The sequence below is a fragment of the Rothia sp. 11273D007AR genome (assembly GCF_053547255.1).
This window is the reverse complement of record NZ_JBPPWJ010000002.1, coordinates 56,239-113,147: the sequence shown is the minus strand read 5'-3', so window position 1 is coordinate 113,147 and position 56,909 is coordinate 56,239. Positions and strand designations below refer to the sequence as shown.

Below are 56,909 nucleotides of genomic sequence, written 5' to 3'. Positions count from 1 at the left end.
TATTTTAGGCATAAGACGTGAGACACCCCACTGTTACACGTCTTTTGACCCTAAGCCGGGTAAGGCAAATGCCCCATTTCTGCAAAGAGAAATGGGGCATCTGACAACAAATCTGAGCAGTAGGCCCAGTAATCGTAGCTTAGCGCTTTGAGAACTGTGAAGCCTTGCGTGCCTTCTTAAGACCAGCCTTCTTACGCTCGATAACGCGAGCGTCGCGGGTCAGGAAGCCTGCCTTCTTCAGGGCGGGGCGGTTGTTCTCAGCATCAATCTCGTTCAGGGCACGAGCAACGCCAAGACGCAGAGCGCCAGCCTGGCCGGAGGGGCCGCCACCTGAGATGCGGGCGAAGACGTCGTAGGCGCCTTCGAGTTCAAGCAGCTTGAAGGGGTCGTTTACTTCCTGCTGGTGCAGCTTGTTGGGGAAGTAGTTGTCGAGCTCGCGACCGTTAACGGTCCACTTGCCGGTACCGGGTACCAGGCGGACGCGGGCAACGGCTTCCTTGCGACGGCCAACAGCCTGACCACCAACGGTCAGTGCAGGGCGGGCAGCCTTCTCAGCAACGGGTGCTGAGGACTCGGAAGTGTAGCTGGTGAGCTCTTCTTCGGTGGTGTACTCTTCGTTCTGAGCCACGATGTCTCCTTTAATAGTTCTTTCGTAGGCCCGAATTACTGGGCAACCTGGGTGAATTCGTAGGTCTTGGGCTGCTGAGCTGCGTGGGGGTGCTCGGAACCTGCGTAGACCTTGAGGTTCTTGAGCTGCTGGGCAGCCAGCTTGTTCTTGGGGAGCATGCCCTTAACAGCCTTTTCTACGGCGCGAACGGGGTTGGTTTCCAACAGTTCGGCGTAGTTGACTGACTTCAGACCACCGGGGTAACCCGAGTGGCGGTAGGCACGCTTCTGCTCAAGCTTGGCACCGGTCAGTGCAACCTTTTCAGCGTTGATGATGATGACGGAGTCACCCATGTCAACGTGGGGTGCGAAGGTGGGCTTGTGCTTGCCGCGCAGCAGGATTGCGGTCTGGCTTGCGAGACGGCCGAGAACAACATCAGAGGCATCGATGATGTGCCACTGGCGGTTGTTGTCGCCTGACTTCGGAGTGTAAGTGCGCAAAATTTCGCCTTTTCTCGTTTCTTGTAGCGCTAGTTGGGTATCGCGCTGGTTTACATAGGTGCGTTTACGCAGGGTTTGGGTGAGGGCCAAACGCATCTGCGGTACCGATTTCCTCAGACCTCTTGTTCCCCGTTATTGTCCTGCAACTAGACCGAAGAACAGGGTACGAAATGAGGGCGGCATACGCACAACGTATGAAACTATACAGAGTTTAAGTCTCTTAATCCAGGGCTTAGCCCTTTAAAGACGGGGTTTTGACTGACCTCACGTTTAAATCACAGGCTTGTGATTTAGAGGGTTCGCAGGTTTCGGGCTTTCTCGCTTTGGGCTGCGTAGCCGGACGCCTCGGGGTAGGTGATGGAGGCTAGGGCCAGACCGCGCGGGGCAGCTAGACGCACCTGGGAGTCTCGTACGGGCTCTTCGATGCGGGAGATCAGCCAGGCTTCGTCCTTTTTCCCCTCCCCCACCATCACCAGTGAGGCGATGAGGGTTCGCACCATATTGTGGCAGAAGGCGTCTGCCCTGATGTTTGCTTCGATGAGGCCGTCCGTCCGCCGCTCAAACCGAAGTTCGCGCAACTCGCGAATCGTGGTGGAGCCTTCGCGGGGCTTACAAAAGGAGAGAAAGTCGTTGAGTCCCAAGAGGTTCTGGGCAGCACGGTTCATCAGATCTATATCGAGTACGGGGTTGATTTGCCAGGCTACCTGCCGGTTCAGCGGGTTACTGCCCTTCTCTTCTTGCCCGTCTTCAAGCAGGTAACGGTAGGAGCGTTCGAGGGCCGAGAAGCGGGCATCGAAATCGCTTGGGGCCTCCTGGCATCTACTGACCGTGATCGCCCGCTGCATATATCCCTGCAGACGGGATGGTATTCCAAGTTGTACCTCAGCATCTGCCAGAGCCCTGCTGAGCGCCCCGCGCAATTTGCGGCGGAGGGCGGACGCCGGTGCGTCCTGGCTGCGCCCGGGTAGCCGCTCCCAGGCGTCCTTGGCAAGGTCGAAGTGCACCACCTGGTGCAGGGCGTGAACTCCGGCGTCGGTTCGCCCGGCTACCGTCGTGTAGACAGGGCGGCGGAAGATAAGGGCCAGGGCTTCTTCGAGGACTCCCTGAACGGTGATAAGCCCCGGCTGCTTGGCCCAGCCTGCGAAGGGGCCACCGTCGTAGGCAAAATCAAGGCGCACGCGTACGCGGGGCTCGTATAGCTGCTCGGGGGTTTCGGTCACGGCTCTCCTTAGAAGGCGGGGTACAGGCTCACTCCACTTTACCCGCTACAGACAAAGGCGGCCCTCCCCCGTGTGAGGGGAAGAGCCGCCTTTTATCTACCGGTGACTAAGAATTAGTCTTCGGAGATGGTCTGTGCTGCTGCACCACCGGCAGGTGCGTAACCTGCTGCTTCAGCTGATTCCTTGGTGTCGAACCAGATTTCAGCCTGGGTGTTTGCGTACCAGCGTGAGCCGGGTACGTGGTACTTCATGGAGTCAGCGTTGCCCTTGATTTCGAAGCCCTCGGGAGCTTCGCCGTTCTCGGTTGCTGCGTGTGCGCCTGCGGGCAGGTCTGATGACTCGGCTGCTGCGGGTGCTGCGGCCTTGGTCTCTTCTGCTGCGGGTGCTGCGGTCTCTGCTACCTTGGTAGCTTCTGAAACAGCTGCTGCGGTTGCAACGGGCTCCATGACCAGTTCGATAACTGCCATGGGGGCGTTGTCGCCCTTGCGGTTACCGATCTTGGTGATACGGGTGTAGCCACCGGGGCGCTCTGCCATTGCGGGGGCAATGACGGTGAAGAGCTCGTGGACTACGGTCTTGTTACCGATGGAGCGCAGGACGCGGCGGCGTGCGTTGAGGTCGCCCTTCTTTGCGAAGGTGATCAGACGCTCGGCGACGGGGCGCAGACGCTTTGCCTTGGTAACGGTGGTGGTGATGCGCTTGTGCTCGAAGAGCTGCTGAGACAGGTTGTTCAGCATGATGCGCTCGTGGGTCGGTGATCCGCCGAGGCGGGGACCCTTAGTGGGAGTAGGCATAATTTATTCTCCTGGTAAGCCGTTCCTTACTGCCTCACGGCAGGGGAACCAAAGATGTTTGACTGGTGTAACGCGTGGAAGCGTTGACTGCCGGTGTCTTAGTAGTCGCTGCCGTAGCTGTCGTCGTCCTGCAGGCGGGCTGAAAGGTCCATTCCGGCGGGTGAGTCCTTGAGGGACAGGCCAAGCTCGGTGAGCTTTGCCTTGACTTCGTCGATGGACTTGGCACCGAAGTTGCGGATGTCCATGAGGTCTGCTTCGCTGCGGGTCACGAGTTCACCCACGGTGTGGATGCCTTCGCGCTTGAGGCAGTTGTAGGAGCGGACGGTCATGTCCAGGTCTTCGATGGGCAGAGCCAGGTCTGCGGCCATTGACTCGTCAGCGGGTGACGGGCCAACTTCGATACCTTCAGCGGCGGTGTTGAGTTCACGGGCCAGGCCGAAGAGCTCAACGAGGGTGTTGCCTGCTGATGCGACTGCGTCGCGGGGAGCAATTGCTTCCTTGGTTTCGACGTCCAGGGTGAGGGAGTCGAAGTCGGTGCGCTGCTCAACACGGGTCGCGCTGACGCGGAAGGTGACCTTAAGGACGGGTGAGTAGATGGAGTCGACCGGGATGCGGCCGATTTCTGCGTCACCTGACTTGTTCTGTGCTGCCGAGACGTAGCCGCGGCCGCGTTCGATGGTCAGTTCTGCGTTGAAGTTTGCGCGGTTGTTGAGGGTTGCGATGTGGAGGTCCGGGTTGTGGATCTCGACGCCTGCGGGCACCTCGATGTCGCCTGCGGTGAGTTCACCTTCGCCCTGCTTGCGCAGGTAGGCGATGACGGGCTCGTCGTTCTCTGATGAGATGGAGAGCTTCTTGATGTTCAAGATGATCTCGGTGACGTCCTCGGTCACACCTTCTACAGTGCTGAATTCGTGCAGCACGCCGTCGATGCGGATGCTGGTTACAGCGGCACCGGGGATGGATGAGAGAAGGGTGCGGCGGAGGGAGTTACCCAGGGTGTAGCCGAAGCCGGGTTCGAGGGGCTCGATGGTGAAGCGTGAACGGTTTTCCGATACGTGTTCTTCACGCAGGATGGGGCGCTGTGCAATGAGCACTATGTTTCCTTTCGGTGAGCATCCGCTATATGAGCTCACAGGTTGGGAAAAACGAGTGAGGAAGCAGACGAAGCAGTCTGTTCATTGACCTGCAACTGGTAGGTTGCTGGTCGCCCGATGTTCGGGACGCGTCTAGCCGGTGGGGCTTAGACGTGGCGGCGCTTCGGAGGACGGCAACCGTTGTGGGCAACGGGGGTGACGTCCTGGATGGAGCCAACTTCGAGGCCGGTAGCCTGGAGTGAGCGGATAGCGGTTTCGCGACCGGGGCCGGGGCCCTTGACGAAAACGTCTACCTTGCGGACACCGTGTTCCTGAGCGCGCTTTGCAGCGGTCTCAGCGGCCATCTGAGCTGCGTAGGGGGTTGACTTGCGTGAACCCTTGAAGCCCATTTCGCCGGCGGATGACCAGGAAATAACAGCACCAGAGGGATCAGTGATTGAAACGATGGTGTTGTTGAAGGTTGACTTGATGTGTGCCTGACCGGCAACAATGTTCTTGGAAACCTTGCGGCGGCCGGTACGCTTGGCCGCTGCGCGAGTCTTGGGAGGCATTTTTGATTCTCCTACAAAGTTTTGGTTGAAGTGTTGGTCTTACGCGATGTGCAAGACTGAGGCAACACTGTTTACTTCTTCTTACCTGCGACGGTACGCTTCGGGCCCTTACGGGTACGGGCGTTGGTCTTGGTGCGCTGGCCGTGTACGGGAAGGCCACGGCGGTGACGCAGACCCTGGTAGCTACCGATTTCTACCTTGCGGCGGATGTCGGCAGCAACCTCGCGGCGAAGGTCACCTTCAACCTTGTAGTTGCCTTCGATGAAGTCACGAAGAGCTACGAGCTGGGTATCGTCAAGGTCCTTGACGCGGGTGTTGGGGTCAACACCGGTTGCAGCAAGCGCTTCTTTTGCACGGGTCTTGCCCACGCCGTAGATGTAAGTAAGAGCAATTTCCACGCGCTTTTCGCGGGGAATATCGACTCCAGCGAGACGTGCCATGGGGCGTTCTCCTTGTTTTCGCAGAGGTCTGTGACATCACTGCCCGGTTGTCCCGGTCCCCGGCCTCTGTGCCCGGAGGTATCCTGCTTTATTAGCAGGAGCGGTGCCATTTTCTGTTGTGCCACCTGGTGGGGTGGTCTTGTCAGCGTTGGCTAGTGTTTAGCCCTGGCGCTGCTTGTGGCGCGGGTTTTCGCAGATCACCATGACCACACCGTGACGGCGGATCACTTTGCACTTGTCGCAGATCGGCTTAACGCTCGGCTTGACCTTCATCGCATTCCTTTGCGTTGATGTTTCAGCTAATGCTTTGGACGGGCGAGGTAAGAGGTTCTATGTCCGGCTAGCCGGTGGGAGAACTGTTTACCCCTTTTACACGGCGTAAACGCCGCTGCTTAGCGACGTTTGCTGCTCGTGTTTACTTGTAGCGGTAGACGATACGACCGCGTGAGAGGTCGTAGGGGCTGAGCTCGACTACTACTCGGTCCTCAGGCAGGATTCGAATGTAGTGCTGACGCATCTTGCCTGAGATGTGGGCAAGTACCTTGTGTCCGTTGTCTAGCTCAACGCGGAATGATGCGTTGGGCAGTGCTTCGACCACGGTACCTTCAATCTCGATGACGCCGTCTTTCTTGGCCATATCCTCCGCTTTACTTTCGTGCTCCCAAGGTGTCTTGGGGGCTCTTGGTAGTGTTTTTTCTGTGTTCGGTGCGTTCTCCCGGGTTCGGGTACCGCTCCGCTTGCGTACTAAACGCATGGCACAGACAACCAACAAACTAATATACGGCAAAAGCCCCGGAATGTTAATGGTTTTCGCAAAACATAGCGAGCTTCACATTAAGGTCCGGGGCTTAAGCGCAGGAGCAGGACGCTTCGGCAGCCAGCTGACCAGACTCCCTACAACTGAGCACAGCAGATGCGCTGTCAGCCTGCTGGCTGGGGCTGGCGTGAATCGCTCGTGAGCGTTAGCGAACCAGCGAGAGGGTCAGCAGGCAAAAGCGCATCTGCTGTGCATCAGCATTTAATCTTCCTTAGCAGCAAGCTGGCCACAGGCACCGTCGATGTCACTTCCGCGGGTATCGCGTACGGTGGTGGGGATGCCGTGGGCGCGTAGGCGTTCGACGAAGTTTTGTTCGACGCCCTTGCGGGAGGCTGTCCATTTGGAGCCAGGGGTGGGGTTGAGCGGGATGGGGTTGACGTGTACCCAGCCGCGGCCACGGGAGGCGAGTTTTTTGCCGAGGAGGTCGGCGCGCCAGCCCTGGTCGTTGATGTCGCGGATGAGGGCGTATTCGATGGAGATGCGGCGGCCGGTGGTGCGGTAGTAGTCGTAGGCAGCGTCGAGGGTTTCGTCGACTTTCCAGCGCTGGTTGATGGGGATGAGTTCGTCGCGCAGTTCGTCGTCGGGGGCGTGGAGGGAGAGGGCTAGGGTGATGGGGAGTTTTTCTAGTTCGAATTTGCGGATGCCGGGGACGAGGCCGACGGTGGACATGGTGATGCCGCGGGCTGAGATGCCGAGTCCTTCGGGGGCGGGGTCGATGAGGCGGTGGACGGCGCCCATGGTGGCTTTGTAGTTGGCGAGGGCTTCACCCATACCCATGAAGACGATGTTGGAGACGCGCAGGGGGCGGGTGTCTTCGGAGCCGCCTTCGGCCTGTTCGAGGCCTTTCATGTCTTTGAGGTAGCGGGCGCCTGCGATGACCTGTTCGACGATTTCGGCGGTGGAGAGGTTGCGGGTGAGGCCCTGCTGGCCGGTGGCGCAGAAGGGGCAGTTCATGCCGCAGCCTGCTTGGGATGAGATGCACATGGTGACGCGGTTGTCGTAGCGCATGATGACGGATTCGACGAGGGCTCCGTCGAAGAGGCGGTGGACGACTTTGAGGGTGTCGCCGCCGTCGGCTTCGAGGGTGCGGACGGTGGTGAGCAGCTGGGGCATGGCGTCGGCGACCATTTTTTCGCGTTCTGCTGCGGGCAGGTCGGTCATCTGGGCCGGGTCGTTGACGAGGCGTTCGAAGTAGTGTTTGGAAAGCTGGGCGGCTCGGAAGGGCTTGTAGCCAAGTTCTTCGAGGAAGGCGCGACGGCCGGCCATGTCGAAGTCTGCGATGTGGCGCGGGGGTTTGCCGCGGCGGGGGGCTTTGAGGATAATTTGGCCGGGTTCGGGGCGGGCGCTGGAGATTTCCAGGGGGACGCTGGTGGTTTCGGTCATGGCTGCTGCTTTCGGTGCGATGCGGGGCGGACGCTGGGGGTTGGGTTGTGCGGTTTAGGCGGGGATGGGTTTGACGGTGACGCCGAGTTTGGAGAGTTCGGAGGCGCCGCCGTCCTCTGCGGTGAGAACCCAGATACCTTCGGAGTGCACGCAGACGGAGTGTTCCCACTGGCAGGCATCTCCCCCATCGACGGTTTTGATGGTCCAGTCGTCGTCGAGGGTGACGGTTTCAATTGAACCGGTCACGAGCATGGGTTCGATGGCGAAGGCCATGCCCTTTTTGACGCGGGGGCCGAGGTCGCGGGCGGCGTAGTTGAGGACGTCGGGGGCCATGTGCATGGAGGTACCGATGCCGTGGCCTACGAAGTCTTCGATGATCCCGTATTTGTCGCCGGTTTCTTCCCGAACGAAGTTTTCGATGGCGAAGCCGACTTCACCAATTTTTTTGGCGGTGGCGAGGGCTGCGATGCCGTGCCAGAGGGCTGCGCGGGTTATTTCTGAGAGCTCACGGCGGGCGTCTGAGACCTCGCCGATGAGGGCGGTACGGGCTGAGTCGCCGTGCCAGGTGGTGCCACGGGCGTCCTGGACGGTAGCACCGCCGTCAATGGAGATCATGTCCCCGTCGTGCAGGACGCGGGGGCCGGGGATTCCGTGAACGACCTCGTCGTTGACTGAGGTGCAGATGGTTGCTGGGTAGTCGTAGTAGCCCAGGAAGTTGGAGCCCGCGCCGTGTTCAGCGAGGACGCCGCGGAAGACCGTATCGAGCTCGGCGGTAGTGACACCGGGGGCAGCAGCTGCTACCGCTGCGTCCAGGGCACGAGAGGTAATCACACCTGCTCTGGCCATTTCAGCAAGCTGGCGGTCTGTTTTGTATTCGATGCGGCGCATAGTGCTCTTTCCTGGCTAGGTTTGTGGGGCGTAGTGGAGTCAAACTACACCAGTCTGCTTTAAAAACCTGTGCCCCCCGCAATGACCGGGGGCACAGGTGCAGCGGACGTTTACTTGAGTGCGTCCATGATTCGGGTGGTGACTTCGTCGATCTCTCCGAGACCGTCGATTTCGGTCACGAGGCCACGCTCAGTGTAGATAGCTACGAGGGGTGCGGTTTCTTCTTCGTAGACCTTGAGGCGGTGGCGGATGACCTCTTCGTTGTCGTCTGAGCGGCCTTCCTTAGCGGCACGGCCCAGCAGACGTTCGACCAGTTCGTCGTTGTCGGCGACGAGCAGCAGAACCTGGCCAATTTCCTGACCCATATCTGCGAGGATGGTGTCGAGCTCACCGACCTGGGCGGTGTTGCGGGGGTAGCCATCGAGCAGGAAGCCGTTGGCGGTGTCGTCTTCAGCCAGGCGGGCTCGGACCATACGGTTGGTCACGGAGTCGGGAACCAGGTTGCCCGAGTCGATGTAGCTCTTGGCTTCCTTGCCCAGCTCGGTTTCTTCCTTGATGTTCTTGCGGAAGATGTCTCCGGTGGAAATAGCGGGGATGTTCAGCTTTTCAGCGATTTTGACGGCCTGGGTGCCTTTGCCGGCGCCGGGAGGGCCAATGATGAGCAGACGGTTCATCGTAGTAGTCCTTCGTAGTTGCGTTGTTGGAGCTGGGCGTCGATTTGCTTGACGGTATCAAGACCGACACCGATAACGATCAGCAGTGAGGCACCGCCGAGCGGGAAATTCTGGTTGGCGCCGAAGAGGACGAAGGCTACCAGCGGCAGGAGCGCTAGTACTGCTACGTAGATGGCGCCGGGCAGGGTAATACGGTTGAGCACGTAGCTCAGGTACTCCTGGGTGGGGCGTCCTGCGCGGATACCGGGGATGAAACCGCCGTACTTCTTCATGTTGCCCGCAACTTCTTCGGTATTGAAGGTGATGGAAACGTAGAAGTAGGCGAAGCCCAGAATGAGCAGGAAGTAGAGGGTCATGTAGAGCGGGTGATCGCCCATGACCAGGTAGGTGTTGATCCAGTTGACCCATTCAGGCGGGGCTGAGCCGTCTGAGGGGGTGTTGAACTGGGCGATGAGGCCGGGCACCATCAGCATGGAGGAAGCGAAGATGATGGGGATAACGCCGGCCATGTTGACCTTGAGAGGAATGTAGGTGGTGGTACCGCCGATGGTGCGGCGGCCAATCATTCGCTTGGCGTACTGAACGGGGATGCGGCGCTGGGACTGTTCAACGAAGACAACGGCTACGATGACCAGCAGGCCGACCGCTACAACTGCGGAGAAGATGCCCCAGCCCTGGGTCTGCAGAATGGAACCAAAAGCGGAGGGGAAAGACGCTGCGATTGAGGTGAAAATTAGCAGGGACATACCGTTGCCCACGCCCTTTTCAGTGATCTGTTCACCCAGCCACATGACCACACCGGTACCTGCGGTCAAAGCGGTAATAATCAGCAGAATGTTCCAGATACCGTCATCGGGGATGATCGGCAGGGTGCAACCTTGCAGGAGCATACCGGAACGAGCCAACGAGACGATGGTGGTAGCGTTCAGCAGGGCCAGCAGAATAGTGAGGTAACGGGTGTACTGGGTCAGCTTGGTCTGCCCCTGCGCACCTTCCTCATGGAGCTGCTGGAAGCGGGGAATGACCACGCGAAGCAGCTGAACAATAATGCTCGCGGTAATGTAAGGCATAACGCCCAGGGCAAAAATCGACAGCTGGAGCAGGGCGCCACCGCTAAAGAGGTTAATCATGTCGTAAACGCCACCGGTTGCGGTAACGGTCGACAGGCACTGCTGCACGTTTCCGTAAGAAACACCGGGAGCGGGGATAAACACGCCCACACGGTAAATCACGATAATACCCAGGGTGAACAGCAGCTTATTACGCAGGTCGGGCGTCTTGAATGCCCGTCCGAAAGCGGTCAGCACATGTCCTCCTGTGAGAGAAAAATTTGGGGTGCCCCGAACGTCCTAACTGAACGAGCGATCGGAGCGATTACACAATCTTCTCCAGTCTATCGCTTAATGCTCAATCGTGTGTAGCGCAGGCTCTCAGAGCGAAAAAGCGGGGTGCCCCACCCACCGAAGTGAGCGGGGCACCCCGCAAGAGTTTGCCGTCCCCGGGGTTACCCCCGGTACGTCATGGAACTACTTGACGGTTACAGAACCGCCGGCAGCCTCAATCTTGGCCTTAGCTGACTCAGAAACCTTGTCAACGGTTACGTTGTAGGCTGCTGAGATTTCGCCGGTACCCAGAACCTTGACCAGTTCGTTCTTACGAACTGCGCCAGCTGCTACCAGAGCGTCAACGGTGATGTCGCCGCCCTCGGGGAACAGTTCCGCGATACGGTCCAGGTTAACAACCTGGTACTCGGTGCGGAAGGGGTTCTTGAAGCCACGCAGCTTGGGAAGGCGCATGTGCAGCGGAAGCTGACCACCTTCGAAGCCGGCGCGAACCTGGTAACGTGCCTTGGTACCCTTGGTACCGCGACCTGCGGTCTTACCCTTTGAGCCTTCACCGCGGCCTACGCGGGTCTTAGCCTTGTGGGCACCCGGTGCCGGGCGCAGATCGTGAATCTTGATAGCGTCGTTGTTTGCCATCTTTACTTGACCTCCTCAACCTGAACCAGGTGAGCTACGGTGTTGATCATGCCGCAGGTGACGGGGTCAGCAGTGCGAACAACCTTGTTGCCGGGGCGCTTAAGGCCCAGGGAACGGAGGGTGTCGCGCATGTTCTGCTTTTCACCGACGTAGGACTTGATCTGGGTGATTTCCAGCTTTGCGTCGCTGGGCTGAATACGCTTACCGGTCATTACGCACCTGCCTTTTCAGACTGAGCGACACGCAGGAAGCCGGGGATAACCTCGTCCTGGGGAAGACCACGGCGTGCAGCAACTGCTACGGGCTCTTCGAGCTGACGCAGTGCTTCGATGGTCGCGTGGACAATGTTGATCTGGTTCGATGAACCGAGTGACTTGGACAGAACATCGTGGATGCCTGCTGCCTCAAGTACGGCACGAACGGGACCACCAGCGATAACACCGGTACCAGCGGTAGCGGGGCGGAGCATAACTACGCCTGCTGCTGCTTCACCCTGAACGCGGTGAGGAATGGTGCGGCCTTCAACGCGGGGTACGCGGAAGAAGTTCTTCTTTGCTTCTTCAACACCCTTTGAGATAGCTGCGGGAACTTCCTTCGCCTTGCCGTAGCCAACGCCAACCATACCGTTACCGTCACCAACAACGACGAGTGCGGTGAAGCTGAAGCGACGACCACCCTTGACGACCTTGGAGACGCGGTTGATGGTGACAACGCGCTCGATGAACTTGTCCTTCTCTTCTTCGCGACCGCGGTTGTTGCGGCGCTCACCGCGGTTGCCGCGGCGTTCGCCACGCTCGTTGCGGCGGGCTTCGCGCTTTTCGGAGGTTTCAGCGGTAGCTTCTGCGGTTGCTTCAGTCACCTGAGTTTCCTTTTCGTTTACAGTCTGCTCGCTCATTAGAGTGCCAGACCTCCTTCGCGTGCGCCTTCTGCAACTGCTGCGACACGGCCGTGGTACTTGTTACCACCGCGGTCGAAAACAACTGCTTCGATGCCTGCTGCCTTGGCACGCTCGGCGACGAGTTCGCCGACGCGCTTTGCCTTAGCAGTCTTGTCCAGCTCTGCTGCGCGCAGGTCTGCTTCCATGGTGGAAGCTGATGCCAGGGTCAGACCCTTGGTGTCATCGATGACCTGAACGAACATGTGACGAGCTGAGCGGGTGACGGACAGGCGGGGGCGTGCTGCGGTGCCTGAAACGTACTTGCGGACGCGTGCGTGACGGCGTGCGCGCTGTGCTGACTTAGTCTTTACAGCCATTGTTACTTACCAGCCTTTCCGACCTTGCGACGGATCTGCTCGCCTTCGTAGCGAACACCCTTACCCTTGTAGGGATCGGGCTTGCGCAGACCGCGGATGTTAGCGGCTACCTGGCCTACCTGCTGCTTGCTGATACCGGAAACGGTCAGCTTGTTAGCGCCCTCAACAGCGAAGCTGATACCCTCGGGGGCTTCAATGGTGATGGGGTGTGAGTAGCCAAGTGCGAACTCGAGGTCGGAACCCTTAGCGGTTACACGGTAACCGGTACCAACGATTTCGAGCTTCTTGGAGTAGCCCTCGGTAACACCGATGATCATGTTCTGAATCAGGGTGCGGGTCAGGCCGTGCAGTGAACGTGATGCACGCTCATCGTTCGGGCGGGAAACGGTGACAACACCGTCTTCGAGTGCAACGGTGATGGGAGCAGCAACCTCGTGGGTCAGCTCGCCCTTTGCACCCTTAACAGCAACTACGTTGCCGTCGATCTTTACCTCAACGCCGGCAGGAACCGAGATGGGGAGACGTCCAATACGTGACATTCTTCTTCCTTTCTCTTCTACCGACTACCAGATGTAAGCGACGACTTCGCCGCCAACACCCTTCTTCGCAGCCTGCTTGTCAGTGAGCAGACCTGAAGAGGTTGACAGGATTGCGATGCCGAGGCCACCGTGTACCTGGGGCAGGTTGGTGGACTTTGCGTATACACGCAGACCCGGCTTGGAAATGCGGCGAACGCCTACGATGGAGCGCTCACGTGAGGGGCCGAACTTCAGTTCGAGGGTGAGGGTCTTACCGACCTTTGCTTCCTCTTCCTTGAAGTCAGCGATGTAGCCTTCAGCCTTGAGGATCTCGGCGATGCGAGCCTTGAGCTTGGAGTAAGGCATTGACACGGTGTCGTGATGTGCTGAGTTTGCGTTGCGCAAACGGGTCAGCATATCTGCGACAGGATCTGTCATAGTCATGGTGGGCTGAGCCCTTCCTCGTTATGGTTTCCTCACCGTGATTCGGTGCGGACCTATAACGTAGTCGTTACTGGGTCTTGAACGGGAAGCCGAGTGCCTTCAGAAGCGCACGGCCTTCATCGTCGGTCTTTGCGGTGGTTACTACGGTGATGTCCATACCACGTACGCGATCGATGGAGTCCTGATCGATTTCGTGGAACATAGACTGTTCGGTCAGACCGAAGGTGTAGTTACCGTTACCGTCGAACTGGCGGTCCGAGAGGCCGCGGAAGTCGCGGATTCGGGGAAGTGCCAGGGTGACGAGGCGGTCGAGGAATTCCCACATGCGATCGCCACGGAGGGTGACGTGTGCGCCGATGGGCTGACCTTCACGCAGCTTGAACTGTGCGATGGACTTCTTCGCGCGGGTAACGAGCGGCTTCTGACCGGTGATAGCGGTAAGGTCGCGGATAGCACCATCCATGAGCTTCGCGTCCTTAGCAGCTTCACCAACACCCATGTTAACGACGACCTTAACAATCTTCGGTGCCTGCATGACGTTCTCGTACTTGAACTCTTCCTGCAGGGCGGGGGTGACTACTTCGTTGAACTTAGTCTTGAAACGAGGGGTAATCTTTGCTTCGGTCATTAGATGTCCTTACCCGAGCTCTTGGCAACGCGAACGCGAACAGTGCGTTCCTTGCCATTGCGCTCTACGGTCTCGAGGCGGTAACCAACGCGGGTCGGCTTCTTGGTCTCGGGATCAACGATTGCAACGTTTGAAACGTGAATCGGTGCCTCAACCTTTTCGATGCCGCCAGCTTCGCCGGTCATGGGGTTAGCCTTGTTGTGCTTGGTGACGATCTTAACGCCTTCAACCAGCACGCGCTCGGTCTTGGGGAATACCTTCAGAACCTTGCCCTGCTTACCCTTATCTGCACCTGAAATAACCTGTACCAGGTCGCCAGACTTGATCTTAGCCATGAGTTAGAGCACCTCCGGAGCAAGTGAAATGATCTTCATGAACTTCTTGTCGCGCAGTTCGCGGCCAACAGGTCCGAAGATACGGGTGCCACGGGGGTCACCATCGGTGTTCTTGAGAATTACTGCTGAGTTCTCGTCGAACTTGATGTAGGAGCCGTCGGGACGACGAACTTCCTTCTTGGTGCGGACGACTACTGCCTTAACAACATCGCCCTTCTTTACGGTACCGCCGGGGATTGCGTCCTTGACGGTTGCGACGATGATGTCGCCAATGCCTGCGTAACGACGCTTTGAGCCACCGAGAACACGGATGGTCAGGATTTCCTTCGCACCGGTGTTGTCAGCAACCTTGAGTCGTGACTCCTGCTGAATCATATTTCTCCTGTCGTCTCGCCGGTTCCGACACACGGTATTTTGTGAGCCAGCCTTGCGGAACATTTCTACGGGATGTTGACGCGCCGGTCTCTTATAGCCCTTGAATGAGTCAAAGAGTTGGCGGACACGCCTGGGCTCCTATCATGCCGACGAACATCTAGACCCGCGTTAGCGGGCGAACCCCGCGTTTGAGCGGCATTATGCTGTGGCACGAAAAGAACCGTGGCTGTGTGGGTATAGAGAACCACACAGAATGAAAACTTTACCACAGCAGGGGCTGCCAGCCTAGAGAGATGCACCACTCTTAGGCAGTGAGCTAGCACCCTTAAAAATAGAGAGCTCCCCTCCCCCTCGGTATGAGGGGAAGGGGAGCTCTAGCTAGCTCGTAGCTTGAGTAAACGTAGTGTTTACTTAGCCTTTTCGAGGATCTCGACGATCCGCCACCGCTTTGAAGCGGAGAGGGGACGAGTCTCGGCCAGGAGAACGAGGTCGCCAATACCAGCAGCGTTCTGCTCGTCGTGGGCCTTGATCTTGGAGCTACGGCGCATAACCTTGCCGTAGAGGGCGTGCTTTACGCGGTCCTCGACCTCAACGACTACAGTCTTGTCCATCTTGTCAGAGACAACGTAGCCGCGGCGAGTCTTGCGGTAGCCGCGCTCTTCAGTCTTTACTTCACTCATGTGATTTAACCTTCGGTTGCGGGACGAATACCGAGCTCGCGTTCACGAAGCACGGTGTAGATACGTGCGATGTCGCGCTTGACCGAGCGGATACGACCGGGATTTTCAAGCTGACCGGTGGCTGCCTGGAAACGGAGGTTGAACAGCTCCTCCTTCGACTCACGCAGCTTCTCTACCAGATTCTCATGGGAGAGCTCTGCCAGCTTGTCGATGCTCAGATCCTTTGATCCAACTGCCATTTCTATTCACCACCTTCGCGACGCACAACGCGTGCCTTCATCGGGAGCTTGTGGATTGCTAGGCGCATAGCTTCGCGTGCCACTTCTTCGGATACGCCGGAGAGTTCAAACATGACTCGACCGGGCTTGACGTTTGCGACCCACCATTCAGGTGAACCCTTACCGGAACCCATACGGGTTTCAGCAGGCTTCTTGGTCAGGGGACGGTCGGGATAGATGTTGATCCAAACCTTACCGCCACGCTTGATGTGACGGGTCATTGCAATACGGGCAGCTTCAATCTGACGGTTGGTGACGTATGCGGGAGTCAGGGCCTGGATGCCCCACTCGCCGAACGCTACCTCGGTGCCACCCTTTGCCATACCTGAACGCTTGGGGTGATGCTGCTTGCGGTACTTTACTCGACGGGGAATTAGCATTTATGCCTCACCGTTTTCTGCAGTCTTAGCCTCAGCGGGTGCTGAAGCGTTGTCGGAACGACGGTCACGGCGGGGACCACGGCCACCTGCCCGACGACGGTCACCGGCGCGGCCGTTGCCACGGCGGTTGCCAGCAGCCTGCTGTGCAGCAAGCTCGTTGTCGGTGAGGTCACCCTTGTAGATCCAAACCTTGACGCCGATGCGGCCGAAGGTGGTCTTTGCTTCGAAGAAGCCGTAGTCGATGTTCGCACGCAGGGTGTGCAGGGGCACACGGCCTTCGCGGTAGAACTCGGAGCGGGACATTTCGGCCCCACCCAGACGACCGGAGCACTGGATACGGATACCCTTTGCCCCTGCCCGCTGTGCGGACTGGATGGCCTTCTTCATGGCACGGCGGAAGGCTACGCGGGAGGCGAGCTGTTCTGCGATGCCCTGGGCAACCAGCTGGGCTGACAGATCGGGGTTAGCAACCTCGATGATGTTCAGCTGAATCTGCTTGCCAGTTAGCTTTTCGAGCTCGCCACGGATACGGTCTGCTTCAGCACCACGGCGGCCGATGACGATACCGGGACGTGCGGTGTGGATATCCACCCGAACACGGTCACGGGTACGCTCGATTTCGACCTTTGCGATACCTGCACGTTCCATACCCTTGGACAGGAGCTCACGAATCTTCACATCTTCACGAACGAAGTCTGCGTAGCGTTCGCCTTCCTTGTTGGAGTCAGCGAACCACTTTGAGACGTGGTTGGTGGTGATGCCAAGTCGGAAACCGTTGGGGTTAATTTTCTGACCCATTTAGCGGCCCTCCTCCTTCTCCGGGGTAGCAACTACCACGGTGATGTGGCTGGTGCGCTTGTTGATGCGGAACGCACGGCCCTGGGCACGAGGCTGGAATCGCTTCATGGTAGGACCTTCGTTCGCGTATGCTTCGCTGATGAATAGCTCTTCTTCCTTGAAGGGCAGGCCCTGCTGGGCTGCCTTCTGACGAGCGTTTGCAACAGCTGATGCAACAATCTTGTATACCGGTTCTGAAGCGCCCTGAGGAGCGAACTTCAGAATCGCCAGAGCCTCTTCCGCCTGCTTGCCACGGATAAGGTTGATGACGCGGCGTGCCTTCATAGGCGTAACGCGTACGTAAGACGCAGTTGCCTTGGCTTCCATTGCCTATCTCTCTTTCGTCTATTGCCGAAAGGGAAACGTTTCTACTATACGGCTACACCGTATACTAGCGACGCTTGCCCTTACGGTCGTCCTTAACGTGGCCACGGAAAGTACGGGTCGGGGCAAACTCGCCGAGCTTGTGGCCGACCATGGACTCAGTGATGAACACGGGTACGTGCTTGCGTCCGTCGTGCACTGCGATGGTATGCCCGAGCATGTCGGGAATAATCATCGAGCGGCGGGACCAAGTCTTGATGACGTTCTTGGTGCCCTTCTCGTTCTGAGCTGCAACCTTCAGGAAAAGGTGCTGATCAACGAAAGGGCCCTTCTTCAAACTACGAGGCATGTTTCAGGCTCCTTAGCGCTTCTTGCCAGTACGACGGCGACGAACAATGAGCTTGTCGCTTTCCTTGTTGGGGCGACGGGTACGACCCTCGGGCTTACCGTTGGGGTTAACCGGGTGACGGCCACCTGAGGTCTTACCTTCACCACCACCGTGGGGGTGGTCGACAGGGTTCATGACAACACCACGAACGGTCGGGCGGATGCCCTTCCAGCGGTTGCGGCCTGCCTTACCCCAGTTGATGTTGGACTGTTCGGCGTTGCCAACAGAGCCGACGGTTGCCCGGCAGCGAACATCAACGTTGCGGATTTCGCCGGAGGGCAGACGCAGCTGGGCGTACTTGCCTTCCTTAGCGACCAGCTGGATGGAGGCGCCTGCGGAGCGACCCATCTTAGCGCCGCCACCGGGGCGGAGCTCAACAGCGTGGATGACGGTACCAACGGGGATGTTGCGCAGGGGCAGGTTGTTGCCGGGCTTGATGTCGGCAGAGGGACCTGACTCTACGATGTCGCCCTGAGCAAGCTTGTTGGGGGCGATGATGTAACGCTTGGTGCCATCAACGTAGTGGAGCAGAGCGATGCGGGCGGTACGGTTGGGATCGTACTCGATGTGTGCAACGCGTGCGTCGACGCCGTCCTTGTCGTGACGACGGAAGTCGATCAGACGGTACTGGCGCTTGTGGCCACCACCCTTGTGACGGGTAGTGATGCGACCGGTGTTGTTACGGCCGCCCTTCTTGGGGAGCGGACGAACCAGGGACTTTTCCGGGGTTGAGCGAGTGATTTCTGCGAAATCTGAGACGCTCGAGCCGCGGCGACCCGGGGTCGTCGGCTTGTGCTTACGAATACCCATTTAGATATTTCTTTCCTTCGCTAAAGTGGTCTCCGGTGCTTATGCAGCCGGACCGCCGAAGAGGTCGATTGAACCTTCCTTGAGGGTTACAATCGCACGCTTGGTGTTCTTACGAGCACCCCAACCGAAACGGGTGCGCTTGCGCTTGCCCTGACGGTTAGCGGTGTTGATGGAAGCAACCTTGACATCGAAAATAGTCTCGATGGCCTGCTTGATTTCCAGCTTGTTGGAGCGGGGGTCTACGAGGAAGGTGTACTTACCTTCATCGAGCTGACCGTAGCTCTTTTCCGACACGACGGGAGCGATGATCACGTCGCGGGGATCCTTGAAAGTTGAGGTGGTAACAGACATTACTTAGCAGCCTCTTTCTTAGCCTTGGAAGCAACTGCGACGAATACGTCGTAGGCATCCTTGGTGAAGATGACGTCGTCTGAGATCAGAACATCGTAGGTGTTCAGCTGATCTGCGTAGATGACGTGAACGTTCTCAAGGTTGCGTGCTGACAGTGCTACCAGGTCGTCCTTGCGGTCGATGACAACCAGTGCGTTCTTGCGGCTGGTGATCTCTGCGATTGCTGCCTTAGCTGCCTTGGTGGAGGGCTTGGTGCCTTCTACCAGAGCTTCAACAACGTGAACGCGGTCGTGACGAGCGCGATCTGAGAGAGCGCCGCGCAGTGCAGCTGCAATCATCTTCTTGGGGGTACGCTGTGCGTAGCTACGCGGGGTCGGGCCGTGTACGATGCCACCACCGGTCATGTGGGGTGCACGGATTGAGCCCTGACGTGCGCGGCCGGTGCCCGTCTGCTTGAAAGGCTTACGACCTGCGCCGGAAACTTCGCCGCGGTTCTTGGTCTTGTGGGTACCCTGGCGTGCTGCTGCGAGCTGGGCTACTACTACCTGGTGAAGCAGGGGAATAGAGGCCTGAGCGTCGAAGATGTCAGCGGGCAGGTCTACCTTTACGGTCTTGACAGCCATGGTTTATTAGGCTCCCTTCACAGCGGTGCGAACCAGAACAACGCCGCCCTTAGGACCGGGGATAGCACCCTTGATCAGAAGAACGTTGTTTTCGGCGTCTACACCCTGAATAGTGAGGTTCATGGTGGTGTGGCGTGCAGCGCCCATACGGCCTGCCATGCGCATACCCTTGAAAACGCGTGCGGGGTATGATGCGCCACCGATTGAGCCGGGCTTACGGTGGTTCTTGTGGGCACCGTGTGATGCACCTACACCTGCGAAGCCGTGACGCTTCATAACACCGGCGAAGCCCTTACCCTTGGTCTTGCCAACTACGTCGACCTTCTGGCCAGCTTCGAAGAGCTCAACGGTCAGTTCCTGACCGAGTGAGTATTCAGCGGCGTCTGAGGTACGCAGTTCAACGAGGTGACGGCGAGGAGTTACGCCTGCCTTCTCGAAGTGACCGGCGAGGGGCTTGGTTACCTTACGAGCTTCGATTGCACCGAAACCGATCTGGATAGCTTCGTAGCCATCGGTCTCAGCGTTGCGCAGCTGGGTAATAACGTTGGAATCGGCCTTGACGACAGTAACGGGCACGAACTTGCCGTTTTCGTCCCAGACCTGGGTCATGCCAAGCTTGGTGCCCAGCAGGCCCTTAACCTGGCGCTCGAACTTGTTAGTCATTTAGATGCGATCCTCTACAGCTTGATTTCGATGTTTACGTCTGCCGGAAGGTCAAGACGCATGAGGGCATCAACAGCCTTGGGGGTCGGATCAACGACGTCGATCAGACGCTTATGCGTGCGCATTTCGAAGTGCTCGCGGCTGTCCTTGTACTTGTGAGGCGAACGGATAACACAGTAAACGTTCTTTTCGGTGGGCAGCGGCACGGGGCCTACTACCATCGCGCCTGCACGCGTAACTGTCTCAACGATTTTCCGAGCTGAAGAATCAATGACCTCGTGGTCGTATGACTTCAGACGGATGCGGATTTTCTGTCCCGCCATCTGTCGGACTCTCTTTCTTGTCTACTTCCCTGTAACGGAGCGGTTGCTCCTTTATCTGGCGCTTGAGGTAAAGAGATGATTCTTCGTCTCTTTCGCGCCACCTCTGCGTAGGCTGAATCCGACATTTGCCGGGTTCCTCACCCTACCGAGGCACCGACCCCCGAACTCGGGCGTGTCGCTTTTTTGCCAGGGCAAAAAGGAGCGCACTTTTCCCTCGAACTGATCGATTGGGTCATATTTGGGCTTACCTTCACCCGATTCGAGAAGGAATCAGAGCTACTTTCACGGGGTAAGCGCTTGAACAACGTTATCCATCTTGCCAGAGTCCAAGCTTCCCCGCAAGGTTTTTCTGCGGGAAGTGCCCAGTCCCACATTTCACCTTCGTTTACAGACAGATTCAGCACCACACCCAAGCATCGGTCAACATATACCCTCTCTATTGAGTGCCATTCTTGCCATCTCAAGGAGAGATATATTCAACCCATCAAGTAGCGCAGGTCACTTATTTTCCTATAATCTGGCTCACACGCACTAGATGGAGACTACATGAAATCTACGCACCCACCACAGGATACGGTATCGCCCGCTACACAGGGCATCCGCATTACAAAACCACAATCCACAGCACTTCGTATTATTGGAGCTCTCTTTGCCGTAGCCACCATCGGCACGGCATCGGTCGCGTCCGTCCTTTCAGCCGACGACGGCGCCGATCTGACGTCCTCTCTCACGCTTGTCGCTCCGGCAGCAGCCGGTGGCGGCTGGGATACCCTCGCACGAGAAATGCAGCAGGCCCAACGAGCAAACGGAATTGTCAACAACACCCAGGTCATCAACATGCCCGGAGCGGGCGGAACAATCGCCCTCAACAACCTGGGGGCAATGACCGGAGACCCCACAACGCTCATGGTGGGTGGAACCGGTCAACTTGCTGCCACTATCCAGTTCGACAGCGACACAACCTACGAGGACATCACCCCGCTTGCCGTCACCATTGAAGAACTCGACGTTATCGTTGTCCCGGCTGATTCCCCCTACACCTCACTTGAAGAGCTGATGACGACGTGGAAGGCCGACCCCACGAGCGTCCCCTGGACCGGTGGCGGGTCCTTTGACCGTCTCGTTGCTACCGAAATGGCCATGAGTGCCGGCATCCCCGTTAGTGACATGATCTACGTCAACTCTGACGGCGGAGGTGAAGCTACCGCTGCCCTTCTCAACGGCACCGTCGCTGCTTCAGCGTCCGGCTACCCCGATTCAATTGACCAAATCGAATCAGGCCGCCTGCGAGCCCTAGCCCTCGTAGCACCGAACAGGATAGACGGTGTTGATATCCCGACCACCGTTGAGCAGGGGTACGACGTCACCATGACTAACTGGCGCCTCATCGCAGCACCCGGCGGTGTCACCGACGAAGAAAAAGCTGAACTAGAAAATATCATTCAAGAAACTGTTGATACCCCTGAATGGGATGCAGCTATAACCCGCTACAACTGGAACGAGAATCTCATGATGGGCGACGAACTAACTGATTTTCTAGCAGACGAAAAAGCACGTATTGAAACCCTGTACCAGGAGCTAGGACTATGAGTGCACCAGCTCTCCCCGAAACCATCACTCCCGTCAATGTCGGGCGCGAGTTGCTTATGCCGGCTTTGCTCCTGGCTCTTGCCGCCTATCTCAGCTACGGCATGCTCACCATGCAGGTACCCGACTCGGTAGCCTTTCCCGGTCCCCGTTTCTTCCCGCTTCTCATCACCATTGGTCTAGTCGCCCTCACAATACTCGATATAGCGGATATCTTCAGACGCGCTGCCCGCTACCGACAGCACACCGCCGCCCAGACAGATCAGGTAGAACTCGCCTACACCGCCCCCATCATGGTCTCTGCAGCCGAACCAACTAAAGCACTAGACCACCGTTCGCTGGCCTGGGTTACCCTAGGGTTTCTCTTTTTCGCGCTCACCCTGCCCTACACCGGGTGGGTCATCGGTGCAGGTCTACTCTTCTGGTGCGTAGCCCGAGGTTTTGGAGCCACAAGACCAATCTTCTCTTTGGTTGTCGGTCTAACCGTCAGCTCTTTCGCCTACATTATGTTCGATATGATTCTTGGGCTTTCGCTGCCCTCTGGCATTTTAGGAGGTAGCTTCTAGTGGAAGCTCTCACTATGCTCGCTGAGGGCTTTGCCAACGCCCTCACCTTACAAAATTTATTCTGGGTGGTTTTAGGCTGCCTCCTTGGAACTGCCGTGGGCGTCATGCCCGGGCTGGGTTCATCAATGGCTGTAGCGCTACTCTTACCCGTTACGTTTGCTCTTGAGCCCACAGCTGCCTTCATCATGTTCTCCGGCGTTTACTTCGGTGGACTTTTCGGAGATTCCACCATGGGTATCCTCATGAATACCCCGGGTCAGGCCTCGGCTATCGCCTCCACCTTTGAAGGCCACCGCATGGCAAAGAACGGACGGGCCGCCCAGGCACTTGCAGTCGCGGCTATCGGTGCTTTTATCGGCGGGTTTGTCTCGTCCATCGTGGTGGTTTTCGCTGCGCCTCTCTTGGCTGACTTTTCTACCAATTTTGGGCCAGCTGAATACTTTGCCCTAGCCCTGTTTGCTTTCATTGCAACTTCATCGGTGGTCACCGATTCAGCAATCCGTGGTTTACTGTCGCTTTTATTGGGTCTGGGTATAGCTGTTATTGGTATCGACGGGGTCACCGGTGTCCCCCGGTTTACGATGGGGTCACCTCAACTCTTCGACGGCATTTCACTCGTCACAGTGACAGTCGCTGTGCTAGCGCTAGGTGAGGTCATACACCAGGCTGTGGTTGCCCGTCACCACGCCGCCGGTCGCATGATTCGGCCTAAGGGACGCCCCTGGCTGTCTAAGGCTGAGCTCAAAGAAGCAGCCCCTGCCTGGGCTCGCGGCACCGCAATTGGTCTACCCTTTGGCGTTATCCCCGCTGGTGGTGCTGATATTCCGACCTTCTTGGCCTACGGTACCGAACGCCGTCTCGATGCTAGACGCAAAAATCCGCAGTTCGGCAAGGGCGCTATTCGTGGTCTGGCAGCACCCGAAGCCGCTGGTAACTCCACCACCGGCATGGCAATGGGAGCCCTGCTAGCCCTCGGTCTTCCCATTTCAGCAACCGCAGCAATCATGCTGGGGGCGTTTAGGCAGTACGGCCTTCAGCCTGGGCCCTTGCTCTTTGAACGGGCACCTGAACTTGTATGGGCTCTCTTGGCTAGCTTCTTCATCGCGATGATTGTTCTGCTCCTCATCAATCTACCTTTCGCAATGCTCTGGGCTAAGCTGCTCCTCATCCCCCACCACTACCTCTACGCAGGCATTACCGTCTTCTGTGGGCTCGGTATCTATGCTGTTTCGAACTCCACGTTCGATTTAGTCTTAGTGCTTCTCGTAGGCATCGTAGGTTTTGTCATGCGCATGAACGACTACCCGCTTGCGCCTCTCATTATCGGGATGGTCCTAGGGCCTCTCGCTGAGACGAGTCTACGAGACGCTCTAACAGCCTCAAACGGTGATTACTCGGTACTCGTTACAGGCCCAATTGTTATAGCTCTCTACAGCCTGTTGGCACTCGTTCTTGTTTTGACAGTTACAAAGAAGGTACGTGAGAGCCGCTCCGCTAAGGCAGCGCGTTAGTCTCTCCCCTCACCGAGGTAATACTCAGGGGCCGGTAGCTCAGCTACCGGCCCCATCTTTTTATGTGAAGGTAAGAAAAAAGGGGTTGGCCCCCGCAGATTGCTCTGCGGGGGGCCAACCCTCTATCGTCCTCCGCTAGCTGGACGCTAGCAGGAGTTCAGATCGGGAAGTAAGAAACTTACTTGATGATCTTGGTAACGCGACCTGAACCAACGGTGCGGCCACCTTCGCGGATTGCGAAGCCGAGGCCCTCTTCCATTGCGATTTCCTGGATGAGCTCAACGGTCATCTCAGTGTTGTCGCCGGGCATAACCATTTCGGTGCCCTCGGGAAGGGTGATAACACCGGTAACGTCGGTGGTGCGGAAGTAGAACTGGGGGCGGTAGTTCGAGTAGAAGGGGTTGTGGCGGCCGCCTTCATCCTTGGAAAGGATGTAGACGTTAGCCTCGAACTGGGTGTGGGGGGTGATTGAGCCGGGCTCAACAACAACCTGACCACGCTCTACGTCGTCGCGCTTCAGACCGCGAAGCAGCAGACCACAGTTCTCGCCTGCCCATGCTTCGTCGAGCTGCTTGTGGAACATCTCGATACCGGTAACGGTGGTCTTCTGGATGGGGCGGATACCAACGATCTCAACTTCGGAGTTGATCTTCAGGGTACCGCGCTCGGCGCGACCGGTAACAACGGTACCGCGACCGGTGATGGTGAAGACGTCTTCGATGGGCATGAGGAAGGGCTTGTCCTTCTCACGAACGGGGTCGGGAATGTAGTTGTCAACCTCGTCCATGAGCTCTTCAACCTTAGCAACCCACTCGGGATCGCCTTCGAGAGCCTTCAGAGCGGAAACGCGAACAACGGGAGCGTTGTCGCCGTCGAACTCCTGTGAGGAGAGCAGTTCGCGAACTTCCATTTCAACGAGGTCGAGCAGTTCCTCGTCCTCAACCATGTCTGACTTGTTCAGAGCAACGAGCAGGGTGGGAACACCAACCTGGCGAGCCAGCAGAACGTGCTCGCGGGTCTGAGCCATGGGGCCGTCGGTGGCAGCAACAACGAGGATTGCGCCGTCCATCTGAGCAGCACCGGTGATCATGTTCTTGACGTAGTCAGCGTGACCGGGGGCGTCAACGTGTGCGTAGTGACGCTTTTCGGTCTGGTACTCGATGTGAGAGATGTTGATGGTAATACCGCGCTGGCGCTCTTCAGGAGCGGAGTCGATCATACCGAAGTCGCGCTGCTCGTTCAGGTCGGGGTACTTGTCAGCCAGAACCTTGGAGATTGCAGCGGTCAGGGTGGTCTTACCGTGGTCAACGTGACCGATGGTACCGACGTTTACGTGAGGCTTGGAGCGCTCGAACTTAGCCTTAGCCAAGAGTATTCCTCCTATAGAGAAGATTTGAGAACCTGCACTCGGGTTTCACACCGGCGCACTCCGCCGTAAAAGGCGGTCTAGCTACCACAATAGCGGATAAGGCCGGTGGGGCGAAACCCGAATGCGGGTTCATTTACTAGGTTTTTTTGAAAAGCGGTGCGGCTCACACGGGGTGAGCCGCACCCGGGCAAGTATTACTCGCCGCGGCTCTTCTGGATGATTTCATCAGCAACGTTCTTGGGAACCTCGGCGTAGCTGTCGAACTCCATGGAGAAGACTGCACGACCCTGGGTCTTTGAACGGAGGTCACCGATGTAACCGAACATTTCTGACAGCGGAACAAGAGCGTGAACGATCTTGACGCCTGCTGCATCTTCCATGGACTGGATCTGACCACGACGTGAGTTCAGGTCGCCGATAACATCGCCCATGTAGTCCTCGGGGGTACGTACTTCAACAGCCATCAGGGGCTCCAGCAGGACGGGAGCGGCGCGGCGGGCGCCTTCCTTGAAGACCATTGAGCCAGCGATCTTGAACGCCATTTCTGACGAGTCAACATCGTGGTAAGCACCGTCGATCAGGGTTGCCTTGACACCAACAACGGGGTAGCCAGCGAGGATACCGAGCTGCATTGCGTCCTGGATACCGGCGTCAACAGAGGGGATGTATTCGCGGGGAACACGACCACCGGTGACGACGTTGTCGAACTCGTAGAGCTCTTCAGCATCGAGGGCGATGGGTTCGAAGGAGACCTGAACCTTCGCGAACTGACCGGAACCACCGGTCTGCTTCTTGTGGGTGTAGTCAACCTTTTCGACAGCCTTGGTGATGGTTTCGCGGTAGGCCACCTGGGGCTTACCAACGTTAGCCTCAACCTTGAATTCGCGCTTCATACGGTCAACGATGATGTCCAGGTGGAGCTCGCCCATACCGCCGATTTCGGTCTGGCCGGTTTCTTCGTTGAGTGAAACGGTGAAGGTGGGGTCTTCAGCAGACAGCTTCTGGATAGCGGTTGACATCTTCTCCTGGTCGCCCTTGGTCTTGGGCTCGATGGCCACGAAGATCACGGGGGCGGGGAAGGTCATGGATTCCAGAACTACGGGGTTAGCAGTGTCGCAGAGGGTGTCACCGGTGGTGGTGTCCTTCAGACCGATTGCTGCGTAGATGTGACCTGCCTGGATCTCTTCAACAGGGTTCTCCTTGTTGGAGTGCATCTGGAAGAGCTTACCGATACGTTCCTTCTTACCCTTGGTGGCGTTCAGAACCTGCTGGCCCTGTTCTGCCTTACCGGAGTAAACGCGGATGTAGGTCAGCTGGCCGTAGAAGGGGTGAGCTGCAACCTTGAAGGCCAGAGCTGCGAAGGGCTCGTCAGCTGAGGGCTTGCGGGTTACCTCAACCTCTTCATCAGAGGGCAGGTGGCCGATCATCGCGGGGACGTCCAGCGGTGAGGGCAGGTAGTCGAGAACTGCGTCGAGCATGGGCTGAACGCCGCGGTTCTTGAATGCTGAGCCACAGAAGACGGGGTAGGCTTCGTTAGCAACGGTCAGGGCGCGAACGCCTGCCTTGATTTCCTCGATGGTCAGTTCGCCCTCTTCGAGGTACTTTTCCATGAGGTCTTCAGAGGCTTCTGCTACGTTTTCAACGAGCTCGGCACGGTACTGCTCTGCCTTTTCCTGCAGGTCAGCGGGGATTTCCTGGATTTCGTAGGAAGCACCCATGGTAACGTCACCCTTGGCATCGCCGGGCCAGACGTAGGCCTGCATGGTGAGCAGGTCAACGACGCCGATGAAGTCGTTTTCAGCGCCGATGGGCAGCTGCATAACGAGGGGCTTAGCGCCGAGACGCTTGACGATGGTGTCTACGGTGAAGTAGAAGTCTGCACCCAGCTTGTCCATCTTGTTGACGAAGCAGATACGGGGAACTTCGTACTTGTCAGCCTGGCGCCAAACGGTTTCAGACTGGGGCTCAACGCCTTCCTTGCCGTCGAACACTGCAACAGCGCCGTCGAGGACGCGCAGTGAACGCTCAACTTCAACGGTGAAGTCAACGTGGCCGGGGGTGTCGATGATGTTGATCTGGTTGTTCTTCCAGAAGCAGGTGGTTGCCGCGGAGGTAATGGTAATACCGCGTTCCTGTTCCTGAGCCATCCAGTCCATGGTTGAAGCACCGTCGTGGGTCTCACCGATCTTGTGGTTGATACCGGTGTAGAAGAGGATGCGTTCGGTGGTGGTGGTCTTACCGGCGTCAATGTGCGCCATAATACCGATGTTGCGGACCTTATTCAGGTCGGTAAGCACGTCTAGTGCCACTTTGTTCTCCCTTGTGAGAAACTCCGAAAGCCTGCCGCTATGTACTTGTGCAATAACGGCAGGCTACGAAGAAATTACCAGCGGTAGTGTGCGAAGGCCTTGTTGGACTCGGCCATCTTGTGAGTGTCTTCGCGACGCTTCACAGCGGCACCGAGACCGTTGGACGCATCCAGGATCTCGTTCATGAGACGCTCGGTCATGGTCTTCTCGCGGCGGAGCTTTGAGAAGCCAACGAGCCAGCGCAGAGCCAGAGCGGTTGCGCGGCCTGCACGAACCTCGACGGGGACCTGGTAGGTCGCGCCGCCAACGCGGCGTGAGCGAACCTCGAGTGAAGGCTTGACGTTGTCCATTGCCTTCTTGAGGGTTACTACGGGGTCTGCGCCGGTCTTCTGGGCAACGCCTTCGAGGGCACCGTAAACGATGCGCTCAGCGGTTGACTTCTTACCGTCCAGCAGAACCTTGTTGATGAGCTGGGTAACCAGCGGTGAGCCGTAAACGGGGTCGTTTACGAGGGGACGCTTAGGAGCGGGACCCTTACGAGGCATTACTTCTTCTCCTTCTTTGCGCCGTAGCGTGAACGAGCCTGACCGCGGCCCTTAACGCCCTGGGTATCCAGTGCGCCACGTACAATCTTGTAACGAACACCGGGGAGGTCCTTCACACGACCACCGCGAACGAGCACGATGGAGTGTTCCTGAAGGTTGTGGCCCTCACCGGGGATGTATGCGGTAACCTCGACGCCGCCGTTGAGCTTAACACGTGCGACCTTACGCAGTGCTGAGTTCGGCTTCTTCGGGGTGGTGGTGTATACACGGGTGCATACGCCACGCTTCATGGGGTTGCCCTTAAGTGCGGGCGCCTTGGTCTTAACGACCTTGGGTGCACGGCCCTTACGGACCAACTGCTGAATTGTAGGCACTTGTTCTCCGTTTGGTATCGGTGGCCCCGTTAGGAGCTACCGGTTTACTTGCCTTCTGTCACTTGGGATAAGCGCAAAAGAAAATCTTCATGACTTAGCAGGAGCCCAGACACAACAAAAAATGGCATTTAGGCCTCAAGATCGCTGGTCGGGCTGAGTGCCCGGGCGAACAAGGCCAAAGGACGGTGTCCATTCTGCCATTGGTTCTTATGTACTGCTCAGAACGTGTCTGTGCGGGCAGTAGATACTACTGCTAAGTACTCCAGGTACTACTCTAGCTGGTTAGAAAGGCTTAATCTACCCCCTGCGTGCTCTGGGGGCAGCTTTAAGCTCTTTAATCGGGTGATGTCTGGCACTTAAGGCTTTTAAAAGCGCAAGGACGCCGGCGCTCCCCTCCCCTGCCAGGGGAAAGGGGTTGCCGGCGTCCGCGTCCTGAAGGAACCTGCCCGCCTAGCTGACGGTGAAGTTCTGGGTTGCCCCGGTGAAGGGGGTGATAGTACCGACACCGTTCTTGGAGTCCCCGTGGTAGAGAATCCGGTAGGTACCGGGAAGTGCGTCAGCGGGAATCTGCCATTCGATGGTTACGCGGGACTGGGCTGCCAGGTGGCGTTTCCAGTGGAAGCGGGTGGCCGGGTCGTTATCGCCGGCAACGGTCACCCACTGGTTACCCTCTAGACGCTGCACTTCAAGGTAGCTGGAATTGAGCTGCTGGTCGTTGTTGGGGTGGGCACCCACAAAGAGGGCACTGACGGTTGCGCCCCGGGCCGTGTTGGCGGGCTGGGTGAGCACCTTACCGTAGTAGTGGCCAGCGCCGGGCAGGTCGTACCAGACCTTACCCACGGCGCTCTTCATGGGGGTGCGCACGGAAGGCTTATCGCCCAACGGCAGCTCCGTGCCATCACGGAGGGAAGTCGCCACGGTGTTGAGGGTCTGACGGAAGGCCCCCATGGTGTTGATGCCAAAGACAGTAGCACCACCCTCGTACTGCTGAGAAAGATATTCCTGCGGGGTGGTCACATAGTGACTGTAGGCGTTGGTGTAGCCCTGCACGATAATCTGCGACTCGTCAACGCCCAGCAGGGCTGCCATATCCTGGCGGTACTGTACGCCGACTGCGCCGTTGTGTTCACCGGGCATACCCAGTAGGTAGTAGTTGCCAAAGCGCATGACCTGCACCGGCAGCTTCTGCTGCACCTTCTCGTGGACGGCAAGCAGGTTGGCCTTGGGGTACTGGCAGGCACTCAGGCTGGCAGATGAGCTGTAGGCCAGCCAGTTGAAATCGCTCCAGACCTTGTTCGCGTTAGCCCCCTCATTGAAGCCTGCCGCACCGGGGCCGTCCTCCACGCTGCCGGCGGCGAAGGGGGCACCGAGCGAGGCGTTACAGGTGGAACCTGCATAGCCGGTGCCCGTCCACCGGGCATCCACCTGCACCTTGGAGAAATCTACATACGTAATGCGGGAATCCAGCCCCTGCCCCACCGGGGTACCGGCGCTGGCGAGCTGGGTGCGGACGGCGTCCGCCTGCTTGGTTCCCTGAATCTCAAGGTTGGTGAACATGTCGTTGGTGGGGCCCATACCCGGTTGCAGCTGGGTGTTGGGTGAGACGTCACCGGTGTTGCTGTTGGCAAAGGCCGCGATGAAGGCATCGTCCTCGGAACCCGCGTTGAGGTTCACCCCGTGATCAACAGTTTCGAGCAGGTACTGGGCGTAGCCCTTGTTATCGGATGAGACCAGGGTGTTTTTGTTGGTGAGGGAGGTGGGGTGGATAGCAAACCAGTTGAGGACGGCGCGGGTCACCCCGTCGTGCTCAAATCGGAAGGTGGTGCTGGTAGGGTCTACCCCGTCGATCAGCGCATCGGTGAGGTTAGCCGGGTCTTGCTCCAGGGCCACCGCCGAGCGGTTGACGCCCACACCGGTGAGCTGGCTACTAGAGACCGTCACGTTACCGGGGGCAAGGTCAGCCAGTGCCTCGCGGATAGCCTGCATAGACCCGTTGACCTGGTTGTTAAAGGTGGGCTCGTTGAAGCCCAGGGTTGCCAGGTTGTACAGTACATCCTTACTCACACCGCCAGGGGTAGCATGACTGTGGGAGGCTGTAATCATAATGTTCGCTTCGGTGAACTCGGGGCCGAGCTCCGTCTGAATACGGTTCACCAGTTCAGCGCGAATACTGTTCCAGGCGCTTAGAGCATCGAGTACCACAATCAGGTTGCGGGAGCCGCTAGCAGGGTCAATGACCACGAAGGCGCGGGCGTACTGGCGGGTATGAATACCCGAGCCCTTTTGGGTGTCGGTACCGTAACCTACGAAGGCCACCTCTGCGACCTCACCGGTGATATCGGCAACGCCCGCCCCGACCAGGTAGGGGTTCGTGGCGGTTGGCTGGGTGGAGTTCACCAGCTGAGCCAGGCTCTGGGCATTGACACCCGCTGGCGTTAGTTCAACGTCGGCCTGGGACGGAATCAGATAGGCCCCGGCAGCTAGCGATAGGGCAGCCCCAAAGACGCCAAGTTTGACCCCTACATGTCGTGATAGTTTCATTCAACCCTCAAAGTGTGCGAAAGGTGAGCAGCTGAGGCCGCTCAAGTGTGCTCAAATAAGCCTACCGATGAGACAGCCATCTAGCTAGCTAGGCTTACCCAGCGATTCGTGGTAGAACGGAAGAGCTTTACTCGTAGACAAAGGACAGCCCCGTGAGCACACCCCAAGAGTCATACCTGGTCGGGTTACTGGGAAGCGGTATTACAGCTTCCTTGACTCCCCCGTTGCACGAGTTTGCGGCCGATCGAGCGGGACTGCGATATCTTTACCGTCCCATTGACCTTGATGCTTTAGGCCCTAGCCAGCGGGCAGCTGGCGCCCTGCCCATCGGTGAGCTCCTACACTGGGGCTTTGATTTTGGCTTCAACGCTTTCAACATCACCTTCCCCTACAAGCAAGCGGTACTTGAGCACCTGGATGAGGTGTCGGACGCCGCCGCCCGCCTGGGGGCTGTCAATACGGTGGTAGCACAGGAAGGTAGGCTTCTGGGCTATAACACCGATGTCAGTGGTTTTGCCTCGGCTCTGGGTCAGGGCCTCGCACCTGCCCCCGGCGATCTGAGAGAGGTCACCCAGCTAGGTGTGGGTGGTGCGGGGTCTGCCACCGCAGATGCCCTCCTCAGCCTAGGAACTAGAACGCTCAATCTATTTGACCTCGATACTCAAAGGGCTATAGCCAAAGCCCAGCAGCTGGCCGAGCTCTACCCGGGCGCAACCGTCCGCGCCGTCACGGAGGATGAGCTAGCTGCTGTTCTTGCTGCCTCTACCGGCCTGGTCAACGCCACCCCTATCGGTATGCACCATCACCCCGGCACTCCCCTACCCCTGGACTACCTGCACCCACAGCTCTGGGTCTTCGACGTCATCTACCTACCGCAAAACACACCGCTGATACAGAAAGCCCGTTCTATAGGGTGCAGGGTACTACCCGGCGGGATTATGGCAGTGGGACAGGCAGCCGATGCCTTTGAACTCATCACCGGCCTGAGCCCAGACAGGACAGAACTCCTTACTCATTTCGAAAGGCTCCTGGTAGCACAGGGCAACCAGCTCACCTAAGGGTTCCCCGCAAACAGGCGCCTGTCCGTCCGCCTGTTCCTTCGCGCAGACTCAACATACACCTACAAGCAAGGCCCTCCCCCGCAGAAGTGCGGGGAAGGGCCTTACCTATACCGGGCTAACGGCGGACGGTTTACTTACCGAACTCGTAGTCATCCAGCGGAATAGCCTGGAACTCGGGGCTGATAGCACCCTCGTTGGTCTCGGCGTAGCTGAAATCATTGTAGGGAGTTGCGGTCTGAGCAAACAGAGCCTCGCGAGCCTCGTCGGTGGGCTCAACCTCGATGTCGTTGTACATGGCAAGGCCAGTACCGGCGGGGATGAGCTTACCGATGATGACGTTTTCCTTGAGGCCGACCAGCGGGTCTTCCTTACCTTCCATCGCAGCCTGAGTAAGGACGCGGGTGGTTTCCTGGAAGGACGCGGCAGACAGCCAGGACTCGGTAGCCAGTGACGCCTTGGTAATACCCATCATCTCGGGGCGACCTGAGGCAGGACGCTTACCCTCAGCCAGAGCCGCACGGTTGGCGTTCTGGAAGGCGATGTTCTCAACCAGCTCACCGGGGAGCAGGTTGGTCTCACCGGAGTCGATGACGGTGATACGACGCAGCATCTGGCGAACGATAACCTCAACGTGCTTATCGTGGATGCCTACACCCTGGGAGCGGTACACGCCCTGGACCTCGTCCACCAGGTGCTTCTGAGCCTCACGGGGACCGCGGATACGCAGGATCTCCTTGGGGTCAACAGCACCGGCGACCAGCTGGGTACCGACGGTGATGTGGTCACCTTCAGCAACTTCCAGGCGGGCACGACGCAGCACGGGGTAGGCTACCGGGTCATCGCCGTTATCGGGGGTGACAACGACCTTGAGGGACTTGTCGGTGTCCTCGATGGTAACGCGACCGGTGACCTCTGAGATCGGGGCAACACCCTTGGGGGTGCGGGCCTCGAAGAGCTCCTGAATACGGGGCAGACCCTGGGTAATATCGTCAGCCGATGCGACACCACCGGTGTGGAAGGTACGCATGGTCAGCTGGGTACCGGGCTCACCAATGGACTGAGCCGCGATAATACCGACGGCCTCACCAATGTCGACCAGGTTGCCTGAGGCCATGGAACGGCCGTAGCAGAGGGCACAAACACCAACTGCTGACTCACAAGTCAGGACGGAGCGGACGCGAACCTCTTCGATACCGGCCTTGAACAGGTCGTCAATGACGATATCTGAGACGTCTGCGCCAGCAGCAGCCAGTACGGTGCCGTCTTCAGCCACAACGTCAACAGCCAGAGCGCGGCCGTGGATTGAAGACTCGACGTTCTCGTGCAGGGAGACGTTGCCAGCGGCGTCCTTCTCGATCAGGGGCAGAGTCAGGCCGCGGCGGGTGCCACAGTCGTGCTCGCGCACGATGACATCCTGAGAAACGTCGACCAGACGACGGGTCAGGTAACCGGAGTTTGCGGTACGCAGCGCGGTATCTGCCAGACCCTTACGAGCACCGTGGGTTGCGATGAAGTACTCCAGAACCGACAGGCCTTCACGGTAGGAAGACTTAATCGGGCGGGGCATAATCTCACCCTTGGTGTTGGACACCAGACCACGGATACCTGCAATCTGACGAACCTGCATCCAGTTACCGCGTGCACCCGAGGTGACCATGCGGTTAATGGTGGTGTTCTTCTCGGCCAGGTTTTCCTTCATGGCCTCGGCGACCTCGTCGGTTGCCTTGGTCCAAATGTCGATCAGTTCGGTACGGCGTTCGACGTCGTCGATCAGACCCATGGCGAACTGGGATTCGATGTTGGCTGCCTGCTCCTCGTAGCCTTCCATAATGGCGGGCTTGGTGGGGGGCGCTGCGATATCGGAGACCGCAACGGTCACACCTGAGCGTGAAGCGTAGTAGAAGCCGGTGTTCTTGAGCGCGTCAAGGGTCTTGGCTACCACGTGCATGGGGTACTTCTCAGCAAGGTCGTTGATGAGGGCACCCAGGGACTTCTTGTCGGCAATACCGGTGTACCAGGGGTAGTCGGCGGGCAGGGTCTCGTTGAAGATGACCTGACCGACGGTGGTTTCTACCAGGACGGGCTGACCGGGCTCGTAGCCTTCGGGGGCTTCCCAGCCCTCGTAGGGTACGAAGTCGTCCAGCACGATCTTGACCTTGGTGTAGAGCTCAATCTCGTGGCGGTCCATGGCCATGATGGCTTCTGCGTAGGACGAGAACAGGCGGCCTTCGTTCTTCTCACCGTCACGGGCGGTGGTCAGGTGGAAGAGACCGATGATCATGTCCTGGTCAGGTACCGCAACGGGGCGGCCGTCTGAGGGCTTCAGGATGTTGTTGGAGGACAGCATGAGGATGCGGGCCTCGGCCTGAGCCTCGGGTGACAGGGGCAGGTGGACTGCCATCTGGTCGCCGTCGAAGTCAGCGTTGAATGCTGAACAGACGAGCGGGTGCAGCTGGATAGCCTTACCTTCGACCAGCTGGGGTTCGAAGGCCTGAATACCCAGGCGGTGCAGGGTGGGTGCGCGGTTCAGCAGCACGGGGTGCTCGGTGATGATCTCTTCGAGGACGTCCCACACCTGGGGGCGGAAACGCTCGACCATGCGCTTAGCAGACTTGATGTTCTGGGCGTGGTTGAGGTCCACCAGGCGCTTCATCACGAAGGGCTTGAAGAGCTCCAGAGCCATCTGCTTGGGCAGACCACACTGGTGCATCTGCAGGGTGGGGCCACCGACGATAACGGAACGACCCGAGTAGTCAACGCGCTTACCGAGCAGGTTCTGACGGAAGCGGCCCTGCTTACCCTTGAGCATGTCAGAAAGTGACTTCAGGGGGCGGTTACCGGGACCGGTGACGGGGCGACCGCGACGGCCGTTGTCGAACAGGGAGTCAACAGCTTCCTGCAGCATGCGCTTTTCGTTGTTCACGATGATCTCGGGAGCACCAAGTTCCAGCAGACGCTTGAGGCGGTTGTTGCGGTTGATGACGCGACGGTAGAGGTCGTTCAGGTCGGAGGTCGCGAAGCGGCCACCGTCGAGCTGCACCATGGGGCGCAGTTCCGGCGGGATGACGGGAACGTAGTCCAGTACCATACCGAGCGGTGAGTTGTCGGTGGTCAGGAAGGCATTGACAACCTTCAGACGCTTGAGGGCGCGGGTCTTCTTCTGGCCCTTGCCGGTCTGGATGATGTCCTTGAGAGCCTCTGCTTCAGCTTCCATGTCGAAGTTCTCAAGACGCTTCTTGATTGCTTCTGCACCCATGGAGCCTTCGAAGTACATGCCGTACTTGTCGACCATGCCACGGTAGAGAGCCTCATCGCCTTCAAGGTCGGCGACCTTGAGGTTCTTGAAGCGGTCCCAGACGCGCTCGAGCTGCTCGATTTCGCGTTCTGCGTTCTTGCGGACGGACGCCATCTGGCGCTCGGCTGCGTCGCGCAGCTTGCGCTTTTCGGCGGCCTTGCCACCGTCAGCCTCGATCTTGGCGAGTTCCTCTTCGGTTTCGCGAGCGATCAGGTTGATGTCGGCTGCGAGCTGGTCCTGCAGGACCTTCTTGTCGCGGTCGTGGGCGGCCTGCAGGTTGGGCAGGTCCTCGTGGCGGGCTTCTTCGTCCACATGGGTAATCATGTAGGCGGCGAAGTAGATGATCTTTTCCAGGTCCTTGGGAGCCAGGTCAAGCAGGTAGCCCAGGCGTGAGGGTACGCCCTTGAAGTACCAGATGTGGGTCACGGGAGCCGCCAGCTCGATGTGGCCCATACGCTCGCGGCGCACCTTGGCACGGGTTACCTCTACGCCACAGCGCTCACAGATGATGCCCTTGAAGCGTACGCGCTTGTACTTACCGCAGTAGCATTCCCAGTCGCGGGTAGGGCCGAAGATGCGCTCGTCGAAGAGGCCTTCCTTCTCGGGCTTCAGGGTTCGGTAGTTGATGGTTTCGGGCTTCTTAACCTCGCCGTAGGACCAATCCAGGATGTTCTGGGAGGTCGCTAGGCCAATACGCATCAAACCAAGTGAAGATTCGTTGGACATTTGGTCCTTATCTCTTTCCTAGTGTTTTGAAGTCTTGTTCGAACAGATGGGAGGGTTTAGACCTCTTCGACAGAGCTGGGCTCTGCGTGGGACAGGTCGATGCCCAGGTCATCTGCTGCTCGGAAGCCTTCGTCTTCTACATCGCGCATTTCGATGGTCTTACCGTCGGTTGAGAGAACCTCAACGTTCAGGCAGAGGGACTGCATTTCCTTGATCAAGACCTTGAAGGACTCGGGCACACCGGGTTCGGGGATGTTCTCGCCCTTGACGATGGCTTCGTAGACCTTCACGCGGCCGTGAACGTCGTCAGACTTGACAGTCAGGATTTCCTGCAGGGTGTAGGCGGCACCGTATGCTTCCAGTGCCCACACTTCCATTTCACCGAAGCGCTGGCCACCGAACTGGGCCTTACCGCCCAGGGGCTGCTGGGTGATCATGGAGTAGGGGCCGGTGGAGCGTGCGTGGATCTTGTCGTCCACCAGGTGGTGCAGCTTCAGGATGTACTGGTAGCCAACGGATACCGGCTCGGGGAAGGGCTCGCCGGAGCGGCCATCGAGCAGGCGGGCCTTACCTGAGCGGTTGATCAGGCGGTCGCCGTCGCGGTTGGGGTTAGCGTGGTCCAGTAGCTCGAAGAGTTCCTCTTCGCCGGCACCGTCGAACACGGGGGTTGCGACGTTGGTGGGGCCGGTTTCCTTGGGGAAGTTGTGGAGCTTGTCCAGCCAGGCGGGGTTGCCCTCGATCTTCCAGCCCTGCTTAGCCAGCCAGCCGGTGTGAACTTCGAGTACCTGACCGATGTTCATACGACCGGGGACGCCCAGCGGGTTGAGGATGATGTCAACGGGGGTGCCGTCTTCCATGAAGGGCATGTCCTCGATGGGGAGGATCTTGGTAATAACACCCTTGTTACCGTGGCGGCCTGCCAGCTTATCGCCGACGGTGATCTTACGCTTCTGGGCAACGTAGACGCGCACCAGCTGGTTAACGCCGCTGGGCAGGTCTTCGTCGTCGGTTTCGCGGTCAAAGATACGGACGCCGATAACGGTACCGGACTCGCCGTGGGGAACCTTGAGTGAGGTGTCACGGACTTCGCGGGACTTCTCACCGAAGATGGCGCGCAGCAGGCGCTCTTCGGGGGTCAGTTCGGTTTCGCCCTTGGGGGTGACCTTACCGACCAGGATGTCGCCGGCCTCAACCTCGGCACCGATGTGGATGATGCCGCGCTCGTCGAGGGCTGAGAGCACCTCTTCGGAGACGTTGGGGATGTCGCGGGTGATCTCTTCGGCACCCAGCTTGGTGTCGCGGGCATCGATTTCGTGCTCTTCAATGTGGATTGAGGTGAGCACGTCGTCGGAGATCATGCGCTGGGACAGGATGATGCCGTCCTCGAAGTTGAAGCCTTCCCATGACATGTAGGCCACGAGTAGGTTCTTACCGAGTGCCAGTTCGCCCTTGTCGGTTGAGGGGCCGTCAGCAATCAGGCTGCGCTCTTCAACGCGGTCGCCCACCTTAACAACAACGCGGTGGTTGTAGCAGTTACCGGGGTTGGAGCGCTGGAACTTGAGGATGGGGTAGGAGGTGGTGGTGCCATCATCGTTGCGGACGACAACCAGGTCAGCAGAGACCTCGGAGACCACACCGGCCTTCTTAGCGACAACGGAGTCACCGGAGTCAAGAGCCGCGTAGCGTTCCATACCGGTACCAACGACAGGTGCCTCTGATTCGAGCAGGGGCACAGCCTGACGCTGCATGTTAGCACCCATCAGTGCTCGGTTAGCGTCGTCGTGTTCCAGGTAGGGAATCAGAGCGGTTGCCACAGACACCATCTGGCGGGGGGAGACGTCCATGAACTCAATCTCGGAGGCGTCTACCAGCACAGCTTCACCAGAGCCGTCGCCTGCACGGCAGAGGACCTGCTCTTCGGCGAAGGTCATGTCTGCGTTCAGGGGCGCGTTAGCCTGAGCGATGGTGTTGCCCTTTTCGTCATCGGCGGTGAGGTACTTGACCTCGTCGGTGACCTGACCGTTCTTGACGATACGATAGGGGGTCTCGATGAAACCGAAGGGGTTGATGCGGGCGTAGGTTGCCAGCGAGCCGATCAGACCGATGTTGGGGCCTTCAGGGGTTTCGATGGGGCACATACGGCCGTAGTGGGAGGGGTGCACGTCTCGCACTTCCATGCCTGCGCGGTCACGGGAGAGACCACCGGGGCCCAGAGCTGAGAGACGACGCTTGTGAGTCAGACCTGCCAGCGGGTTGTTCTGATCCATGAACTGGGAGAGCTGGGAGGTACCGAAGAATTCCTTGATGGAGGCAACCACGGGGCGGATGTTAATCAGGGTCTGAGGGGTGATGGCCTCGACGTCCTGGGTGGTCATACGCTCACGAACGACGCGCTCCATGCGGGACAGACCGGTACGAATCTGGTTCTCGATCAGTTCGCCCACGGCGCGGATGCGGCGGTTACCGAAGTGGTCGATATCGTCAACGTCAACGCGGATGTCGACTTCCTGGCCGTCGCGGATGCCCTTGATGCTGGTGCCACCTGCGTGCAGGGTGACCAGGTAGCGAATCATGGCTGCGATGTCGTCCTGGGACAGCACTGATGCTGAGGGGTCGTTGACGGGGGTGTCGATGCCGAGCTTGCGGTTGACCTTGTAGCGGCCGACCTTTGCCAGGTCGTAGCGACGGGGGGTGAAGTACATGTTGTCCAGCAGGTTCTGGGCAGCATCAACCGTCGGGGGTTCGCCCGGGCGCAGCTTGCGGTAGATGTCAAGCAGGGCCTCTTCGCGGGTCTGGACGGTGTCCTTCTCGAGGGTGGCGCGGATGGAGTCAAATTCACCGAACTCAGCCAGAATCTTGGCTTCGCTCCAGCCCAGGGCCTTGAGCAGGGTGGTGACTGACTGCTTACGGCGGCGGTCCAGACGGACGCCTACCTGGTCACGCTTATCGATTTCGAGTTCGAACCAGGCACCGCGGGAGGGGATAATCTTCGCGGTGTAGATGTCCTTATCGGAGGTGCGGTCGGCGGTCTTTTCGAAGTAGGCACCGGGTGAGCGAACCAGCTGGGAAACAACGACGCGCTCGGAGCCGTTGATGACGAAGGTGCCGGATTCGGTCATCAGGGGGAAGTCACCCATGAACACGGTCTGCTGCTTGATTTCGCCCGTGTTGTTGTTCATGAATTCGGCCTTGACGTACAGGGGAGCTGCGTAGGTCGCATCGCGATCCTTGCACTCTTCCATGGTGTACTTGGGGTCGGCGAATTCGGGATCGGAGAAGGACAGGGACATGGTGCCCTGGAAGTCTTCGATCGGGGAGATTTCTTCGAAGATGTCGGCAAGACCTGAGGTCTGGCTGACGGAGGTATCGCCGGTTTCTGCTGCTACAGCTGCTTTAGCTGCCCAGCGTTCGTTACCGACGAGCTGATCAAAGCTGTCGAGCTGGAGCGCGAGCAGGTTGGGAACCTGCAGGGGCTCAGCAATTTTTGCGAATGAGATTCGGCGCTGCGAACCTACGCCGTTAGCGGCTTCAGTATTAGAGGTGCTCGAGGCGACCAAGATTGGATCCTTCCACAGACATGTCTGTTCGTACCCGCTCCCCCACCAGGGGCGGTACACTCAAGGACCCTTTGAAAAGGCAAACTAGCCTGTTATAGCACCTGTGCCGTGCTGGGATAGTGGCTAGATTGATGTTCGGGGTACTGGGGCGTACTTAAAACCTGTTACAACCTGCCCACCGCTATATGAAGGCACAGAAGATTAGGGAAGCGCAAATATTCATGCTACAGCAAAACATTTGCGCTGTCTATACCCAATCTCTGCAACTTTTGCAAACTCCGGCTAGCACTCCACCACGTTGACGGCCAGGCCACCCATGGAGGTTTCCTTGTAGCGGTGCGACATATCTTCGCCGGTCTGGCGCATGGTTTCGATGACCTGGTCCAGGGAGACCCGGTGCTGGCCGTCCCCGCGCAGGGCCATCTTGACGGCGGTAACGGCATTGGATGCTGCCATGGCGTTGCGCTCAATGCAGGGAATCTGCACCAGGCCACCGACGGGGTCGCAGGTCAGACCGAGGTTGTGCTCCATGGCAATTTCGGCGGCGTTTTCTACCTGCTCGTTGGTGCCGCCCATAACCTGGGCAAGACCGGCTGCGGCCATGGACGAGGCGGTGCCTACCTCACCCTGGCAGCCCACTTCGGCTCCAGAGATGGAGGCCCGCTTCTTGTAGAGGGCCCCGATGGAGGCGGCAGCTAGGAAGAAGTCAACCACGGCGTCATCGATGACCTTTTGGCCGCGGTGGCGCACTGCGGGCACGTAGTTGAGGGCGTAATGCAGCACAGCCGGGATAATGCCGGACGCCCCGTTGGTGGGGGCGGTGACGATCCGCCCGCCAAAGGCGTTTTCCTCGTTGACGGCCAGGGCGATGAGGTTAACCCAGTCAATGGCGAACTCGGGTGACTTCTTAGGGTCTTCTGCCAGCAGGTCTCGGTGCCACTGGCCAGCACGGCAGCGCACTTTAAGCGGGCCGGGCAGGTAACCCATTCGCTCTAGAGACGAGCCAATGCATTCCTTCATAACCTGCCGAATATGCAAGATCCCGGCGCGTACTTCGCTCTCGCTGCGCTCGGTCTTCTCGTTTTCCATCTTGAGCTGGGCGATGGACAGGCCCGCACTATTGGCCATGTCAAGGAGCTCTTCGCCCGACCCGAAGGGGTAAGGAGCCTTAGATAGCCCGGTGGAACCCGATGATTCTTCGTTTTCTTCAACGATGAACCCGCCGCCGATGGAGAAGTAGGTGCGCTCTAACAGTAGGCTCTCCCCCGCGTAGGCGGTGACCTTGATACCGTTGGTGTGGCGGGGAAGTACGGTGAGCGGACGCAGGGTGATATCGGCTTCCTTGTAGGCCAGGACGGGCCCGCTCACCTTGGTTGTCTCGGGGCCGGGGGCACCGGACTCGAAGGCTGCCGAGGGGTAGCCTGCCAGGGGCAGGGTACCGTCCACCTGGTTGCGGTCCATGAGGGCCTCGGCGGCAGCAATGTCGATGGTTTCGGGCACGAAACCAGCCAGCCCCTTAATGGCTGCGCTCATGGTGCCGTGCCCGGCGCCGGTGGCTGCTAGAGAGCCGTAGAGGTCGATATGGACCCGGGTGACGTCCTTGAGTGTGCCTACGTCAATCAGTTCGGCGATGAACCGGTTGGTGGCTCGCATCGGGCCCACGGTATGGGAGCTGGAGGGGCCAATACCGATGGAGAACATCTCGAAGACAGAGATGTCATAGTCCAGGGCTTCTGCTTTGGTCTGCGCTTCTGAATGGGGCGGATCAGAAAGGTAGTCGGGGGTGTCGTTGAGGTCCATCGGTGATGCTCCTGCGGGGTGTCAAGGGGGCCTAGGTCAGAAAGAACCCTGTGCTACCAACCGATCCAAGGCCGGTTGTGACGGGGTGGCAGTAGCACAGGGTTCTAAAAAGGGGCGCGCTGAGCGGCTTACTTCTCGCGCTTGTAGAAGGGCAGCTCGACGATATCGAAGGGAGCAACCTTACCACGGATATCGACGTTGACGGTCGCACCTGCGGTAGCGTGCTCGGTGGCCAGTAGAGCCATAGCAACGGGGTAGCCCAGGGTGGGTGAGGGAATACCCGAGGTAATCTCACCGATCTCGGTGCCATTCTCGTCTACCAGCTTGGAGCCCGCTCGGCCGGGGCGCTTGCCCTGGGCCTTGAGGCCCACCAGAGAACGAGCCGGGGTCTGCTCGGAGAGCTGGACCAGGGCGTCCTTACCCACGAAGTTGGCGGACTTCTTGGTCAGGGCGATCTCAACCAGCTTGCCCATGCCCGACTCGAAGGGGGTAATGTCGCGCCCCAGTTCGTGGCCGTAGAGGGGCATACCGGCTTCAAGGCGCAGGGAGTCACGGGCCGCGAGGCCTGCGGGAATAGCCCCGTGCTTCTCGCCGCGCTCGGCGGCCAGAGCCCAGAGCTTGGCGGCGTCCTCGTTAGCGACATAGATTTCGAAGCCGTCCTCACCGGTGTAGCCGGTGCGAGCCAGCAGGGCCTCAATATCGCCGAAGCGGATGGGGGCAGCTGCGTAGTAGCCCATGGAGGTGATGGTCTCGGCGTCGGAGGGGTCCATGTCGAGCAGGATGGCTTCAGAGGCCGGGCCCTGAACAGCAACCAGGGAAGTCGCCTCAGTCTCATTGACCAGCTGCACGTCGAAGCCTGCGGTGCGGGCGCTCATGGCCTCGTAGTCGGCGGCGACGTTGGCGGCGTTGGGAATGACCAGGAACTCTTCCTCGCCCAGGCGGTAGGTAATCAGGTCGTCAATGACGCCGCCGTCCTCAGCCAGAAGCAGGGAGTACTTGGCCTTGCCCACCTTGAGAATCGACATGTTAGAGAGCAGGGCGTAGTCCAGGAAGGCGCCGGCGTCGGGGCCGGTGACGCGGAATTCGCCCATGTGGGAGAGGTCGAAGAGACCGGCAGCTGAGCGCACAGCCTTGTGCTCTTCAACGTCGTTGGTGTACTTGAGGGGCATGTCCCAGCCGCCGAAGTCGGTGAAGGCGGCGCCCAGGTCTGCGTGGACCTGGTAAAGGGCAGTTTTCTGGGGTGACATAGGGGTTAGACCTTTCTCGCCTTAGGCACTGTGGACTTCGATGTCGAAGGCTTCCATGGGCGGGCATTCGCAGACAAAGTTACGGTCGCCGCCGGCACCGTCGATACGGCCAACGGGGGTGAAGTACTTGTTCAGGCGCAGCTCGTGCACGGGGTAGGCGGCCTGCGAACGGGGGTAGGGGCGGGTCCATTCGTCGGCGGTGACGACCTCGGCGGTGTGCGGGGCGTTGCGCAGCACAGACTCCTCGGCGCTGACCTTACCGTCGATGACTTCCTGAATCTCAGCGTGGATCTGGGTCATGGCCTCAATGAAGCGATCCAGCTCAGCTAAGGACTCTGATTCGGTGGGCTCGACCATGAGGGTGCCGGGCACGGGGAAGGCCAGGGTGGGGGCGTGGAAGCCGTAGTCCATGAGGCGCTTACAGACGTCCTCGGCGGTGATTCCGGACGCCGCGGTCAGCTCGCGCAGATCCAGGATGCACTCGTGGGCGACCAGGCCGGTCTCACCCGCGTAGAGCACGGGGTACAGGGAGCCCAGCTTCTTGGCGATGTAGTTGGCCGAGAGGATGGCGGTTTCGGAAGAAGCTCGCAGGCCCTCAGCACCGGTCATAGCGATGTACATCCAGGAGATGGGGAGCACACCGGCAGAACCAAACATAGCCTGGGAGATGGGCAGGGGTGCATCTGCCAGCTTGCCTTCGGCGTCCGCCTCGAAGCCGTTACCGGGCAGGTACTTCTCGAGGTGGGCGCCGACAGCAACGGGGCCGACGCCGGGGCCACCACCGCCGTGGGGGATGGCGAAGGTTTTGTGCAGGTTCAGGTGGGAGACGTCGCCACCAAACTTGCCGGGCTGGGCCAGACCCATCTGGGCGTTGAGGTTGGCGCCGTCTACGTAAACCTGGCCACCGGCGTCATGCACCAGCTGGCAGACCTCAACGACCTGCTCCTCAAAGACACCGTGGGTGGAGGGGTAGGTGATCATGATGCCGGCGATGGTGTCACCGTATTTTTCGATCTTGGCCTTGAGGTCTTCAACGTCGATGGAGCCGTCGGGGGCGGTTGCCACACCGGCGACGGACAAACCTGCCAGGGCAGCGGAGGCGGCGTTGGTGCCGTGAGCGCTCATGGGAATCAGGACGACGGTGCGCTGGGTATCGCCGTTAGCCTCGTGGTAGGCGCGGATAGCACGCAGGCCAGCGTACTCGCCAGACGCACCGGAGTTGGGCTGCAGGGAGATAGCGTCGTAGCCGGTAATTTCAACCAGCCAGGCTGAGAGCTCATCAATCAGGGCCTTCCAGCCGGCAGCCTGGTCGGCAGGCACGTTGGGGTGGATGGAGGCGAACTCGGGCCAGGAAATGGGTTCCATCTCGGCTGCTGCGTTCAGCTTCATGGTGCAAGAGCCCAGGGGAATCATGGTACGGTCCAGGGCCAGGTCCTTGTCTGAGAGGGAGCGCAGGTAGCGCATCATGGAGGTCTCAGAGCGGTAGAGGTGAAAGACCGGGTGGGTCATGTAGTCGTCGGTGCGCAGCAGAGCCTCGGGCAGCTCGTAGGCATCGGTCTCCCCCAGTTCACCGCCCAGGGCAGCGGCCAAGGCTTCCAGTACCTCATCGGTGTGGGACTCGCCCACTGAGATGGAGATACGATCTGCTGAGATTTTACGGACGTTAATACCGGCGTCCAGGGCCTTGGCAACCAGCTCGTCGGCGCGTCCTTCGGCCTCAAAGGCAACGGTGTCGAAGAAGGTCTCGTGGACCAGCTTCAGGCCGGCTGCGGTACCAGCGGCGGCGATACGGGCGGCATTATCGTGCAGGCGACCCGCGATAACCCGCAGGCCCTCAGGGCCGTGGTAGACGGCGTAGGCACCGGCGGCGATAGCCAGCAGGGCCTGGGCGGTACAAATGTTTGAGGTGGCCTTTTCGCGGCGGATATGCTGCTCGCGGGTCTGCAGGGCCAGGCGGTAGGCGGGCTTGCCGAAGGCGTCCTGGGAAACACCGACCAGACGGCCGGGCAGGTTACGTTCCATACCCTTAGAGACAGCCATGAAAGCTGCGTGGGGTCCGCCGTACCAGAGGGGCAGGCCAAAGCGCTGGGAGGAGCCAACAGCGATGTCAGCGCCCTGGTGGCCGGGGGCGGTCAGCAGGGTCTGGGCCAGCAGGTCGGCGATGACGGTAACCAGGGCGCCACGCTCCTTGGCGGCCTTGATGACCGGCTCAATATCGCGGACTTCACCATCGTGGCCGGGGTTGGAGATAATGACGCCGTAAAGGTCGCCCTCGGGCAGGCCATCGGCAAAATCGGTAATCACAAAAGGAATGCCCAGGGCTTCAGCGCGGCCACGGACAACCGAGAGGGTCTGGGGCAGGGCACGGGAGTCAATAGCGAAGAAGCCGTTCTTGACCTTGCGGTTGGCCCGGTGCATCATGACGGCGGCCTCAGCAACGGCGGTTGCCTCATCCAGCAGAGAGGCGTTAGCGATGGGCAGGCCGGTCAGTTCCATAACGGTGTTCTGGAAGTTCAGTAGCGCTTCGAGACGACCCTGGGAGATTTCGGGCTGATAGGGGGTGTAGGAGGTGTACCAGCCCGGGTTTTCAAGAATGTTGCGGCGAATCACAGCCGGGGTGATGGCGTCATAGTAGCCGGCGCCAATCATCTGGTGCTTGACCTGGTTAAGGGCGGCGTAGGAGGCAATCTTGTTCTGGGCCTCAAGTTCGGTCAGGGGGGCGGGCAGGTTGAGGTCGCCCTCTAGACGAATATTGGAAGGGATGACCTCGTTGATGAGGGCGCCAAGGCTGTCATAGCCCAGCACCGAGAGCATGGTTTCTTGGTCGTTTGAGCGGGGGCCAAGGTGGCGGTCGATAAATGACATGGTGACTCTCCAGGGTAGAGGGTAAACCTGCCCACAGGGGTGCCCTGTGGTGGTGCCCTCCCCGCTCTGTTAAAACCTGAGAGTTTTGGTTCGCAGCTACCCATCACGCTTGGTAGCGGGCGCGAATTTTGCCCCTTCGGTGGGGGTTTAACGCCCCTCTCCAGAGTTGCCTAACTGAGCGGTACATGTGCCTGAGAGTTTCCCGGGGAGGGTTTGCTCCTTCGGCGCCGGTGCCCGTGGTCCCTCAACCTCGAGCATGTACGGTCTCTCCCGCACCAGTTGTAACGGCGTTTTAGTTGTAACAACCCTTATTGTGCCACACCTTACACCCAAAGCACCACATGAGGGAATTTTGGGGTGGAAAAGTCGATTTTACGGGGGGCGGACGCAACCGCGCCCCGCCCCTGCCCAAAGGCAGGAAAGCGGGGCGCGGGCGTCCGGAAATCTCCCTGGACGGAGAGTGCCAAGCCAAGCTTAGGCGGCGCGGGCGGGTTTCTTATCTGAAGCCATCCAGAGGGAAACCAGAATAGAAATCACGCAGGTAGAAGCCAGGGCCAGCACGCCCCAGAAATAGTTGCCGAAAGCGGTGTAGGCAGCGCCCATAATCAGGGGCGGGAAGTAGCCGCCCAGGCCACCGGCAGCCGAGACCAGACCAGACACGGTACCGGTATCTTGCGAGCGCACAACCTTGCCCAGCCAGCCGTAGATGGTGCCGGTACCGAAGCCCACAAAGAGGGCCATGACCACGTGAATCAGGGTATTCACGGCGGTGCTCTCAGGCTCAAAGGCAATGCAGATGGCCAGCACGGTCATAGCAACGAAAACGATGAGAGTGGTGAGCTTGCCGCCGAACTTATCGGCTGCGACCCCGCCGAAGGGGCGGGCCAGCACTGCGCAGGCCGCGAACATGGCCGCAAAAGTACCGCCGGCAACGGCCTCGTAGCCGTAGATGTTCTGCATGTAGGTAGAGAGGAAGTTCGAGAAAGCTACGAAGGCACCGAAGACCACAGCGTAGATGAAGCAGAGCTGCCAAGTGACCAGCTTCTTAGACACAGCCAGAATCTTGGGTAGAACCGGCTCGGGGGTGCGGGCCTTCATAACGGGTGAGTCACGGATGAAGAGCCAGACGATGACGGCGTAGGTCAGGGCTACGCAGCTCATAATGACGTGGGTGGGAAAGTAGCCAAAAGCAGCCAGCATGCGGGGGTTGAAGAAGGCGGCGCAGGCGGTACCGACCATGCCCATGCCGAAGATACCTGTGGCGAGGCCCTTGCGGTGGGGCTCAAACCAGGCAGCGGCGAAGGGAATACCCACCGCGAAGATGGAGCCACCGATACCCAGGAAGAAGGCTGCCAGCAGAAGCAGGGAGAAGTTACCCATCTGCCCCACCAGGCCGGTAACGAGCACCATGGACCCGGTAAGGGTCAGCATGATGGTGAACATAATGCGACCACCGAAGCGGTCGGTCAGTGCACCCACCGGAATACGGGCCAGGGACCCAACGATCACCGGGGTAGCGATCAGCAGGGAGCGCTGCCCCTCGGTCAGGCCGTAGGTTTCGGTGTAGTACTTGGCCAGGGGGCCAATCATGGTCCAGCCCCAGAAGCCAATCATGGAGGCCAGGGCCGCCATAATGACGTACTTGAACTGGCCAGCAAGCTGCGGATCTTTCGCAGCAACAGCCGTAGTAGACATGGTGTTTTCCTTAGTGGTGGTGGTGCTGGCGCTCGACCGTGCGGGCGTCCTTATTCACGGAGTCTGCGGTGCCTACCGGCGACCAGCCGCGGGCGTGGTTACGCTTGCCCCGCGAGCGGTAGACGATGTAGGGCCGGAAGATGTAGTGCAGGGGTGCGGTGAAGGCGTGCACCAGGCGGGTGAAGGGCCAGAGGCAGAAGAGAATCATGGCCACAATGACGTGGATGTGGAAGGAAGTAGTAGCGCTGGCCATGGCCTCGACGTTGGGCTGGAAGTAGAAGAGGGAGCGGAACCAGACCGAGACGGTTTCACGGTAGTTATGCTCGCCCTCGATCTCCATAGCGTTGAAGAGGGTGGCAACTGAGCCAAGGACGATGGCGCTGGTCAGGGCTACATACATCATCTTGTCGTTCCAGGTGGTGGCGCGGAAGACGGTGGCCGAGGTGCGGCGGCGGTAAATCATGGCGAAGAGGCCGATCAGGGTAGCAACCGCCGCAATGGAGCCCAGCACCAGGGCGTTGATGTGGTAGAAGTGCTCGGAGATGCCAACCGCGTCAGTCCAGGACTTGGGGATCACCAGACCCACGATGTGGCCCACGAGCACGACCAGGATGCCGTAGTGAAACATGGGCGAGGCGATGCGTAGCAGGCGGGATTCGTACATCTGGGAGGAGCGGGTGGTCCAGCCGAACTGGTCGGTCTTGTAACGCCAGATGGTACCGCCGATGACAATGGCGAGGGTGATGTAGGGGAAGATGCCCCAGAGGAAGAAGTCGAGGGCGTTAACTGTGCCGGTCACAGGGTGGCTCCGTTCTTATGGTCGGCACCGATGGTGGCGCCGGGTGTCTGTTCGTGGGGCAGCAAGAGGGGTAGCAGGCGGGGGTCGCCGGGGGCCAGGGCTAGGCCGACGGCTTCAGCGGGTGGGCCTGCTGTGACGAGTTTCTGCACGTCTGCCTGGGTTTCGGGGGAAACTCCGGGCAGGGTCTGGCAGACCGCTTCGATGAGCTCGTAATAGGGCAGGTTGTCGTCCCGTAGGGCCAGGCGTAGCAGCTCCAGGGAGGGGCGGTAGGCCTGCAGAGCAGCGCGGCCGGCGCGGGCGTCCACCAGGGCGGTGAACTCCAGCACCATGGGCAGGTAGTCGGGTAGTTCCCCGTGCAGGGTGGTGACCATGCCGGAGTCTCGGTACATCTGCTTGAAGCGGGCTAGGGCCTCGCCGCGGCGGCGGGTGTCGCCTTCGGTCCAGTAGGACAGGTGGAAGGCGTGCCGGCGTGACAGGTCGTATTCCTGTACGTATTCGGCCTGCATGGCGTCAAGCTCGGTTGCCTCGTACCAGGTCTTGATGCGGGCTACACCGCGCATTAAGTAGTCATTACCGGTTTCTTGGGCAAGCGCGGTAAGTTCCGGTAGCAGGGCGCGGGTTTCTTCGGTGGGGTAGCGCATGAGGACGCTGGTGAGCTGGTAGACCACGGCGTCGGTGGGGTGCCCGCTCCCCCAGTCCATGTCGAAGGGGTCGCCCGAGGGCGGGGTGGGTGGTTCCACCTCCGCCGCGTTGCGTTTGAGGAGTTTGGAGAAGAATCCTGCCACGGCTAGACCTTCTTGCTTCCGGAAGTATCGGGGAAGAGGGAGTCGGGGCGGGTTTTGCCGTCCCACATGAAGATATCGACCTTGCCGTCGGCACGGGCGGCGTTGGCGTAGGATCCTGCTGAGACGGGGACGGGGCGGTCACCGGGGTCGGTGAAGGCTCCGTCGTAGAGCATGCCGGGGCCGCCGTCGGTGTCGAGGGAGCAGCCGATTTCTTCGAGGTTGTGGGCGTCTTCGAGGTGGGCGGGCGGGATAACGTAGCGTTCTTCGTACTTAGAGATCGCCATGAGGCGGTACATCTCGTACATTTCTGCACCGGTCATGCCGACTTCGCGGGCGATGTCTTCGTTGCCGACGCCGCCAAGGGTGATGTCTCGCATGTAGGCGCGCATGGCGGCCAGCTTTTTGAGGACGTTGACCACGATGGTGGTGTCACCGGCGGTGAAGAGTTCTGCCAGGTATTCGACGGGGATGCGCAGGGAGTCGATGGCTCCGAAGAGGTTGGCCTGGGACTCTGCGTCGTGGCCTTGTTCCTTGAGTAGGTCGATGATGGGTGAGAGCGGCGGAACGTACCAGACCATGGGCATGGTGCGGTATTCGGGGTGCAGGGGAAGAGCGATCTTCCATTCCTTGGCCAGCTTGTAGACCGGGGACTTCTGGGCTGCGGTAATCCAGGAGTCAGGAATACCCTGCTTGGTTGCCTCGCGAATCACCTCGGGGTCAAAGGGATCGAGCATGATGTCGAGCTGGGCCTGGTAGAGCTGCTTTTCATCGGGTACAGAGGCAGCTTCGGTGACGCGGTCGGCGTCGTAGAGGAAGATGCCAATGTAACGCATGCGACCCACGCAGGTTTCGGCGCAGACGGTGGGAATACCGTATTCGATGCGGGGGTAGCAGAAGGTACATTTTTCGGCTTTGCCGCTCTTGTGGTTGAAGTAGATCTTCTTGTAGGGGCAGCCGGTGATGCACTGGCGCCAGCCGCGGCACTGGTTCTGGTCGACCAGCACGATGCCGTCCTCTTCGCGCTTGTAGATAGCGCCGGAGGGGCAGGACGCCATGCAGGAGGGGTTGAGGCAGTGCTCGCAGATGCGGGGCAGGTAGAACATGAAGGTGCGTTCGAATTCGAACTTTATCTTCTCTTCTGACTGCTGACGCACCTTTTCAACCAGAGGGTCCAGGTGGCCGGACTCGTGGGCACCGCCCAGGTTGTCGTCCCAGTTGGGACCCCATTCGATGGAGGTGTCCTCACCGGTAATCAGAGATTTAGGACGCGCGGTGGGAAAGTCATCGCCTAGGGGCGCGTTGGTGAGGTTCTCGTAGTCGTAGGTCCAGGGTTCGTAGTAGTCCGAGAGTTCGGGCTGAACCGGGGAGGCGAAGAGGGTAAAGAGTTTCTTGAAGCGGTTACCGCTCTTGAGCTCCAGGCGTCCGCGCTTGTTCAGCACCCAGCCGCCCTTCCACTTTTCCTGGTCTTCGTAGCGGCGGGGGTAGCCCTGGCCGGGGCGGGTCTCGACGTTGTTGAACCAGACGTATTCGGTACCGGCTCGGTTGGTCCAGGCCTGCTTACAGGTGACGGAGCAGGTGTGGCAGCCCAGGCACTTGTCGAGGGCCATGATCATTGAAACTTGTGCCATGACGCGCATTAGTAGGTTACCTCCTGCTTGCGGCGGCGAATTCTTGAAACGATATCTCGCTGGTTACCGGTGGGTCCCAGGTAGTTGAAGGCGTAGGCCTGGTGGGCGTAGCCACCGATCAGGTGGGTGGGTTTGACCATGATACGGGTGACGGAGTTGTGAATGCCGCCTCGCTTGCCCGAGACCTCTGACTTGGGAATGTTGACCAGGCGCTCCTGGGCGTGGTGCACGTAGACCACACCTTCGGGCATACGGTGGGAGACCACCGCGCGACCCACGAAGACGCCGTTGGCGTTCTCACACTCAATCCAGTCGTGGTCCTTGACCCCGATTTTGGCGGCGTCCGCCGGGCTCATCCAGGCATGGGTGCCACCGCGGGAGAGGGTCTGCATGTAGAGGTTGTCGTGGTAGGAGGAGTGGATAGCCCACTTGTTGTGCACCGTCACGTAACGTACAGCCACCGACAGGTCACCGGTCTCACCAATTTCAGGTTCACCGAAGAGGTTGTGCATATCGAGCGGCGGGCGGTAGACCGGCAGCTGCTCGCCCATCTCGCTCATCCAGTCGTGGTCTAGGAAGAAGTGCATACGACCGGTGAGGGTGTGGAAGGGCTTGAGCTGTTCGATGTTGAGGGTGAAGGGGGCGTAGCGGCGTCCACCGGTCTCTGAGCCTGACCATTCCGGTGAGGTAAAGACGGGGCAGGGCCGGTCCTGGGTATCGCGGAACTTAATGCGCTTTTCTTCGTTGCCCTCAGCAAGGTGGTGCATCTTTTTGCCCACCCGCTTTTCCAAGGCCTTGAAGCCCTTGAGGGCCACGGGGCCGTTGGAGGTACCCGAAAGAGCCAGGATGGTGTCGGCCAGTTTGATATCGGTGTCGAGAGCCGGCAGGCCAGCGCCCTTACCGCTACCCATCACCCCGTGTTCCTCAGCTAGCTGGGCCAGCTGCTCGTTGACGTCCACGGTCACGAACTTGGTGGTGGTGCCCAGCTTGGAGAGCAGGGGGCCGACCGAGGTGTACATGTCGTAGATAGCCGGGTAGTCGCGCTCCACCACGGTGAAGATGGGCATATTCTTGCCCGGGATACCGGCAATTCCCTGGTTCTTCCAGTCAGGTGCATGGCCGCCGGGCTGGGCCAGCTGGCCGGGGGTATCGTGCTGCAGGGGCACGGATACCAGGTCGCTGCGCTTGCCCAGGTGCTTGGCTGCCCACTTGGAGAACAGATAGGCCAGTTCCTTGAAGACCTGGTGGTCGGTCTTGGTCTCCCAGGGCGGGGTAATGGCCGGGGAGAAGGCGTGGATGTAGGGGTGCATATCGGTGGAAGAGATATCGTGCTTCTCGTACCAGGTAGCGGCGGGGAAGACGATGTCCGACAGCAGGGTGGATGAGGTCATGCGGTAGTCGGTAGTCACCAGCAGGTCCAGCTTGCCCTCGGGCGCGCTCTGGGCCCATTTAACCTCGGCAGGCTTGAAGTCCTCGGCGTCCTTACCCATGACCGAGTTATGGGTGCCGAGCAGGTGCTTGAGGAAGTATTCCTCGCCCTTGGCGGACGATCCCAGCAGGTTGTTGCGCCACAGCACCAGGGTGCGGGGCCAGTTGACCGGGTTATCGACGTCCTCCACCGAGAAGTCCAGGTCGCCAGAGTTAAGGCGCTGGGCAACGTAGTCTGCCGGGGACTCTGCGGTGCCTGCGGCAACCGCTGCGGCACCGGCGTCCGCAAGGTCCAGGGAGTTTTCGGGGAACTGGGGGTAGAAGGGCATCCAGCCCATGCGCACGGAGCGGGCTAGGACGTCCGCGGTGTGAACCCCGCGCAAATCCCCCTTGGCTAGGGGTGACTGCAGGGAGTCGGTGGTACGGCCGTCGGAGCGGAACTGGTCGGTGTGCATGTACCAGAAGGCGGTGCCTGCCTGGGTACGCGGCGGGCGAATCCAGTCCAGGGCGTTGGCCATGTGGGACCAGCCGGTGATGGGGCGAGCCTTTTCCTGGCCGACGTAGTGGGCCCAGCCGCCGCCGTTGCGGCCTTCAGCGCCGCACATCATGAGCAGGGCTAGAATCGCGCGGTAGGTGGTGTCACCGTGGTACCACTGGCAGATACCGGCACCCATGATAATCATGGTGCGGCCACCCGAATCGATGGAGTTCTGGGCGAATTCGCGGGCGGTGCGAATCACAGCATCGGCGGGTACGGAGGTAATGGCTTCCTGCCAGGCCGGGGTGTACTGGGTTTCGGCGTCCTCAAAACCGGCAGCCCAGGTACCGGGCAGGCCGGGGCGACCGATACCGTACTGGGCCAGCATGAGGTCGAAGACGGTAGTGACGGTCTTACCCTCAACCGTGATGGTGGGTACGCCGCGGGTAATGATCTTGCCGCGGCCCGAGGGCTCGTCAAAGGCGGGCATCTGGATTTCGACGGCACGCTCGGCGCCGGTGGGCAAATCCAGGATGGACAGGGCAGGCTTGACGCCCTGTAGGTCCAGGTTCCATTTGCCCTCGTCCTCAGCGTTGTAGCGGTACCCCAGGGAGCCGTTGGGCACCACGACCTCGCCGGTTTCGCGGTTGAGCAGGGCGGTCTTGAAGGACGCATCGGGCACCTGGGCGTGCTCGGCAAGGTTGGCGGCGGTGAGGAACTTAGCCGGAACCGTCACCCCGTCTTCGCGGGTCTCAAGGGTGACCAGGAAGGGGAAGTCAGTGTAGGTGCTCACGTAGTTCTCGAAGAACTCAACGCGGCGGTCAACGAAGTTCTCCTTGAGAATTACGTGACCCATAGCCATGGCCAGGGCAGCGTCGGTGCCGGCCTGGGCGGGTAGCCACTCGTCGGCGAACTTGGTGTTATCGGCGTAGTCGGGGGAAACCGAGACGACCTTGGTACCGCGGTAGCGCACCTCTGCCATCCAGTGAGCGTCGGGGGTGCGGGTGACCGGGATGTTGGAGCCCCACATCATCAGGTAGGTGGCGTCCCACCAGTCACCTGACTCGCGCACGTCCGTCTGGTCACCGAAGACCTGGGGTGAGGCAACAGGCAGGTCGGCGTACCAGTCGTAGAAGGAGGTCATCACGCCGCCGATGAGCTCAATGTAGCGAGCGCCTGAGGCGTGGGAGACCATGGACTTAGCCGGAATAGGTGAGAAGCCGATGTTGCGGTCGGGCCCGTAGGTCTTAATGGTGTGAATCTGCGCGGCGACCACCATTTCGAGAGCTTCGGCCCAGGAGCCGCGCACCAGGCCGCCCTTACCGCGGGCGCTCAGGTAGCGGGATCGCTTTTCGGGGTCAGAGACAATCGAGGCCCAGGCTTCGACGGGGTCGCCCAGGCGGGCGCGGGCTTCGCGGTACATTTCAAGCAGCACGCCGCGGATGTAGGGGTACTTCACGCGGGTCGGTGAGTAGGTGTACCAGGAGAAAGCTGCACCGCGGGGGCAGCCGCGCGGTTCGTACTCGGGACGGTCGGGGCCGACGGTGGGATAGTCGGTGGCCTGGGCTTCCCAGGTGATTACGCCGTCTTTGACGAAGACTTGCCAGGAGCATGAGCCGGTGCAGTTGACGCCGTGGGTGGAGCGGACGACTTTGTCATGGCTCCAGCGGTTGCGGTAGAAAACGTCGCCTGCGCGGCCGCCCTTGAGGAAGGCTGCGCGGCCGTCGTCGGTTTCGTCCCACTTGGTGAAGAATTTGCCAAATTTGATGAGCTTGTCAGTGAGCGGCCCGTCGGGCCCAGGTGTGTGTGATGCCTGCTGTGTCATGGGCACCAGTTTACCCAATAATTCGCACAATAAATACCGAATAAAAATCTTCGCTAATTAAGCATCAGGCATGCACATATTCAGCGGTGGCAAGGCTTTAAAGCACCCGCTCAGAAGCCCTACCCCTGGCTTGTCAGCCAGGAGTCAATGCCACCTTCCACGCTGTAGAGATCACTGAAACCAGCATCGGTGAGCAGCTTCAGCGCCTTGAGCGAGCGCACCCCCGCCGCACAGTAGAGGGCATAGCGCCCCTGGTGACTGGGCAGGATCGTGTCAATAGCCGACCCTAGAGCCGGATCGGTGGAAGCGGCTTCAATCAGCGACAGGGGCAGGTTGAAGCTACCCGGAACAGCTAGCGCTGCATGCTCGTGGGGCTCTCGCACATCAATGAGGGGAACCCCCTCAAAGTAGGGTGAGCTGGCAATATCAGCCCAGGTAACTTCCATACCGTACTGGTCAGGTTCGGCAGTAGCGGGTTCCCAGTCGGCAGCAGGCGGACGCAGGGGCGCAGGGGCCTGCCCCTTCCCCGCTACCTGCCCACCGGCGTCCGCACCGGAACCCGCCGTGCGGGCACTCGAGTCGGCACCCGAACCAGAAGCGGCGCGGGAGGTAGAGGCAAGCAGGGGGATGTACTCCCAGCGGCCGGTCAGACCGGTATAGTAGCCCACCTCGCCCATCAGCGGCTGTCCTATACCGGTCAGCAGCTTAATAACTTCCAGGGCCATCGCGGTTCCAACGACCCCAGCCAGGGCACCGATCACCCCTGCGGTAGCGCAGTTGGGTACCGAACCGGGGGCTGGTTCGAGCGGGTAAAGGTCCTCGTAGACCGGCCCATGACCCGCCCAGAAGACGCTCATCTGGGCGTCAAACCCGAGAATGGCACCCCACACATGGGGAATGCCCAGGGCGGCAGCAGCGCGAGAAGCGGTGTAGCGGGTGGGGAAATTATCGGAACCATCGACCAGTACGTCCACCCCGGCTAGCAGCTCTGCCGCATTAGCGTCGGTCAGACGCTCTTTGACAGCTTCGACCCTAATCAGGGGGTTGAGTTCGCGCAGGGTTTGGGCGGCTGAGTCAGCCTTGGAGGCCCCTACCCGGGCATAGGAGTGGATGACCTGACGGTGCAGGTTAGAGGTTTCTACCGCATCATCGTCGATGATGAGAATACGACCGACACCCGCCCCGGCCAGGTAGAGCAGAGCCGGGGAGCCCAGGCCGCCTGCCCCGATCACCGCAACCGTTGCCGCGTTCAGCTTTTCCTGACCAGCCTGCCCCATCTCCGGCAGAATCATCTGCCGCCCGTAGAGCTGGTAGGCCAGCGAGGTTAGTTCAGAGGTCATGGTGGGCCCTTTCTAGCCGGTAGGCGTATCGATTCCTACCCACTGCACGCTGCCGTCGGTGAGTTCTTGTTCTTTCCAGATGGGTACTTCTGCTTTGATGCGGTCAGCTGTCAGGGAGCAGGCAGTGAAGGCTGTGCCGCGGTGGGCGGCGGCGGCGAGTACGGTGAGGGCTGATTCTCCGATGGAGATGGGGCCGATGCGGTGGGCTGCCCAGAGGCGCACGCCGGGGATTTCTTCTGCCACCGAGTGCAGGACGCGCTCCAGATAGTCGGTTGCCTGCGGGTGGGCGGTATAGGCCAGGGCCGCTACAGGATCCCCGTGGTCGTGGTCGCGCACGATACCGTCAAAGACGACCAGGGCGCCCATGGCGCGGGTCATGGTCGCTTCTTTAGCTCCTGCCAGGAGCGGTTCGAGGGGGTCTTCGGTAATGGAGGCGTGAACGACCGTGGAGTCCACCGGTTCGAGCGGACGCCCCGCGTAGGGGTTAGCCACCGAGGGGCCTGTGGCATGAGGGTCTGGGTGGTTAGTGGTCATGGTAGTCCTCTAGCTGGCGGCAGATGTGGGTAACGAGGGGTTCGAGCACGGCACAACCGTCTTTGACTCCGCCGGTGGAGCCGGGCAGGGTCATGATGAAGCTGGTGCCGATGACGCCTGCGATTCCGCGGGAGAGGACGGCGGCGGGGGTGTTTTTGAGGCCCTGATTCCAGAAGGCATGCATGATGCCGGGGACTTCTTTGGTGAGGTGGGGGCGCACGGCTTCGACGGTTGTGTCGTCTGAGTTGAGGCCGGTTCCACCGCTGGTCAGGATGAAGGTGGGCAGGTTACCGGCAGCGACTAGCCGGTCGATGTAGGCGGGGACGTCGGCGTCCGCTACGACGACCGCGTCAGGGGTGTCGAAGCCCTGGTCGCGCAGCCAGGCTACGGCCAGAGGGCCAGACTTGTCTTCGTAGATTCCGCGGGCGGCCCGGGTAGAGGCCACGATCACTAGGCCGGTGCGGTTCTCGGGCAGGGTGTAGCTGCTGCTCACTGCTCCACCTTCCAGTCGCCGGATTTTCCGCCGGTTTTTTCCAGAACCCGCAGGCCGGTGATGGTGGCCTGCTTATCGACGGCCTTGATCATGTCATAGACGGTGAGGGCTGCGCCGGAGACCGCGCTGAGGGCTTCCATTTCTACGCCGGTGACGCCGCGGGTTTTGACCAGGACTTCGATGCGGACGCGGTCGGGGTGGCGTTCGAAGTCGATGGTAATTTTGCCCAGGGGTAGGGGGTGGCAGAGCGGGATGATGTCGGGGGTTTTCTTGGCTGCCATGATGCCGGCGACGCGGGCGACGGGCAGAGCGTCCCCCTTGGGCAGGTCGGCGTCGAAGATTTTGTCGATGACGTCCGCCCGGGTGATGACGTAGCCTTCGGCTATAGCGGTG

General features: G+C 59.6%; 56 protein-coding genes and 2 riboswitches (1 of these 58 running past the window's edge). Of the genes, 4 read left to right on the top strand and 52 right to left on the bottom strand.

What is annotated here, in order from left to right:
• Window positions 1–139 precede the first annotated feature (139 nt).
• The 33 genes from rpsI to rpsJ all read right to left on the bottom strand — a co-directional run bounded on the left by rpsI (window position 140) and on the right by rpsJ (window position 20,158).
• Entirely contained in the window at window positions 140–628 is a 489-nt protein-coding gene (gene rpsI / locus ACED88_RS01670; protein WP_135013062.1) for a 30S ribosomal protein S9, read from the bottom strand.
• A 35-nt stretch (window positions 629–663) separates the two neighbouring features.
• Window positions 664–1,107: a 50S ribosomal protein L13 gene (gene rplM / locus ACED88_RS01665; protein ID WP_135013063.1), complete on the bottom strand. Its 444-nt coding sequence runs from the start codon at window positions 1,105–1,107 to the stop codon at window positions 664–666.
• A 290-nt stretch (window positions 1,108–1,397) separates the two neighbouring features.
• Window positions 1,398–2,327: a tRNA pseudouridine(38-40) synthase TruA gene (gene truA, locus ACED88_RS01660; RefSeq protein ID WP_449107463.1), complete on the bottom strand. Its 930-nt coding sequence runs from the start codon at window positions 2,325–2,327 to the stop codon at window positions 1,398–1,400.
• A gap of 113 nt (window positions 2,328–2,440) precedes the next feature.
• Window positions 2,441–3,121 (bottom strand): 50S ribosomal protein L17, sunset domain variant, encoded by a 681-nt coding sequence (gene rplQ, locus ACED88_RS01655; protein WP_237185998.1) that lies wholly within the window; start codon window positions 3,119–3,121, stop codon window positions 2,441–2,443.
• A 98-nt stretch (window positions 3,122–3,219) separates the two neighbouring features.
• Entirely contained in the window at window positions 3,220–4,215 is a 996-nt protein-coding gene (locus ACED88_RS01650) for a DNA-directed RNA polymerase subunit alpha (protein ID WP_135013066.1), read from the bottom strand.
• Window positions 4,216–4,361: 146 nt separating this feature from the next.
• Window positions 4,362–4,766 carry a 30S ribosomal protein S11 gene (rpsK, locus tag ACED88_RS01645; protein WP_083090739.1) on the bottom strand — a complete coding sequence of 135 codons (405 nt, stop codon included), beginning with the start codon at window positions 4,764–4,766 and terminating at the stop codon, window positions 4,362–4,364.
• 71 nt (window positions 4,767–4,837) lie between these two features.
• Window positions 4,838–5,206, bottom strand: a complete 369-nt coding sequence (gene rpsM, locus ACED88_RS01640; protein WP_083090738.1) for a 30S ribosomal protein S13 — start codon at window positions 5,204–5,206, stop codon at window positions 4,838–4,840.
• Between the two features lie 159 nt (window positions 5,207–5,365).
• The gene (gene rpmJ, locus ACED88_RS01635; protein ID WP_004005257.1) at window positions 5,366–5,479 is read right to left on the bottom strand and encodes a 50S ribosomal protein L36; all 114 of its coding nucleotides are present in this window, start codon (window positions 5,477–5,479) and stop codon (window positions 5,366–5,368) included.
• Between the two features lie 142 nt (window positions 5,480–5,621).
• A complete protein-coding gene (gene infA / locus ACED88_RS01630; protein WP_083090737.1) occupies window positions 5,622–5,843 on the bottom strand; it encodes a translation initiation factor IF-1 in 222 nt (73 codons plus the stop codon).
• Window positions 5,844–6,224: 381 nt separating this feature from the next.
• Window positions 6,225–7,406, bottom strand: a complete 1,182-nt coding sequence (gene rlmN, locus ACED88_RS01625) for a 23S rRNA (adenine(2503)-C(2))-methyltransferase RlmN (RefSeq protein ID WP_237185997.1) — start codon at window positions 7,404–7,406, stop codon at window positions 6,225–6,227.
• 54 nt (window positions 7,407–7,460) lie between these two features.
• The gene (gene map, locus ACED88_RS01620) at window positions 7,461–8,294 is read right to left on the bottom strand and encodes a type I methionyl aminopeptidase (RefSeq protein ID WP_449107462.1); all 834 of its coding nucleotides are present in this window, start codon (window positions 8,292–8,294) and stop codon (window positions 7,461–7,463) included.
• Window positions 8,295–8,404: 110 nt separating this feature from the next.
• Window positions 8,405–8,968 (bottom strand): adenylate kinase, encoded by a 564-nt coding sequence (locus tag ACED88_RS01615; RefSeq protein ID WP_185174287.1) that lies wholly within the window; start codon window positions 8,966–8,968, stop codon window positions 8,405–8,407.
• The gene (gene secY / locus ACED88_RS01610; RefSeq protein ID WP_185174286.1) at window positions 8,965–10,275 is read right to left on the bottom strand and encodes a preprotein translocase subunit SecY; all 1,311 of its coding nucleotides are present in this window, start codon (window positions 10,273–10,275) and stop codon (window positions 8,965–8,967) included. The genes ACED88_RS01615 and secY overlap by 4 nt, the downstream gene beginning before the upstream one ends.
• 219 nt (window positions 10,276–10,494) lie before the next feature.
• Entirely contained in the window at window positions 10,495–10,947 is a 453-nt protein-coding gene (gene rplO, locus ACED88_RS01605) for a 50S ribosomal protein L15 (RefSeq protein ID WP_135013750.1), read from the bottom strand.
• 2 nt (window positions 10,948–10,949) lie between these two features.
• A complete protein-coding gene (gene rpmD, locus ACED88_RS01600) occupies window positions 10,950–11,159 on the bottom strand; it encodes a 50S ribosomal protein L30 (protein ID WP_135013749.1) in 210 nt (69 codons plus the stop codon).
• Window positions 11,159–11,842 carry a 30S ribosomal protein S5 gene (gene rpsE / locus ACED88_RS01595; RefSeq protein WP_135013748.1) on the bottom strand — a complete coding sequence of 228 codons (684 nt, stop codon included), beginning with the start codon at window positions 11,840–11,842 and terminating at the stop codon, window positions 11,159–11,161. The genes rpmD and rpsE overlap by 1 nt, the downstream gene beginning before the upstream one ends.
• Window positions 11,842–12,201, bottom strand: coding sequence for a 50S ribosomal protein L18 (rplR, locus tag ACED88_RS01590; protein ID WP_135013747.1), 360 nt, complete (start codon window positions 12,199–12,201; stop codon window positions 11,842–11,844). Before rplR ends, rpsE begins: the two co-directional genes overlap by 1 nt.
• Window positions 12,202–12,203: 2 nt before the next feature.
• Window positions 12,204–12,740 carry a 50S ribosomal protein L6 gene (gene rplF / locus ACED88_RS01585; protein ID WP_237222589.1) on the bottom strand — a complete coding sequence of 179 codons (537 nt, stop codon included), beginning with the start codon at window positions 12,738–12,740 and terminating at the stop codon, window positions 12,204–12,206.
• 24 nt (window positions 12,741–12,764) lie between these two features.
• A complete protein-coding gene (gene rpsH, locus ACED88_RS01580; RefSeq protein ID WP_135013745.1) occupies window positions 12,765–13,163 on the bottom strand; it encodes a 30S ribosomal protein S8 in 399 nt (132 codons plus the stop codon).
• A 67-nt stretch (window positions 13,164–13,230) separates the two neighbouring features.
• Complete coding sequence (rplE, locus tag ACED88_RS01575; RefSeq protein ID WP_135013744.1) at window positions 13,231–13,791, bottom strand: 50S ribosomal protein L5; 561 nt, start codon at window positions 13,789–13,791, stop codon at window positions 13,231–13,233.
• Window positions 13,791–14,126, bottom strand: a complete 336-nt coding sequence (gene rplX, locus ACED88_RS01570; protein ID WP_185174282.1) for a 50S ribosomal protein L24 — start codon at window positions 14,124–14,126, stop codon at window positions 13,791–13,793. The genes rplE and rplX overlap by 1 nt, the downstream gene beginning before the upstream one ends.
• Window positions 14,127–14,129: 3 nt before the next feature.
• Window positions 14,130–14,501, bottom strand: coding sequence for a 50S ribosomal protein L14 (rplN, locus tag ACED88_RS01565; protein WP_135013742.1), 372 nt, complete (start codon window positions 14,499–14,501; stop codon window positions 14,130–14,132).
• 407 nt (window positions 14,502–14,908) lie between these two features.
• Window positions 14,909–15,181: a 30S ribosomal protein S17 gene (gene rpsQ, locus ACED88_RS01560; RefSeq protein WP_237185979.1), complete on the bottom strand. Its 273-nt coding sequence runs from the start codon at window positions 15,179–15,181 to the stop codon at window positions 14,909–14,911.
• Window positions 15,182–15,186: 5 nt separating this feature from the next.
• Window positions 15,187–15,420, bottom strand: coding sequence for a 50S ribosomal protein L29 (gene rpmC / locus ACED88_RS01555; protein WP_449107461.1), 234 nt, complete (start codon window positions 15,418–15,420; stop codon window positions 15,187–15,189).
• Window positions 15,421–15,422: 2 nt separating this feature from the next.
• Window positions 15,423–15,839 (bottom strand): 50S ribosomal protein L16, encoded by a 417-nt coding sequence (rplP, locus tag ACED88_RS01550; protein WP_135012890.1) that lies wholly within the window; start codon window positions 15,837–15,839, stop codon window positions 15,423–15,425.
• Window positions 15,840–16,637, bottom strand: a complete 798-nt coding sequence (gene rpsC, locus ACED88_RS01545; protein WP_449107460.1) for a 30S ribosomal protein S3 — start codon at window positions 16,635–16,637, stop codon at window positions 15,840–15,842.
• On the bottom strand, window positions 16,638–17,003 hold the full coding sequence (rplV, locus tag ACED88_RS01540) for a 50S ribosomal protein L22 (protein WP_237188168.1): 366 nt from the start codon (window positions 17,001–17,003) through the stop codon (window positions 16,638–16,640).
• Between the two features lie 64 nt (window positions 17,004–17,067).
• The gene (gene rpsS, locus ACED88_RS01535) at window positions 17,068–17,349 is read right to left on the bottom strand and encodes a 30S ribosomal protein S19 (protein ID WP_168614572.1); all 282 of its coding nucleotides are present in this window, start codon (window positions 17,347–17,349) and stop codon (window positions 17,068–17,070) included.
• Window positions 17,350–17,361: 12 nt separating this feature from the next.
• Window positions 17,362–18,198 (bottom strand): 50S ribosomal protein L2, encoded by an 837-nt coding sequence (gene rplB / locus ACED88_RS01530; RefSeq protein WP_135012888.1) that lies wholly within the window; start codon window positions 18,196–18,198, stop codon window positions 17,362–17,364.
• Window positions 18,199–18,237: 39 nt separating this feature from the next.
• Window positions 18,238–18,549, bottom strand: coding sequence for a 50S ribosomal protein L23 (gene rplW, locus ACED88_RS01525; RefSeq protein WP_135012887.1), 312 nt, complete (start codon window positions 18,547–18,549; stop codon window positions 18,238–18,240).
• Entirely contained in the window at window positions 18,549–19,172 is a 624-nt protein-coding gene (gene rplD / locus ACED88_RS01520; protein ID WP_449107459.1) for a 50S ribosomal protein L4, read from the bottom strand. Before rplD ends, rplW begins: the two co-directional genes overlap by 1 nt.
• Window positions 19,173–19,178: 6 nt before the next feature.
• Window positions 19,179–19,835, bottom strand: a complete 657-nt coding sequence (gene rplC / locus ACED88_RS01515) for a 50S ribosomal protein L3 (RefSeq protein ID WP_135012885.1) — start codon at window positions 19,833–19,835, stop codon at window positions 19,179–19,181.
• 14 nt (window positions 19,836–19,849) lie between these two features.
• Window positions 19,850–20,158, bottom strand: coding sequence for a 30S ribosomal protein S10 (gene rpsJ, locus ACED88_RS01510; protein WP_449107458.1), 309 nt, complete (start codon window positions 20,156–20,158; stop codon window positions 19,850–19,852).
• Window positions 20,159–20,704: 546 nt separating this feature from the next.
• Here rpsJ and ACED88_RS01505 point away from each other — a divergent pair.
• Genes ACED88_RS01505 through ACED88_RS01495 form a run of 3 tightly spaced genes read left to right on the top strand, consistent with a single transcriptional unit; the run spans window position 20,705 to window position 23,822 of the window.
• Window positions 20,705–21,748, top strand: a complete 1,044-nt coding sequence (locus ACED88_RS01505; RefSeq protein WP_449107457.1) for a tripartite tricarboxylate transporter substrate binding protein — start codon at window positions 20,705–20,707, stop codon at window positions 21,746–21,748.
• Complete coding sequence (locus tag ACED88_RS01500) at window positions 21,745–22,311, top strand: tripartite tricarboxylate transporter TctB family protein (RefSeq protein WP_449107456.1); 567 nt, start codon at window positions 21,745–21,747, stop codon at window positions 22,309–22,311. Before ACED88_RS01505 ends, ACED88_RS01500 begins: the two co-directional genes overlap by 4 nt.
• A complete protein-coding gene (locus tag ACED88_RS01495) occupies window positions 22,311–23,822 on the top strand; it encodes a tripartite tricarboxylate transporter permease (protein WP_449107455.1) in 1,512 nt (503 codons plus the stop codon). The genes ACED88_RS01500 and ACED88_RS01495 overlap by 1 nt, the downstream gene beginning before the upstream one ends.
• A gap of 178 nt (window positions 23,823–24,000) precedes the next feature.
• Here ACED88_RS01495 and tuf read toward each other — a convergent pair whose 3' ends face one another.
• From tuf to ACED88_RS01470, 5 genes are all read right to left on the bottom strand, one after another.
• A complete protein-coding gene (gene tuf, locus ACED88_RS01490; protein WP_449107454.1) occupies window positions 24,001–25,191 on the bottom strand; it encodes an elongation factor Tu in 1,191 nt (396 codons plus the stop codon).
• 194 nt (window positions 25,192–25,385) lie between these two features.
• Complete coding sequence (gene fusA, locus ACED88_RS01485) at window positions 25,386–27,500, bottom strand: elongation factor G (RefSeq protein ID WP_449107453.1); 2,115 nt, start codon at window positions 27,498–27,500, stop codon at window positions 25,386–25,388.
• A gap of 74 nt (window positions 27,501–27,574) precedes the next feature.
• Window positions 27,575–28,045, bottom strand: a complete 471-nt coding sequence (gene rpsG / locus ACED88_RS01480) for a 30S ribosomal protein S7 (RefSeq protein WP_135012878.1) — start codon at window positions 28,043–28,045, stop codon at window positions 27,575–27,577.
• Window positions 28,045–28,419, bottom strand: a complete 375-nt coding sequence (rpsL, locus tag ACED88_RS01475; RefSeq protein ID WP_083090707.1) for a 30S ribosomal protein S12 — start codon at window positions 28,417–28,419, stop codon at window positions 28,045–28,047. The genes rpsG and rpsL overlap by 1 nt, the downstream gene beginning before the upstream one ends.
• Window positions 28,420–28,869: 450 nt before the next feature.
• A complete protein-coding gene (locus ACED88_RS01470; protein ID WP_449107452.1) occupies window positions 28,870–30,960 on the bottom strand; it encodes a neutral/alkaline non-lysosomal ceramidase N-terminal domain-containing protein in 2,091 nt (696 codons plus the stop codon).
• Between the two features lie 152 nt (window positions 30,961–31,112).
• Here ACED88_RS01470 and ACED88_RS01465 point away from each other — a divergent pair, with 152 nt between their 5' ends.
• Window positions 31,113–32,018, top strand: coding sequence for a shikimate dehydrogenase (locus ACED88_RS01465; RefSeq protein ID WP_449107451.1), 906 nt, complete (start codon window positions 31,113–31,115; stop codon window positions 32,016–32,018).
• 133 nt (window positions 32,019–32,151) lie between these two features.
• On the opposite strand, the gene ACED88_RS01460 is transcribed toward ACED88_RS01465, so the two are convergent.
• From ACED88_RS01460 to moaC, 14 genes are all read right to left on the bottom strand, one after another.
• Window positions 32,152–36,042, bottom strand: coding sequence for a DNA-directed RNA polymerase subunit beta' (locus tag ACED88_RS01460; RefSeq protein ID WP_237237621.1), 3,891 nt, complete (start codon window positions 36,040–36,042; stop codon window positions 32,152–32,154).
• Window positions 36,043–36,098: 56 nt separating this feature from the next.
• On the bottom strand, window positions 36,099–39,599 hold the full coding sequence (gene rpoB, locus ACED88_RS01455; protein ID WP_237185973.1) for a DNA-directed RNA polymerase subunit beta: 3,501 nt from the start codon (window positions 39,597–39,599) through the stop codon (window positions 36,099–36,101).
• Between the two features lie 282 nt (window positions 39,600–39,881).
• Window positions 39,882–41,399, bottom strand: a complete 1,518-nt coding sequence (locus ACED88_RS01450) for an L-serine ammonia-lyase (protein ID WP_449107450.1) — start codon at window positions 41,397–41,399, stop codon at window positions 39,882–39,884.
• A gap of 128 nt (window positions 41,400–41,527) precedes the next feature.
• Window positions 41,528–42,646 (bottom strand): glycine cleavage system aminomethyltransferase GcvT, encoded by a 1,119-nt coding sequence (gcvT, locus tag ACED88_RS01445; RefSeq protein WP_449107449.1) that lies wholly within the window; start codon window positions 42,644–42,646, stop codon window positions 41,528–41,530.
• A 21-nt stretch (window positions 42,647–42,667) separates the two neighbouring features.
• Window positions 42,668–45,511, bottom strand: a complete 2,844-nt coding sequence (gene gcvP, locus ACED88_RS01440; RefSeq protein WP_449107448.1) for an aminomethyl-transferring glycine dehydrogenase — start codon at window positions 45,509–45,511, stop codon at window positions 42,668–42,670.
• Window positions 45,512–45,567: 56 nt separating this feature from the next.
• Window positions 45,568–45,680: riboswitch (glycine riboswitch) on the bottom strand.
• Window positions 45,681–45,794, bottom strand: a riboswitch (glycine riboswitch).
• A gap of 191 nt (window positions 45,795–45,985) precedes the next feature.
• Window positions 45,986–47,206, bottom strand: coding sequence for an MFS transporter (locus tag ACED88_RS01435; RefSeq protein ID WP_449107447.1), 1,221 nt, complete (start codon window positions 47,204–47,206; stop codon window positions 45,986–45,988).
• Window positions 47,207–47,216: 10 nt separating this feature from the next.
• The gene (narI, locus tag ACED88_RS01430) at window positions 47,217–48,005 is read right to left on the bottom strand and encodes a respiratory nitrate reductase subunit gamma (RefSeq protein WP_449107446.1); all 789 of its coding nucleotides are present in this window, start codon (window positions 48,003–48,005) and stop codon (window positions 47,217–47,219) included.
• A complete protein-coding gene (narJ, locus tag ACED88_RS01425) occupies window positions 48,002–48,790 on the bottom strand; it encodes a nitrate reductase molybdenum cofactor assembly chaperone (protein WP_449107445.1) in 789 nt (262 codons plus the stop codon). Before narJ ends, narI begins: the two co-directional genes overlap by 4 nt.
• Before the next feature lie 2 nt (window positions 48,791–48,792).
• Complete coding sequence (narH, locus tag ACED88_RS01420) at window positions 48,793–50,427, bottom strand: nitrate reductase subunit beta (protein WP_449107444.1); 1,635 nt, start codon at window positions 50,425–50,427, stop codon at window positions 48,793–48,795.
• Window positions 50,427–54,149, bottom strand: a complete 3,723-nt coding sequence (locus tag ACED88_RS01415) for a nitrate reductase subunit alpha (RefSeq protein ID WP_449107443.1) — start codon at window positions 54,147–54,149, stop codon at window positions 50,427–50,429. The genes narH and ACED88_RS01415 overlap by 1 nt, the downstream gene beginning before the upstream one ends.
• A 119-nt stretch (window positions 54,150–54,268) precedes the next feature.
• Window positions 54,269–55,489, bottom strand: a complete 1,221-nt coding sequence (locus ACED88_RS01410; RefSeq protein WP_449107442.1) for a ThiF family adenylyltransferase — start codon at window positions 55,487–55,489, stop codon at window positions 54,269–54,271.
• Between the two features lie 12 nt (window positions 55,490–55,501).
• Window positions 55,502–56,023 (bottom strand): molybdenum cofactor biosynthesis protein MoaE, encoded by a 522-nt coding sequence (locus tag ACED88_RS01405; RefSeq protein WP_449107441.1) that lies wholly within the window; start codon window positions 56,021–56,023, stop codon window positions 55,502–55,504.
• On the bottom strand, window positions 56,013–56,516 hold the full coding sequence (locus tag ACED88_RS01400; RefSeq protein ID WP_237204761.1) for a MogA/MoaB family molybdenum cofactor biosynthesis protein: 504 nt from the start codon (window positions 56,514–56,516) through the stop codon (window positions 56,013–56,015). The genes ACED88_RS01405 and ACED88_RS01400 overlap by 11 nt, the downstream gene beginning before the upstream one ends.
• On the bottom strand, window positions 56,513–56,909 hold the 3' portion of the coding sequence (gene moaC / locus ACED88_RS01395) for a cyclic pyranopterin monophosphate synthase MoaC (RefSeq protein ID WP_449107440.1). Its footprint extends 95 nt past the window's final position; 397 of the gene's 492 nt are visible here — the last part of the coding sequence; its start codon lies off the right edge, out of view; its stop codon occupies window positions 56,513–56,515. The genes ACED88_RS01400 and moaC overlap by 4 nt, the downstream gene beginning before the upstream one ends.

Bases quoted from the DNA above. Each gene is read 5' to 3' on its own strand.
- rplQ (WP_237185998.1), bottom strand. From the start codon at position 3,121: ATGCCTACTCCCACTAAGGGTCCCCGCCTCGGCGGATCACCGACCCAC.
- rpsK (WP_083090739.1), bottom strand. From the start codon at position 4,766: ATGCCTCCCAAGACTCGCGCAGCGGCCAAGCGTACCGGCCGCCGCAAG.
- rpsM (WP_083090738.1), bottom strand. From the start codon at position 5,206: ATGGCACGTCTCGCTGGAGTCGATATTCCCCGCGAAAAGCGCGTGGAA.
- rpmJ (WP_004005257.1), bottom strand. From the start codon at position 5,479: ATGAAGGTCAAGCCGAGCGTTAAGCCGATCTGCGACAAGTGCAAAGTG.
- infA (WP_083090737.1), bottom strand. From the start codon at position 5,843: ATGGCCAAGAAAGACGGCGTCATCGAGATTGAAGGTACCGTGGTCGAA.
- rlmN (WP_237185997.1), bottom strand. From the start codon at position 7,406: ATGACCGAAACCACCAGCGTCCCCCTGGAAATCTCCAGCGCCCGCCCC.
- map (WP_449107462.1), bottom strand. From the start codon at position 8,294: ATGCGCCGCATCGAATACAAAACAGACCGCCAGCTTGCTGAAATGGCC.
- ACED88_RS01615 (WP_185174287.1), bottom strand. From the start codon at position 8,968: ATGAACCGTCTGCTCATCATTGGCCCTCCCGGCGCCGGCAAAGGCACC.
- rplO (WP_135013750.1), bottom strand. From the start codon at position 10,947: ATGGCAAACAACGACGCTATCAAGATTCACGATCTGCGCCCGGCACCG.
- rpmD (WP_135013749.1), bottom strand. From the start codon at position 11,159: ATGACCGGTAAGCGTATTCAGCCCAGCGACGCAAAGCTGGAAATCACC.
- rpsE (WP_135013748.1), bottom strand. From the start codon at position 11,842: ATGAGCGAGCAGACTGTAAACGAAAAGGAAACTCAGGTGACTGAAGCA.
- rplR (WP_135013747.1), bottom strand. From the start codon at position 12,201: ATGGCTGTAAAGACTAAGTCAGCACAGCGCGCACGCCGTCACGCACGC.
- rplF (WP_237222589.1), bottom strand. From the start codon at position 12,740: ATGTCACGTATTGGACGTCTCCCCATCTCGGTTCCTGCCGGCGTTGAG.
- rpsH (WP_135013745.1), bottom strand. From the start codon at position 13,163: ATGACTATGACAGATCCTGTCGCAGATATGCTGACCCGTTTGCGCAAC.
- rplE (WP_135013744.1), bottom strand. From the start codon at position 13,791: ATGACCGAAGCAAAGATTACCCCTCGTTTCAAGACTAAGTTCAACGAA.
- rplX (WP_185174282.1), bottom strand. From the start codon at position 14,126: ATGGCTAAGATCAAGTCTGGCGACCTGGTACAGGTTATTTCAGGTGCA.
- rplN (WP_135013742.1), bottom strand. From the start codon at position 14,501: ATGATTCAGCAGGAGTCACGACTCAAGGTTGCTGACAACACCGGTGCG.
- rpsQ (WP_237185979.1), bottom strand. From the start codon at position 15,181: ATGAGTGAAGTAAAGACTGAAGAGCGCGGCTACCGCAAGACTCGCCGC.
- rpmC (WP_449107461.1), bottom strand. From the start codon at position 15,420: ATGGCAGTTGGATCAAAGGATCTGAGCATCGACAAGCTGGCAGAGCTC.
- rplP (WP_135012890.1), bottom strand. From the start codon at position 15,839: ATGCTAATTCCCCGTCGAGTAAAGTACCGCAAGCAGCATCACCCCAAG.
- rpsC (WP_449107460.1), bottom strand. From the start codon at position 16,637: ATGGGTCAGAAAATTAACCCCAACGGTTTCCGACTTGGCATCACCACC.
- rplV (WP_237188168.1), bottom strand. From the start codon at position 17,003: ATGGAAGCCAAGGCAACTGCGTCTTACGTACGCGTTACGCCTATGAAG.
- rpsS (WP_168614572.1), bottom strand. From the start codon at position 17,349: ATGCCTCGTAGTTTGAAGAAGGGCCCTTTCGTTGATCAGCACCTTTTC.
- rplB (WP_135012888.1), bottom strand. From the start codon at position 18,198: ATGGGTATTCGTAAGCACAAGCCGACGACCCCGGGTCGCCGCGGCTCG.
- rplW (WP_135012887.1), bottom strand. From the start codon at position 18,549: ATGTCTGTTACCACCTCAACTTTCAAGGATCCCCGCGACGTGATCATC.
- rplD (WP_449107459.1), bottom strand. From the start codon at position 19,172: ATGGCTGTCAAGACCGTAAAGGTAGACCTGCCCGCTGACATCTTCGAC.
- rplC (WP_135012885.1), bottom strand. From the start codon at position 19,835: ATGACTAACAAGTTCGAGCGCCAGGTTAAGGGCCTGCTGGGCACCAAG.
- rpsJ (WP_449107458.1), bottom strand. From the start codon at position 20,158: ATGGCGGGACAGAAAATCCGCATCCGTCTGAAGTCATACGACCACGAG.
- ACED88_RS01505 (WP_449107457.1), top strand. From the start codon at position 20,705: ATGAAATCTACGCACCCACCACAGGATACGGTATCGCCCGCTACACAG.
- ACED88_RS01500 (WP_449107456.1), top strand. From the start codon at position 21,745: ATGAGTGCACCAGCTCTCCCCGAAACCATCACTCCCGTCAATGTCGGG.
- rpsG (WP_135012878.1), bottom strand. From the start codon at position 28,045: ATGCCTCGTAAGGGTCCCGCTCCTAAGCGTCCCCTCGTAAACGACCCC.
- ACED88_RS01470 (WP_449107452.1), bottom strand. From the start codon at position 30,960: ATGAAACTATCACGACATGTAGGGGTCAAACTTGGCGTCTTTGGGGCT.
- ACED88_RS01460 (WP_237237621.1), bottom strand. From the start codon at position 36,042: ATGTCCAACGAATCTTCACTTGGTTTGATGCGTATTGGCCTAGCGACC.
- ACED88_RS01450 (WP_449107450.1), bottom strand. From the start codon at position 41,399: ATGGACCTCAACGACACCCCCGACTACCTTTCTGATCCGCCCCATTCA.
- gcvT (WP_449107449.1), bottom strand. From the start codon at position 42,646: ATGTCACCCCAGAAAACTGCCCTTTACCAGGTCCACGCAGACCTGGGC.
- gcvP (WP_449107448.1), bottom strand. From the start codon at position 45,511: ATGTCATTTATCGACCGCCACCTTGGCCCCCGCTCAAACGACCAAGAA.
- ACED88_RS01435 (WP_449107447.1), bottom strand. From the start codon at position 47,206: ATGTCTACTACGGCTGTTGCTGCGAAAGATCCGCAGCTTGCTGGCCAG.
- narH (WP_449107444.1), bottom strand. From the start codon at position 50,427: ATGCGCGTCATGGCACAAGTTTCAATGATCATGGCCCTCGACAAGTGC.
- ACED88_RS01415 (WP_449107443.1), bottom strand. From the start codon at position 54,149: ATGACACAGCAGGCATCACACACACCTGGGCCCGACGGGCCGCTCACT.
- ACED88_RS01410 (WP_449107442.1), bottom strand. From the start codon at position 55,489: ATGACCTCTGAACTAACCTCGCTGGCCTACCAGCTCTACGGGCGGCAG.
- ACED88_RS01405 (WP_449107441.1), bottom strand. From the start codon at position 56,023: ATGACCACTAACCACCCAGACCCTCATGCCACAGGCCCCTCGGTGGCT.